59 protein-coding genes (2 of these 59 only partly in view) are annotated in these 54,754 nt (G+C 63.3%); 36 read left to right on the top strand and 23 right to left on the bottom strand.

Going from position 1 to position 54,754, the window contains the following annotated elements; all coding sequences use genetic code 11:
- The 3 genes from CBW66_RS04550 to CBW66_RS04540 form a co-directional block, all read right to left on the bottom strand.
- Nucleotides 1-67, bottom strand: partial view of an NADP-dependent oxidoreductase gene (locus tag CBW66_RS04550; RefSeq protein WP_086136798.1) — the 5' portion only. 941 nt of this gene lie to the left of the window's left edge; 67 of the gene's 1,008 nt are visible here — the first part of the coding sequence; the start codon lies at nt 65-67; its stop codon lies beyond the left edge, outside the window.
- Nucleotides 68-103: 36 nt separating this feature from the next.
- Nucleotides 104-913, bottom strand: a complete 810-nt coding sequence (locus tag CBW66_RS04545) for an oxidoreductase (RefSeq protein ID WP_086136797.1) — start codon at nt 911-913, stop codon at nt 104-106.
- Nucleotides 914-1,000: 87 nt separating this feature from the next.
- On the bottom strand, nt 1,001-1,624 hold the full coding sequence (locus CBW66_RS04540) for a TetR/AcrR family transcriptional regulator (protein WP_086136796.1): 624 nt from the start codon (nt 1,622-1,624) through the stop codon (nt 1,001-1,003).
- A gap of 84 nt (nt 1,625-1,708) precedes the next feature.
- On the opposite strand from CBW66_RS04540, the gene CBW66_RS04535 reads away from it, so the two are divergent.
- Entirely contained in the window at nt 1,709-2,077 is a 369-nt protein-coding gene (locus tag CBW66_RS04535) for a gamma-glutamylcyclotransferase family protein (RefSeq protein ID WP_086136795.1), read from the top strand.
- A gap of 81 nt (nt 2,078-2,158) precedes the next feature.
- Here CBW66_RS04535 and CBW66_RS04530 read toward each other — a convergent pair whose 3' ends face one another.
- From CBW66_RS04530 to CBW66_RS04520, 3 genes are all read right to left on the bottom strand, one after another.
- The gene (locus tag CBW66_RS04530; protein ID WP_086136794.1) at nt 2,159-4,108 is read right to left on the bottom strand and encodes a cytochrome c/FTR1 family iron permease; all 1,950 of its coding nucleotides are present in this window, start codon (nt 4,106-4,108) and stop codon (nt 2,159-2,161) included.
- Nucleotides 4,109-4,250: 142 nt separating this feature from the next.
- Entirely contained in the window at nt 4,251-4,955 is a 705-nt protein-coding gene (locus CBW66_RS04525) for a hypothetical protein (protein ID WP_086136793.1), read from the bottom strand.
- 101 nt (nt 4,956-5,056) lie between these two features.
- A complete protein-coding gene (locus tag CBW66_RS04520; protein ID WP_230492138.1) occupies nt 5,057-6,094 on the bottom strand; it encodes a zinc-dependent alcohol dehydrogenase in 1,038 nt (345 codons plus the stop codon).
- A gap of 222 nt (nt 6,095-6,316) precedes the next feature.
- On the opposite strand from CBW66_RS04520, the gene arsH reads away from it, so the two are divergent.
- From arsH to CBW66_RS04500, 4 genes are all read left to right on the top strand, one after another.
- A complete protein-coding gene (gene arsH, locus CBW66_RS04515) occupies nt 6,317-7,084 on the top strand; it encodes an arsenical resistance protein ArsH (protein ID WP_086136973.1) in 768 nt (255 codons plus the stop codon).
- Nucleotides 7,085-8,004: 920 nt separating this feature from the next.
- Entirely contained in the window at nt 8,005-8,334 is a 330-nt protein-coding gene (locus CBW66_RS29225) for a hypothetical protein (protein WP_139841558.1), read from the top strand.
- Nucleotides 8,335-8,685: 351 nt separating this feature from the next.
- Nucleotides 8,686-10,200: a M28 family metallopeptidase gene (locus tag CBW66_RS04505; RefSeq protein ID WP_086136791.1), complete on the top strand. Its 1,515-nt coding sequence runs from the start codon at nt 8,686-8,688 to the stop codon at nt 10,198-10,200.
- Between the two features lie 274 nt (nt 10,201-10,474).
- The gene (locus tag CBW66_RS04500) at nt 10,475-11,821 is read left to right on the top strand and encodes a chitinase (protein WP_230492139.1); all 1,347 of its coding nucleotides are present in this window, start codon (nt 10,475-10,477) and stop codon (nt 11,819-11,821) included.
- A 36-nt stretch (nt 11,822-11,857) separates the two neighbouring features.
- On the opposite strand, the gene CBW66_RS04495 is transcribed toward CBW66_RS04500, so the two are convergent.
- Nucleotides 11,858-12,442, bottom strand: coding sequence for a TetR family transcriptional regulator (locus CBW66_RS04495; RefSeq protein WP_086136790.1), 585 nt, complete (start codon nt 12,440-12,442; stop codon nt 11,858-11,860).
- A 92-nt stretch (nt 12,443-12,534) separates the two neighbouring features.
- On the opposite strand from CBW66_RS04495, the gene CBW66_RS04490 reads away from it, so the two are divergent.
- Entirely contained in the window at nt 12,535-12,936 is a 402-nt protein-coding gene (locus CBW66_RS04490) for a nuclear transport factor 2 family protein (RefSeq protein ID WP_086136789.1), read from the top strand.
- Nucleotides 12,937-13,101: 165 nt separating this feature from the next.
- Nucleotides 13,102-13,524, top strand: a complete 423-nt coding sequence (locus CBW66_RS04485) for a DUF2061 domain-containing protein (RefSeq protein WP_086136788.1) — start codon at nt 13,102-13,104, stop codon at nt 13,522-13,524.
- Nucleotides 13,525-13,533: 9 nt separating this feature from the next.
- Here the strand turns inward: CBW66_RS04485 and CBW66_RS04480 are convergent, their stop codons facing one another.
- Nucleotides 13,534-14,970, bottom strand: a complete 1,437-nt coding sequence (locus CBW66_RS04480) for an amidase (protein WP_086136787.1) — start codon at nt 14,968-14,970, stop codon at nt 13,534-13,536.
- Between the two features lie 101 nt (nt 14,971-15,071).
- On the opposite strand from CBW66_RS04480, the gene CBW66_RS04475 reads away from it, so the two are divergent.
- From CBW66_RS04475 to CBW66_RS04465, 3 genes are all read left to right on the top strand, one after another.
- Nucleotides 15,072-15,995 (top strand): LysR family transcriptional regulator, encoded by a 924-nt coding sequence (locus CBW66_RS04475; RefSeq protein WP_086136786.1) that lies wholly within the window; start codon nt 15,072-15,074, stop codon nt 15,993-15,995.
- A gap of 189 nt (nt 15,996-16,184) precedes the next feature.
- Nucleotides 16,185-18,182 (top strand): c-type cytochrome, encoded by a 1,998-nt coding sequence (locus tag CBW66_RS04470; RefSeq protein ID WP_230492146.1) that lies wholly within the window; start codon nt 16,185-16,187, stop codon nt 18,180-18,182.
- Nucleotides 18,183-18,263: 81 nt separating this feature from the next.
- Nucleotides 18,264-19,544, top strand: coding sequence for an NRAMP family divalent metal transporter (locus CBW66_RS04465; protein ID WP_086136784.1), 1,281 nt, complete (start codon nt 18,264-18,266; stop codon nt 19,542-19,544).
- Nucleotides 19,545-19,547: 3 nt separating this feature from the next.
- On the opposite strand, the gene CBW66_RS04460 is transcribed toward CBW66_RS04465, so the two are convergent.
- The gene (locus CBW66_RS04460) at nt 19,548-20,342 is read right to left on the bottom strand and encodes an SDR family oxidoreductase (RefSeq protein WP_086136783.1); all 795 of its coding nucleotides are present in this window, start codon (nt 20,340-20,342) and stop codon (nt 19,548-19,550) included.
- 71 nt (nt 20,343-20,413) lie between these two features.
- Here CBW66_RS04460 and CBW66_RS04455 point away from each other — a divergent pair, with 71 nt between their 5' ends.
- From CBW66_RS04455 to CBW66_RS04425, 7 genes are all read left to right on the top strand, one after another.
- Entirely contained in the window at nt 20,414-20,806 is a 393-nt protein-coding gene (locus CBW66_RS04455) for a MerR family transcriptional regulator (RefSeq protein ID WP_086136782.1), read from the top strand.
- Nucleotides 20,807-20,809: 3 nt separating this feature from the next.
- Nucleotides 20,810-21,460: an SMI1/KNR4 family protein gene (locus tag CBW66_RS04450; protein WP_086136781.1), complete on the top strand. Its 651-nt coding sequence runs from the start codon at nt 20,810-20,812 to the stop codon at nt 21,458-21,460.
- Nucleotides 21,461-21,560: 100 nt separating this feature from the next.
- Nucleotides 21,561-22,112, top strand: coding sequence for a DUF4142 domain-containing protein (locus CBW66_RS04445; protein ID WP_086136780.1), 552 nt, complete (start codon nt 21,561-21,563; stop codon nt 22,110-22,112).
- Between the two features lie 123 nt (nt 22,113-22,235).
- Nucleotides 22,236-22,622 carry a hypothetical protein gene (locus tag CBW66_RS04440; RefSeq protein WP_086136779.1) on the top strand — a complete coding sequence of 129 codons (387 nt, stop codon included), beginning with the start codon at nt 22,236-22,238 and terminating at the stop codon, nt 22,620-22,622.
- An 11-nt stretch (nt 22,623-22,633) separates the two neighbouring features.
- Nucleotides 22,634-23,059, top strand: a complete 426-nt coding sequence (locus CBW66_RS04435) for a hypothetical protein (protein WP_086136778.1) — start codon at nt 22,634-22,636, stop codon at nt 23,057-23,059.
- 239 nt (nt 23,060-23,298) lie between these two features.
- The gene (locus CBW66_RS04430; RefSeq protein ID WP_086136777.1) at nt 23,299-23,760 is read left to right on the top strand and encodes a cache domain-containing protein; all 462 of its coding nucleotides are present in this window, start codon (nt 23,299-23,301) and stop codon (nt 23,758-23,760) included.
- A 79-nt stretch (nt 23,761-23,839) separates the two neighbouring features.
- Nucleotides 23,840-25,372 (top strand): methyl-accepting chemotaxis protein, encoded by a 1,533-nt coding sequence (locus tag CBW66_RS04425; RefSeq protein WP_086136971.1) that lies wholly within the window; start codon nt 23,840-23,842, stop codon nt 25,370-25,372.
- Here CBW66_RS04425 and CBW66_RS04420 read toward each other — a convergent pair.
- Nucleotides 25,369-26,460, bottom strand: coding sequence for a hypothetical protein (locus CBW66_RS04420; RefSeq protein ID WP_139841557.1), 1,092 nt, complete (start codon nt 26,458-26,460; stop codon nt 25,369-25,371). The two genes, CBW66_RS04425 and CBW66_RS04420, sit on opposite strands and share 4 nt — an antisense overlap.
- 12 nt (nt 26,461-26,472) lie before the next feature.
- Entirely contained in the window at nt 26,473-26,904 is a 432-nt protein-coding gene (cadR, locus tag CBW66_RS04415) for a Cd(II)/Pb(II)-responsive transcriptional regulator (RefSeq protein WP_086136775.1), read from the bottom strand.
- Nucleotides 26,905-27,003: 99 nt separating this feature from the next.
- Between cadR and CBW66_RS04410 the strand changes: the two genes are divergently transcribed.
- From CBW66_RS04410 to CBW66_RS04400, 3 genes are all read left to right on the top strand, one after another.
- Entirely contained in the window at nt 27,004-29,283 is a 2,280-nt protein-coding gene (locus CBW66_RS04410) for a heavy metal translocating P-type ATPase (protein WP_086136774.1), read from the top strand.
- A gap of 85 nt (nt 29,284-29,368) precedes the next feature.
- Entirely contained in the window at nt 29,369-30,832 is a 1,464-nt protein-coding gene (locus CBW66_RS04405) for an alpha/beta fold hydrolase (RefSeq protein WP_086153610.1), read from the top strand.
- Complete coding sequence (locus CBW66_RS04400) at nt 30,822-31,910, top strand: alpha/beta fold hydrolase (protein ID WP_205701092.1); 1,089 nt, start codon at nt 30,822-30,824, stop codon at nt 31,908-31,910. Before CBW66_RS04405 ends, CBW66_RS04400 begins: the two co-directional genes overlap by 11 nt.
- Nucleotides 31,911-31,913: 3 nt before the next feature.
- On the opposite strand, the gene CBW66_RS04395 is transcribed toward CBW66_RS04400, so the two are convergent.
- A complete protein-coding gene (locus CBW66_RS04395; RefSeq protein WP_276206262.1) occupies nt 31,914-33,392 on the bottom strand; it encodes an MFS transporter in 1,479 nt (492 codons plus the stop codon).
- A 125-nt stretch (nt 33,393-33,517) separates the two neighbouring features.
- Nucleotides 33,518-34,102 (bottom strand): GNAT family N-acetyltransferase, encoded by a 585-nt coding sequence (locus CBW66_RS04390; protein WP_170932818.1) that lies wholly within the window; start codon nt 34,100-34,102, stop codon nt 33,518-33,520.
- A gap of 98 nt (nt 34,103-34,200) precedes the next feature.
- Here CBW66_RS04390 and CBW66_RS04385 point away from each other — a divergent pair, with 98 nt between their 5' ends.
- The 3 genes from CBW66_RS04385 to CBW66_RS28355 all read left to right on the top strand — a co-directional run bounded on the left by CBW66_RS04385 (nt 34,201) and on the right by CBW66_RS28355 (nt 35,903).
- Nucleotides 34,201-35,082, top strand: a complete 882-nt coding sequence (locus tag CBW66_RS04385) for a LysR family transcriptional regulator (protein ID WP_086136769.1) — start codon at nt 34,201-34,203, stop codon at nt 35,080-35,082.
- A gap of 108 nt (nt 35,083-35,190) precedes the next feature.
- Nucleotides 35,191-35,463: a hypothetical protein gene (locus tag CBW66_RS04380; RefSeq protein ID WP_086136768.1), complete on the top strand. Its 273-nt coding sequence runs from the start codon at nt 35,191-35,193 to the stop codon at nt 35,461-35,463.
- A 68-nt stretch (nt 35,464-35,531) separates the two neighbouring features.
- Nucleotides 35,532-35,903, top strand: a complete 372-nt coding sequence (locus CBW66_RS28355; RefSeq protein ID WP_139841556.1) for a hypothetical protein — start codon at nt 35,532-35,534, stop codon at nt 35,901-35,903.
- A 119-nt stretch (nt 35,904-36,022) separates the two neighbouring features.
- Here the strand turns inward: CBW66_RS28355 and CBW66_RS28895 are convergent, their stop codons facing one another.
- The gene (locus tag CBW66_RS28895) at nt 36,023-36,178 is read right to left on the bottom strand and encodes a hypothetical protein (protein ID WP_170932816.1); all 156 of its coding nucleotides are present in this window, start codon (nt 36,176-36,178) and stop codon (nt 36,023-36,025) included.
- A 239-nt stretch (nt 36,179-36,417) separates the two neighbouring features.
- Between CBW66_RS28895 and CBW66_RS04365 the strand changes: the two genes are divergently transcribed.
- From CBW66_RS04365 to CBW66_RS04355, 3 genes are all read left to right on the top strand, one after another.
- A complete protein-coding gene (locus CBW66_RS04365; protein ID WP_086136766.1) occupies nt 36,418-36,822 on the top strand; it encodes an NTF2 fold immunity protein in 405 nt (134 codons plus the stop codon).
- A gap of 105 nt (nt 36,823-36,927) precedes the next feature.
- Nucleotides 36,928-37,545, top strand: coding sequence for a hypothetical protein (locus CBW66_RS04360; RefSeq protein WP_086136765.1), 618 nt, complete (start codon nt 36,928-36,930; stop codon nt 37,543-37,545).
- Complete coding sequence (locus CBW66_RS04355) at nt 37,538-38,050, top strand: hypothetical protein (RefSeq protein ID WP_253251333.1); 513 nt, start codon at nt 37,538-37,540, stop codon at nt 38,048-38,050. The genes CBW66_RS04360 and CBW66_RS04355 overlap by 8 nt, the downstream gene beginning before the upstream one ends.
- On the opposite strand, the gene CBW66_RS04350 is transcribed toward CBW66_RS04355, so the two are convergent.
- Together CBW66_RS04350 and CBW66_RS04345 are read right to left on the bottom strand one after the other, a co-directional pair.
- Complete coding sequence (locus tag CBW66_RS04350; RefSeq protein WP_086136764.1) at nt 38,006-39,061, bottom strand: FAD-binding oxidoreductase; 1,056 nt, start codon at nt 39,059-39,061, stop codon at nt 38,006-38,008. The two genes, CBW66_RS04355 and CBW66_RS04350, sit on opposite strands and share 45 nt — an antisense overlap.
- A gap of 22 nt (nt 39,062-39,083) precedes the next feature.
- Entirely contained in the window at nt 39,084-39,626 is a 543-nt protein-coding gene (locus tag CBW66_RS04345) for a GNAT family N-acetyltransferase (protein WP_086136763.1), read from the bottom strand.
- A gap of 91 nt (nt 39,627-39,717) precedes the next feature.
- Between CBW66_RS04345 and CBW66_RS04340 the strand changes: the two genes are divergently transcribed.
- The 6 genes from CBW66_RS04340 (at nt 39,718) to CBW66_RS04315 (ending at nt 43,820) form a co-directional block, all read left to right on the top strand.
- A complete protein-coding gene (locus tag CBW66_RS04340) occupies nt 39,718-40,902 on the top strand; it encodes a citrate synthase (RefSeq protein ID WP_230514291.1) in 1,185 nt (394 codons plus the stop codon).
- 45 nt (nt 40,903-40,947) lie between these two features.
- A complete protein-coding gene (locus CBW66_RS04335) occupies nt 40,948-41,439 on the top strand; it encodes a MarR family winged helix-turn-helix transcriptional regulator (protein ID WP_086136762.1) in 492 nt (163 codons plus the stop codon).
- Nucleotides 41,440-41,472: 33 nt separating this feature from the next.
- A complete protein-coding gene (locus CBW66_RS04330) occupies nt 41,473-41,925 on the top strand; it encodes a PaaI family thioesterase (RefSeq protein ID WP_086136761.1) in 453 nt (150 codons plus the stop codon).
- Nucleotides 41,926-42,060: 135 nt separating this feature from the next.
- Nucleotides 42,061-42,228: an alpha/beta fold hydrolase gene (locus CBW66_RS28345; protein WP_139841555.1), complete on the top strand. Its 168-nt coding sequence runs from the start codon at nt 42,061-42,063 to the stop codon at nt 42,226-42,228.
- A 390-nt stretch (nt 42,229-42,618) separates the two neighbouring features.
- Nucleotides 42,619-42,927, top strand: a complete 309-nt coding sequence (locus CBW66_RS04320; RefSeq protein WP_086136760.1) for a hypothetical protein — start codon at nt 42,619-42,621, stop codon at nt 42,925-42,927.
- A 407-nt stretch (nt 42,928-43,334) separates the two neighbouring features.
- Entirely contained in the window at nt 43,335-43,820 is a 486-nt protein-coding gene (locus CBW66_RS04315) for a hypothetical protein (RefSeq protein WP_230492141.1), read from the top strand.
- A 184-nt stretch (nt 43,821-44,004) separates the two neighbouring features.
- Here the strand turns inward: CBW66_RS04315 and CBW66_RS04310 are convergent, their stop codons facing one another.
- Nucleotides 44,005-45,024, bottom strand: coding sequence for a tyrosine-type recombinase/integrase (locus CBW66_RS04310; RefSeq protein WP_086136759.1), 1,020 nt, complete (start codon nt 45,022-45,024; stop codon nt 44,005-44,007).
- Nucleotides 45,025-45,245: 221 nt separating this feature from the next.
- Between CBW66_RS04310 and CBW66_RS04305 the strand changes: the two genes are divergently transcribed.
- Nucleotides 45,246-46,262, top strand: a complete 1,017-nt coding sequence (locus CBW66_RS04305; RefSeq protein ID WP_170932815.1) for a DNA-binding protein — start codon at nt 45,246-45,248, stop codon at nt 46,260-46,262.
- Nucleotides 46,263-46,329: 67 nt separating this feature from the next.
- On the opposite strand, the gene CBW66_RS04300 is transcribed toward CBW66_RS04305, so the two are convergent.
- The 3 genes from CBW66_RS04300 to CBW66_RS04290 are packed head-to-tail and all read right to left on the bottom strand — an operon-like array spanning nt 46,330 to nt 47,950.
- Nucleotides 46,330-46,881 (bottom strand): hypothetical protein, encoded by a 552-nt coding sequence (locus tag CBW66_RS04300; RefSeq protein ID WP_086136757.1) that lies wholly within the window; start codon nt 46,879-46,881, stop codon nt 46,330-46,332.
- Nucleotides 46,878-47,312 carry a DUF1801 domain-containing protein gene (locus tag CBW66_RS04295; RefSeq protein ID WP_086136756.1) on the bottom strand — a complete coding sequence of 145 codons (435 nt, stop codon included), beginning with the start codon at nt 47,310-47,312 and terminating at the stop codon, nt 46,878-46,880. Before CBW66_RS04295 ends, CBW66_RS04300 begins: the two co-directional genes overlap by 4 nt.
- 29 nt (nt 47,313-47,341) lie before the next feature.
- On the bottom strand, nt 47,342-47,950 hold the full coding sequence (locus CBW66_RS04290) for a hypothetical protein (protein ID WP_086136755.1): 609 nt from the start codon (nt 47,948-47,950) through the stop codon (nt 47,342-47,344).
- 191 nt (nt 47,951-48,141) lie between these two features.
- Here CBW66_RS04290 and CBW66_RS04285 point away from each other — a divergent pair, with 191 nt between their 5' ends.
- Nucleotides 48,142-49,104: a DUF535 family protein gene (locus tag CBW66_RS04285; protein ID WP_139841554.1), complete on the top strand. Its 963-nt coding sequence runs from the start codon at nt 48,142-48,144 to the stop codon at nt 49,102-49,104.
- A 103-nt stretch (nt 49,105-49,207) separates the two neighbouring features.
- Nucleotides 49,208-50,560 carry a serine hydrolase gene (locus CBW66_RS04280; RefSeq protein ID WP_170932814.1) on the top strand — a complete coding sequence of 451 codons (1,353 nt, stop codon included), beginning with the start codon at nt 49,208-49,210 and terminating at the stop codon, nt 50,558-50,560.
- Nucleotides 50,561-50,563: 3 nt separating this feature from the next.
- On the opposite strand, the gene CBW66_RS04275 is transcribed toward CBW66_RS04280, so the two are convergent.
- The 3 genes from CBW66_RS04275 to CBW66_RS04265 all read right to left on the bottom strand — a co-directional run bounded on the left by CBW66_RS04275 (nt 50,564) and on the right by CBW66_RS04265 (nt 54,071).
- Complete coding sequence (locus CBW66_RS04275) at nt 50,564-50,917, bottom strand: hypothetical protein (RefSeq protein WP_086136752.1); 354 nt, start codon at nt 50,915-50,917, stop codon at nt 50,564-50,566.
- Entirely contained in the window at nt 50,914-52,482 is a 1,569-nt protein-coding gene (locus CBW66_RS04270) for an EAL domain-containing protein (protein ID WP_086136751.1), read from the bottom strand. Before CBW66_RS04270 ends, CBW66_RS04275 begins: the two co-directional genes overlap by 4 nt.
- Nucleotides 52,483-52,574: 92 nt before the next feature.
- Nucleotides 52,575-54,071, bottom strand: a complete 1,497-nt coding sequence (locus CBW66_RS04265) for an MFS transporter (protein ID WP_086136750.1) — start codon at nt 54,069-54,071, stop codon at nt 52,575-52,577.
- Between the two features lie 63 nt (nt 54,072-54,134).
- Between CBW66_RS04265 and CBW66_RS04260 the strand changes: the two genes are divergently transcribed.
- On the top strand, nt 54,135-54,754 hold the 5' portion of the coding sequence (locus CBW66_RS04260; protein WP_086136749.1) for a LysR family transcriptional regulator. It continues 277 nt past the right edge of the window; only the first 620 of its 897 coding nucleotides appear in the window; the start codon lies at nt 54,135-54,137; the stop codon falls past the right edge of the window.

The following is a 54,754-nucleotide window of genomic DNA, read 5'->3' as shown; positions in this document are numbered from 1 at the left end:
GGCGGGGCAGGTCGGCAAACGCCACGTGATCGAGGCCGCCGTATCGTTGGAGTTGCAATGCTTGCATGATGTTCTCTCTGAATGCTGGAAAAAATGCTGGCGCTCAGGCCAGGCGCAGGTCCTTGCGCAAGCCGGCGTCCATCAGCGACGCGGGCAGGAAGCGGCGCATCAGGCGCAAGCGCGCCGCCAGCGGCCCGGCCGTATAGCGCAATTTCGGCCGGCTTGCCTGGGCCGCCGCCAGGACGGTATCGGCCACCACGCCAGGGTCGTCGGCGCCGGCCATCAGCGCTTGCAGCCGGCTTGTAACGGCCGCGCTCACTTGCCGGTAGGCCGGCAGCGGGGTATCGGGCGCCAGCAGATTGGCTTCGAACGTGGTTTTCGTATAGGCCGGTTCGATGACGCTGGCGCGGATGCCCCAGCCGCGCACTTCATGGTCGAGCGATTCAGTGTAGCCCTCGATCGCGTGCTTGGAGGCGGAATACAGCGCGCCGTAGGGCATGGGCAAAAAGCCCACGACGGAACCGATATTGAGGATGCGCCCGCCGCCCTGGGCCCGCATGTGCGGCAGCACGGCCAGGGTCATGCGCAGCACGCCATAAAAATTCGTGTCGAAGATGGCTTGTGCCTGCGCGATGCTGCTTTCCTCGGCGCCCGCCGGTGCCACGCCGAAGCCGGCGTTATTGACGAGCAGGTCGATGCGGCCTTCGCGCCGCATCAGCTCGGCCACGGCGGCCGCTACCGAGTCATCGCTGGTGACGTCGAGCGCCAGCATCGTGTAGCCGACCGCATCGGCTTGCGCGCCGCGGCGGCTGGTGCCGTACACCGTGTAGCCCGCCTGCGCCAGGCGTTGGGCCGTGGCCGCGCCGATGCCGGACGAGGCGCCGGTGACCAGGGCAATCTTGTTATTGTTCATGGCAGTCCTTCAGTGATTGACAGTATTGAATATGATGATCGTCATATTTTTGTTTAAAAAAACCGGGACGGACCCGGGCCATGGGCATTACGGCTGGTGTGTGTCTTGGAACTGCGCCAGGGTGGCCGCGCACAGCGCGTCCGACAGGGCTGGCTCGTCGACGGCGCGCGCCAGGATGGTGGTGCCGATCATGGCGCACACCGTCGCCATCGCTTGCGCGTGCGCTTCGGGCTGGCCCCAGTTCGGCAGCTGGCGCGCGAACAGGTCGATCATTTCCTTGATATGGATGGTGGCGGCGCGCCGCACCTCGGGCGCCTGGCGCGGCATTTCCGAGCCCAGCGCCGAGACGGGGCAGCCCACCTCGATGGCGGCGATGTGTTCGGGCGACAGATACGCGGCCAGCATGGCAGTCAGCGCCTGGCCGGGCGGGGCGGCGGCCGCCACTTTGGCCGCCAGCGCCACCGCTTCGGCGCCGGCGCGGTCGCCCGCTTCGGCCAGCAGCGCGTCGCGCGAGGCGAAGTGCGCATAAAAGCCGCCGTGCGTCAGGCCCGCTTCCTTCATGATGTCGGCCACGCCGGTGCCCGCATAGCCGCTGCGGCGGATGGCACGCGTGGCCACCTCGACGATGCGTGCATGGGTGGCTTCCTTGCGGCTTTGCGCCGTGGGCTTGGCAACTGAGTGGTTTGATGAATTCTGCATGACGATCATCATATCGCAGTTTTCAAAACCGTGCAGGGCCTGTGCCGGCAAAAGGCGCTACGATGGACGCTATCGACATGCGACCAGGAGAGGCAGATGGCAACGATTCCAGCGGCAACGACAGAACACCTGTTTTCCTACGGCACCTTGCAGCAGCCCGGGGTGCAACTGGCCACCTTCGGGCGCCTGCTCGACAGCCGGCCCGACCAGTTACCCGGCTACCGCCTGGCGTTGCTGGCCATCGACGATGCGCAGGTGGTGGCGACCAGCGGCAAGACGCATCATCAGATCGCCTCGCGCGGCGAGCCGACGGATAGCGTGCCGGGCGCCGTGCTGGCCGTCTCGCCCGAGGAATTGCGGCAGGCGGACGGCTACGAGGTGGCCGACTACCGGCGCGAGCGCGTCACCCTGGCGTCGGGCCTGCAAGCCTGGGCCTACGTGGATGCGCGCGATGCCGCTTCTTGAGCGGCATCGCAACAGGTGAATGGGGGGGAGAAGTGCGGAAGTGCCGGCACGGGCGGCTTGCCCATGCCGGCTATTGCAGGATCAGGCCAGCTTGCGCCTGCCTGCTGAAACGCGGTTCCAGCCATAGCCGGCGGCGATGATGGCCAGGATGGCCGCTTGCGCCAGCAGGGTTTCCAGGGTCGGCAGGATGCCCAGCAGGTCGATGCGCATGAAGTCGACGGGGGTGACGCCTACCCAGCCCGCTTCCTGCAGCGCGGCCACGCCTTTGCCCATCAAAATCACGGCCAGCACGGCCACGAAGGCGGACGTCCACGAGAAGAACTTGCCGATCGGCATGCGCGCGCTGGTGCGCAGCAAGGCCCAGGCGATCACGACCAGCAGCACGATGGCCACCACGAAGCCGCCCAGCAGGGCGCCGCCGTTGCCGTCCGCCGCCAGGGCGGAATAGAACAGCACGGTTTCAAAGACTTCGCGGTAGACGGCGATGAAGGCCAGGGCGAACAGGCCCCAGGCCGAGCGCCGGCTCATCGCCGCCGTGAGTTTCTCGTGCAGGTATTCCTGCCAGCGTCCGGCGCTGCTCTTCTGGTGCATCCACAGGCCCACGCTGAGCAGGACCAGCGCCGCGAACACGGAACCGAGGCCTTCGCTCACTTCCCGGCTGGCGCCGCTGATCGTCACCAGGTACGTTGCCGCCACCCACGTCAGGCCGCCCGCCACCAGCGCGCTGGCCCAGCCCGCATGCACATAGGGCAGCACATCGTTGCGCTTGGCCTTGCGCAGGAAGGCGATGATGCCGATCACGATCAGCAGCGCCTCCACGCCTTCGCGCAGCAGAATCGTCAGCGCGCCGACAAAGGTCGTCATCGGATCGGCCTTGGCATCGCCCAGTTCCGCTTCCACATGGGTAAACAGTTGCTGCAGTTTTTCGCCCGCCGCCTCGGCCTCGGCCACCGTGCCCTTGGCAACGGCGGAACGGTAAGCGAGCATGGCGTTTTCCACGGCCAGCAGCAAGGACTTGTTGCGCGCGCCGACCATCGGCTCGATCGGCTCGAAACCATCGAGGTAGGCCGACAGGCCCAGGCGCGTGGCGGCCGCACGGTCGCCCGCGTGCATGGCGGCCAGGCTTTCGGCCAGGCGCAAACGCGACAGGGCCAGGCCGGCCGGCTTGTGCGCTTCGGCCTTGTCCGGGTGGCTGCGCAAGTACGCCGTCAAGGCCTGCGCCTCGTCGGCGCCCAGCTTGGCGGCCACGGCTTCCTGTGTCAGGGTCGTCACGGCGGCCAGGTCCGCGTACAGTTTTTTGCTGCGCGGATCGTCCTGCCACAGCTTTTCGCCGCGTGCGCTTGCCGCCGCGTCGTGCGACATGCCGCCGATATAGAAAGCCAGGTCCCAGCGCTCGTTCTCGGACAGCTGGCCGAAACTGGCCATCGAGGTACCGGCCACGCCTTGCGAAATGACCTGGTACAGCGCCATCAGGCTGCGCGACTGCGCCCGTTCGCCATCCGTGAAGGCGATCGGCTTCGGTTCCAGGCTGGCCGCCAGCGGACCGTCGCCGCCGCCGGCCACGCCGTGGCACGACGCGCACTGGGCCGCATACAGGGCCGCGCCGCGCGCCAGGTTGGGCAGCGTTTTCGGCGCCACCGGAATCGGATAGGCGGCGATCAGCAAGCCGTTCGCCTGGTGCGCCAGGTGCTTGACTTCCGCGCCGTCCGCCTTGGCGACGACGGCTTTGCGCAGGTCGGCGATGGCGGCGGCGATGGCCGCCTGTGACGCGTGGGCGGGCAGGGCGGCGATCTGCGTCGTCGCGTTGTCGGTAAAGTCGAGCATTTCCGCGTATTCCGCCTCGCTGACCACCTTGCCGTGCTCGACGGCGCCGCTGTAATCGACGGCAACATAATCAATCAGTTGCCACAACTGCTTGGCGCCGGCGCCTTGGTCGGCCGCTTGCGCCTGCGCGCCACCGGCCAACAACAGGCTGAGGCTGGCAGCCACGAGCGGATAGCAGACCAGCCATTTCTTGATAGAACTGAACATGATTCTCATTCTCATTTGTCGTTAACCCGGCGACTATAGGACAGACAGTGCGGGGTGTCAACGGCGCACGGGTTTTGTCCAGGACGATCTTGCCGATCCGGTGCCGTGCGGCGGGAGAGAATGGAAGAAAGAGAACTGCCGTTTACTGGCCCGGTGCGGCCTTCGCGTACAGGCCCCTGGCCAGGCCGTTGTCGGGATCGTCGACGCGCAGGCCGCCTTCGACGACGCGCAGGGCCAGCTTCTGGAATGCCTGGCCCCGCAGCCACTGGCGGTCGGTGACGGCGAACGCGGCAATGCGCTCCTGAGCGCGCGCGGGCGGCACGTTCAGCCATTGATAGTCGGCCTTCGAGCCCTGGCGGCGCAGGCCGGCGCGCACCCAGCGTTCCGAGGCCGGCATGCGGACGATGGCGTCGCCGTTCGCCACGCTCACGGCCGTGGCCGTCTTGCCGCTTTGCGCTTCGAATTTTACCTCCACGCCGGCCATCGGCCCCACTTGGGGGAAGCCGACGATGGCCACCCACAGGCCCGCTTCGGCAGGCTTCTGGATGCGCATTTCCGCTTCCTCGAACACGCGGAACTGCGGCTCCTTGCCGCCGTTGCCCGTCACTAGGGTCACCGTGTCGCCGGCAACGCGCCACTCGCCGCTGGCTTGCTCGTCGGTATTGCCGTAGCTGAGCATCCATTCGAAGGTGCCGTCCTTTTTCAGCAGCAGCTCGGAACCCGTTTCCATAACGCCTTGCAGGTAATAGTGGCCGGGCAGCGAAGAGGCGGCCGGCTCGGCCGCGCTGGCCGCAAGCGGCCAGGCGAGAGCGGCGCAGGCCAGCAGGCGGCAGAGGGATTTTTTCATCGCGGTGTCCTTGTTGTGTCTTTTATGAAATGACATCATAGCAACGGCAATTGCTTGCCGTCGCACCATAGGACACACCGGCCGCGCAGCGGGCGTCGCGCTCAGCGGCTGCTGAAGTCGAGCACCACGCGCGAGGCAACCTTGCCATGTTCCAGGCGGCTGAAGACTTCATTGATGGCCGACAGCGGCTGCAATTCGATGCCAGCCGTGACCTTGCCCGTGGCGGCAAACGCCAGCGCCTCGGCCATGTCCTGACGGGTGCCGACGAAAGAGCCGCGTATCGTCACGCAATTGGCGACGACGTCGAACAGCGGCGTCGGGAAGTCGCCCGGCGGCAAGCCCACCAGCACGCAGGTGCCGCGCTTGCGGGTCATCGCCACGCCTTGCTGGAAGGCATCGATCGACGGCGCCGTGATCAGTACGCCATGGGCGCCGCCGCCCGTCGCTTCGCGCAATGCCGCCACGGGGTCGCCCTGGTGCGCATTGACGGTCACTTCGGCACCGAGGGCGCGAGCATGCTCCAGCTTGCCTTCATCGATGTCGACGGCCGCCACGCGCAAGCCCATCGCGACCGCATATTCGATGGCCAGGTGGCCCAGTCCGCCGATGCCGGACACGGTCAGCCACTGGCCCGGCCGCGCGCCCGTTTCCTTGATGCCCTTGTAGCTCGTGACGCCGGCGCAGATGATGGGCGCCGCCTGCACGGCGGACAGGCCGGCCGGAATATGCGCGACGTAGCGCGGGTCGGCCAGGATGTATTCGGCGAAGCCGCCGTTCTTGGTGTAGCCGCCGAACTGCGCCTCGGCGCACACGGTTTCCCAGGCTGCCAGGCAATGTTCGCAATGACCGCAAGCGGAGTAGAGCCAGGGCACGCCGACCCGCTCGCCCAGCCGCACCTCGGTCACGCCCGCGCCCAGCTCCACCACCACGCCGATGCCTTCGTGGCCGGGAATGAATGGCGGCGTCGGCTTGACGGGCCAGTCGCCGCGTGCCGCATGCAGGTCCGTGTGGCAGACGCCGCACGCTTCCGTCTTGACGAGGATCTGGCCGGGGCCGGGTACCGGCACAGGTACGTCGCGCAGCACCAGCGGCTGGCCCAGTTGCTCGACAACGGCGGCTTTCATGGTTGTGGGTAGCATGTGATTCCTTATGAAGTTGGTGGGGCGTGGCGCAGGCGCAAGCGCGAAGCATGGTCTGCTCAACAAGAGCTTGCGCATGGTCATATTCTGCTGCACACGATACAAAAAATGATTGATGTACATCAACTTATACGGGGAGACGGGAATCCGTTCAGAGATAAAACAGGCTTACATTAATTCCATGATTCGACTATTATGGAATAATTGAAGAAGGAAATCACCATGAACGACTTGCCCAACATTAGCGCGGCGCACCTCGACACGCCGACCCTCGATAAACTGGCGCCACCGGCCGTGGCCACGCATCCGCCACGCATCCTCCTGCTGTATGGTTCGCTGCGCGAGCGCTCATTCAGCCGCTTGCTGACCCTGGAGGCGGAGCGGCTGCTGCGGCATTTCGGCGCCGAGACCCGGGTTTTCGACCCGCACGGCCTGCCCATGGTCGACAGCGTCAGCCCCGACCATCCGAAGGTACAGGAATTGCGCGCCTTGTCGCTGTGGTCGGAAGGCCAGGTCTGGTGCAGCCCGGAACGCCATGGCGCCGTGACGGGCGTGTTCAAGTCGCAGATCGACTGGCTGCCGCTGGAAATGGGCAGTGTGCGTCCCACGCAGGGGCGTACCCTGGCGGTGATGCAGGTATCGGGCGGCTCGCAATCGTTCAACGCCGTCAACGGCTTGCGCGTGCTGGGCCGCTGGATGCGCATGGTGACCATCCCGAACCAGTCGTCCGTCGCCAAGGCCTACCAGGAGTTCGACGACAACGACCGCATGAAGCCGTCGCCATACTACGACCGCCTGGTCGACGTCATGGAAGAATTGTATAAATTCACCCTGGTGGTGCGCGACCGCTCCGATTACCTGACCAGCCGCTACAGCGAGCGCAAGGAATCCATGCCGCTTGACGCGCGCGCCCATGCCGCGGCGGCCATGGCGCACGAGACGCCGGTCCGGCAAGCTGGCATTTTACCGTTGCGACAGGGCCGGCCGTGAAACTCTGTTTTGCGTTGACCGTCGCGACTTCCATACTGCTTACTGGCGCCAGGGCAACAGTGCCGCCGATGATGCCTGGAGCCGTTGGCGGCGGCAAGATTGATCGGGGCGCTGCTCCTGCTGAGTGGAGCGCGTTCAGTCCCTCAAATGAGGTTGGCGTGGCGAACCCTTGGAGGGGCCTCGCAAACAGAGTCGACGTCCCATACTCCGACGTTGTTGGCCAGAAAACTTGAAGCCATTTTGCCGTCGGGTGGAATCTGTCCGATGCGCGCAGCCGGCAAGGCCATGGCAATGCCATTTGACCGTCGGCCCGAGGTTAGCCAAGCGGCTCTTTTCAAGACGATCAGCCGCCTTAAATTATATGCGGCTGCTTTGAGCTGAAAGGCGAGGGCGGTGCGCACCATGCACACGCAGCGCACGGTATGACTTGATCCGGCATGTTTGCCAGGCGCACTGCCAACTTCTCTCATGTTGGGGTGGTGGACATCGAGAAAGAATGTGCTGAATATGTTGTTATCGGAGTGAGATAAGGTGCAGTAAGAGCTACCCTCAATGCGAGGTGGCACCGCATTTCCCAACCGCTAAATATCGACTGCGACAAGATGATCCGAAGCGCAACTATTTCCGACGCCGCCATGATTGCCGCGATTTATAACCATTACGTTGGTAGCACTACAATCACATTTGAAGAAGAAGCGGTCGATGTGGACGAAATGGCGAAGCCATTAGCTCCGTGGGCGCGCAACTGCCGTGGTTTGTCTTCGAACGGGATGGGCAGGTATTAGGCCGCCAGCTTTATGCGGCCCTAATCGACGAATTCGGGAGTACTCATAATGCTGTCGGCGTACTGAGGAACTGCAAGTAAGACTTTGATTCTGCACTCTTTTAGCAATTTGACATAATATAAATTATGCGAAGTTATGAATGAATTTGTCAAATCCCGGTTTTTACGTTTGGCCCAATCGCAAATGCGATTTCAGCCTTCTGCGTGCCGCCTGGACTTAGATGCACATGCCCTGGCTTGCGGCTGTCATTTTGTGCCTGGATGGGCTGGCCAGTTTGTCCGCACCACGCATGCCCGCTGGGCCTGGGTGGCGCGTGTTTCGCTGTGCGTTCCTTTGCCGCTGCGCGCCTGCCTGTTTGGCCTGCCGTTCCAGGCCGCCGGCTGGGTGCAGCCACGCCGCTGTCTGCGCGTCCGGATAACGCTGGATAACTATTGGCGTCGACCTGCAGCAGCTCGCCCGAAGTGAATGCTGTTGCAAATGCCGGATGGACCTTGGCCGCAGCGGCGATGTCCTTTTGCGGAAACCTTCGTGACGGCACTGCATCTGGCGGTCTAGGCTGGGGTGATCGCCGCGGGACAGTTTTACATGGGCACGCTGCGTCGCCGTGCCTAATGAAATGAGGCCTGGCGGCCGCTCGTGTAAGATTGCCAGCCCTATAATTCTTTCGCCAGATATACATTGCTTCTTTTATGGATTTTTATAAGAGATAACAATGAAATCAAGGTTCTGCGATAAATTATGCATGTAAAGTCTCAATATCTAACACTGACACGGCGGCGCGGCAGTTTTCTATCTTCCGGCCGATATTCGCGCTATGTGCTGCATCTGGTCTGCACGCTGGCCGCTGCGGCCGCCCTGTCCGCCTGTGCCAGCAAGCCTGGTCCGTGGCCTGCGCGCGCCTTGCCGCCGTCAGCCGCCGTCAAGGTCGATGCCACGCAATTTCTGCCCAAGAAGCAACTGGTGGACTGGCAAGTCGACTTGGACGAGCGCCGCCTGCGGGCCACGGGTTCGGCCCGGCATGAAGCGTATATCGACGCCCTGCATGAACGCCTGGCGCGCGCCGGTGTCAAACAGCTGCGCTTTGAACCCTTCAGCTTCCGGCAATGGTCGGTGCAGATGGACAACTGGTGCCTGCAAGTGATGGATGGCGACAGGCCTGGCGTGCTGCAGTCGGCTGGCTACATCCCGTATTCGGGCGTGACGCCGCCGTCCGGCATCACGGCGCGCGTCGCCTACCTGGCGCCAGGGGCCAGGCCTGATGCCAGCCTGGCGGGCAAGCTGGTGCTTGTCGACATGCCAGCCCTGGCGTGGACGGGCCAGGCTTTTCACCAGACGGCCGTGCACGTCCACGATCCGCACAAGGCCATGGAGCCGGACACGCCGTATGCGCGCCCATTCCAGCGGCTGGGCCCGCTCATCACCGTGCTCGATGGCTTGCAGGCCGCTGGCGCGGCGGGCGTGATCGTCATTCTCGATACGCCGACCGTCACGGCGGACGGCCTGTATGCGCCCAACGATGGCAAAGTGCGTCAGTTGCCCGGCGTGTTCGTCGACCGCGGCCTTGGCCAGCGCCTGCGCGAAAGCGTGCTGGCGGGCACGGCGCCTGTCTTGCGGCTGACCATGGCGGCCAGCGTGCGGCAGGTGCAGACGCACAACTTGGTCGGCATCATTCCTGGCAAGTCCGAAGAATTGATGGTACTGGCCAGTCACACGGATGGCACGAACGGGCTGGACGACAATGGGGCGAACGCCATCGTCGACATGGCCCAGTACCTGACGCGCCTGCCGCAGGACAGCCTGCCGCGCAGTGTCATGCTGCTGCTGACGAGCGGCCAACTGGCGGGCGACGTGGGCATGGGGGAGTTTTTCGACCGGCACCAGAACGATGGCTTGCTGCAACGCGTTGCGGCGATGCTCTCCATCGGGCACTTGGGCGCGCTGGAAGTGTTGCCAGGCAGCGACGGCTATTTGCGCCTGACGGGCAGGTTCGAGCCGGCCGCCGTGTTTGCCCCGCGCACGCCGGCGCTGATGGACGCTTCCTATGCCATGCTAAAGCAGGCCGATGTGGCGCCCGCGTTCGTCTTGCCATCGACAGAATCCGGCACGAAGTACGGCGCCTGGCCTGGCGAACTGCAGTATTTACGCGCTTCGCAGCGCATACCCACGGTCAGATACGTCGCGCAACCGCATTATCTGCTCAGCCATGGCATCGACACCGTGACCCAGCTGGACTACCGGCTGATGCAGCGCCAGACCGTGGCCTGGATGCAAATGCTGCTGGATCTGTCGCGCGTACCGCATGCCGATTTGCGCCAGGAAACCGCACCGTAGCCGCCGCAATACCTTGCTTGGCGTCCAGCTCCCTTCCCCGCCCTGCTCCCGCCTCCACGTCGGGCACCATACCAGCGCGCCAAAAAACAGCCACTGGTATGGCCCGCATCGGGCTTCCAGTGGGACAAGTCGGCAACTGGTCTTGTGATCTTGCGCAATGACCAAAACCAGTTGACTACCACTTGCAATGCTTGCACTCTGAAATGGCGGACGGCGCCCAGCCGCCCGACCACGATAAAAAACACACAAGGAGATGCAAGTGAAGCGCACAGCCATGAATACCCTCATCTTTACCCTTTTCGGCGGCACCTTAGCCGCCTGCGGCGGCGGCGAAGGATCCAGCGGCGGCGCAAGCCAGCTGCTGGCCGGCTCGGTGGAGGCGGTCGCCTGCTACACGCCGTGGGACAGCAGCACCGCCTATAACGGCGGCGGCAAGGCCAGCTATAACAACGTCAATTACACGGCCAATTGGTGGACGCAAGGCAATAACCCGTCGACCAGCAGCGGCGGCGCCGGCAGCGGCCAGCCATGGACGGCGGTGGGAGACTGCGGCACGCCGACTCCTACCCCAACGCCTACGCCAACACCCACCCCAACACCCACGCCAACGCCAACACCTACCCCGACGCCAACGCCCACTCCAACACCTACCCCGACGCCTACGCCCACTCCAACCGGCCTGGCGAAGCACGCGCTGATTGGCTACTGGCACAACTTCACCAACCCCAGCGGCGCCACCTATCCGATCAGCCAGGTCAGCGACGACTGGGATGTGATCGTAGTCTCCTTCGGCGACAATGCGGGCGGCGGCAATGTCAGCCTGACCATCGATCCGGGCGCGGGCACGGAAGCGCAATTCATCGCCGACGTGGCCGCCAAGCGGGCCAAGGGCAAGAAAGTCATCCTGTCGCTGGGCGGACAAAACGGCTCCGTTTCCGTCGGCAACACGGCCGAGGCGACCAACTTCACCAACAGTCTGTACGCCATCATCACCAAATATGGTTTCGACGGCATCGACCTGGACCTGGAAAACGGCGTGGCGCAAGGTGCGGCCATCCAGACGTATCTGCCGATCGCCGTGAAAAACCTGAAAGCCAAGGTCGGCAGCAGCTTTTACCTGTCGATGGCGCCGGAATGGGTGTACGTGGAAGGCGGCTACACGAGCTACGGCAGCATCTGGGGCGCCTACATTCCTATCATCAACGCCTTGCGCAGCGAGCTGACGGTGCTGCACCCGCAGTACTACAACAATGGCGATATCTACACGCCGTACGCCACGGGTCCCATCAAGGCCGGTTCGGCTGACCAGCTGGTGGCCACGGCGCGCATGCTGATCGAAGGTTTCAATTATGGCGGCAATACCTTCGCCGGCTTGCGCCCGGACCAGGTGGGCTTCGGCGTGCCGTCGGGCCGCAGCTCGGCCGGCTCCGGTTTCACGACGAATGGCGACGTCAGCAATGCCCTGAATTGCCTGACGCGCTTGCTCAACTGCGGCACCATCAAGCCGCTGCAGGCGTATCCGGACTTCCGCGGCGTGATGACGTGGTCGATCAACTGGGACCGCCACGACAACTATAACTTCTCCGTGCCAACGAAGAACGTGCTGAAGACCCTGCCGTAACAGCCTTGCCCGGACTGCGCATGCGGGCTTTGCCGCTCACATGCGCAGCAGCGCCGCGCCCAGCACGCGCATCTGCAGCGCAATCCCCTGGCGCAATGCCTCCCCTCCCCCTTGCGTGTGCTTGATGCCGTCCATGGCGGCCACCAGCAAGCCGGCCACTTGCGCGGCAGTCGCATCCACCCGCCGCAGCGCGATATCGCCCGCCGCTTCGGCCTGTTCCAGCGCGCCGGCCAGCGAGGCCACCAGCGTTGCTCGCGCCGTCAAGGTAATGCCGGCGGCCAGGGTCATGTTGGCGTCGAACAACTCCTGTCCGTGGGCGCTGGCAGAAATTTCCGCCATCAAGCCTTGCTGGAATGCCAGCAGCGCCGTTTCGATGCGCGCAAGAACGGGGCCGGGCTCGGCCAGCGCCACCGCCACGCGGGCCATCACGCTCGCATGGGCCCGTTCCGAGCCGGCGCGGAACACGTCTTCCTTGTTCTTGAAGTGCAAGTACAGCGCCGCGCGCGACATGCCGGCCGCCTGCGCGATATCGAGCATGGAGGTCTTGCGGTAGCCGTAGCGGCAAAACACGGCCAGCGCCGCATCGAGGATCTGCTGGCTTTTAGGGGGATCGGTCGTCATGTGGACATGTTGACACTATGGCCATATAGTGTCAACATGACTTTTGGACAAAAACCGTCAAAGTGTCAACCACCTACCCGAACAGGACTGCCATGCACGATTTCAATGCCGCACCGACTGAAGAACAACAGATGGACCTGCTGCGCCACACGGAACGCTGCCGGTTGCGCGCCCTCGTGGCCGCCGATACGGAAGCGGCGCGCGCCCTGCACGCCGATGACTTCCAGCTGATCACACCCATCGGCAGCATGCTGTCGCGGGAACACTACCTGGGCGCCATCGCCTCAGGCCACATGCGCTATCTGAGCTGGGAACCGGAAGCAATCAGCGTGCGCCTGTACGGCACGGCCGCCGTCCTGCGTTACCAGGCGCAACTGGAAATCGTCTTTGGCGGACACGCCGTGCCGCGCGCCCGCTACTGGCATATGGATAGCTACGAATGGCGCGATGGGCACTGGCAAGCAATGTGGTCGCAGGCGACGGCGATACGCTGAGGACTGCTGGCTGCAGCGGGAAATGTCCGCAGCAGGGGCAATTGATGTTTATCAACCCATAGCCTCAATCTATGGGTTCGTTTGAAATATTTTACTTTCTTTTGTAAATGAGAATCGTTACTATCTAAATCAAGGATAAGCGAATTCAACAGAAAGGAGCGTCCCTTGTTCACAGCCATCAAAACATTCAGCCAGGTGTGCACGCATATGTCGATCGCCTTCGGCCTCGCCTATTTGCTGACGGGTTCGCTGGCACTCGGTGGCCTGGCCGCAATCATCGAACCGGTCATCAACGTGGCCCTGCTGCCGTGGCATGAAAAAGCCTGGCACGCGATCCGCCGCCGCCACGCGGCCAGCCGACTGGGCCTGGCCGCCCTGGCCGGGGAAAAGCTGAGCCAGACCTGCCTGCACATGGGTGTTGCCTTCGGCGTCATGTACTGGGCCACGGGTTCCATGGCCTTCGGCGGCCTACTGGCCGTGGTCGAGCCGATCTGCAACGTGATCGTGCTGCCCTTCCACGACCGGCTGTGGGAAAAAGCCCGCTTTCGCCTGGACGGCCGTGGCGCGGCCCGCCTCGCCGCCCTGTAAACGTCGCTCTTAATTACCTGCCCACACGGATGGACGGCGCTGGCCCCACGGCGCCGCCCGCTCCAGCTGCCCCGCCAGGCGCAGCAAGGTTCCATCTTTTCCATACCCGGCCATGAACTGCATGCCGATCGGCAAGCCATCATTGGACATGCCCAGCGGCACGGACATGGCCGGCAAGCCCGCCACGTTGGCCAGTGGCGTGTATGGCGAATGCTCGAACAGGCGCGCCGTCCAGCCCACACCGTCCAGTTTTTCCTCGTTCGCTCCATAGCGCCCCAGCGGCCACGGCACATCCGGCATGGTGGGCGTGAGCAACACGTCATACTGGCCGAACAAGGCGCCGGCCTGGCGCGTGACCGTGTTGCGCACGTCGAGCGCGGCGACAATATCGACGGCCGACACCGTCTGCCCGTACTGGTAGCAGGCCAAGGTGGCCGGCTCCAGCGTATCGAGCGACACGGCGCGCCCGCTTTCCTGCGCCAGCGCATCTATCCACGGCACCAGGTTGGCGCACCAGATGCCGGCGTTGGCGTGCACGAAGGCTGGCCACGACACGCCCAGCGCAGGCGACACTTCTTCCACATGATGGCCCAGGCTTTCCAGCAGGCGCACCGTGGCATTCAGCGCGGCATCGACGGCAGGCACGGGCCGGGCGCCATTGCTGGCGATCCGCTGCACGGCGATGCGCAGCTTGCCCGGCGCCACGTCCACCTGCGACAGCCAGCTGAAGTTGTGCGCGCTCGTCACGTACGGTTCGCCCGCCATGATTCCCTGCACGCAATCGAGCAAGGCGGCGCTGTCGCGCACGCTGCGGCTCACGCCCAGTTGCACGCCCAGGCCGCTGAAGATTTCGTCCATGGCGGGGCCGTTCGACACCCTGCCCCGGCTTGGCTTGAAGCCGAACAGGCCCGTCGAGGCGGCCGGCACGCGGATGGAACCGGCCGCGTCCGTCGCATGGGCCAGCGGCACGATGCCGGCCGCCACGGCCGCCGCCGCGCCGCCGCTGGAGCCGCCTGCGCTCAGAGTGGCGTTCCAGGGATTGCGCGTGGCCCCATATAAAACGGGTTCGGTGGTGGTGGCAAAGGCCATTTCCGGCGTGCTGGTGCGGCCGAACGTCGCCAGGCCCGCAGCGCGGAACTGCGTCATCAGGTGAGAGTCAGACGCGGCGACATGGCTAGCGCCCAGGCGGCTGCCCGCTTCGCTGCGCTGGCCCGCCATGGTGACGGCGATATCCTTGATCAGGAAGGGCACGCCGGCGAACGGCACCGCGTCGTTCACCTGCGATACATCGGCCGGCCACAGCTCGACCACGGCGTTGATCTGCGGATTGACGGCGGCGCAGGCGCGCACGGCCGCGTCGTGCAATTCGGCGGCGCAAACGTGGCCATCGCGCAGCAGCTGGGCCAGCCCTAAACCATCAAAGCTTGTATATTCATGGAGTTGCATCAGTTAGCTCCTGTAAAAGATGAAGTGTGGAAATCACAGGAACTACTGTAGGGCTTGCGCTATCATAGTGGAAATGAATAGTTGATATACAAGGTATAGTCATGAGCAATTTGCATAAGATGGATTTGAACCTGCTGCTGACCCTGAACGCCTTATTGATTGAACGCAACGTCACGCGGGCGGCGGCGCGGCTGCACCTGAGCCAGCCTTCCGTCAGCGTACAACTGGGCAAGCTGCGCGCGGCCTTCGACGATCCGCTGCTCTTGCCCGGTCCGCGCGGCATGCTGCCCACGGCGCGCGCGCTGGCCCTGCTGGCGCCCTTGCAAGCCGTGCTGGCCCAGCTGGAGCAAGTCTTGCAGCCCGAAGCGGCCTTCGATCCGGCCACGGCTGAAGTGCGCTGGAACCTGGCGGCGGCCGACGCCGCCGAATATGCGATCCTGCTGCCCATGCTGCCGTCCTTCCGCGCGCAGGCGCCGTTGTCGCGCATGGCCGTGTTCGAAGCGGTGCCCGCGCGCATGGCGCACGACCTGGAAACGGGCCAGGTCGACCTGGGTTTCCTGGCGCAGGAAGAAGCGCCGACTGGCTTGCGCCACCGCACCTTGTTTACCGAACACTATGTGCTGGCGGGACGGATCGGCCACCCGCTGCTGCAATCGCCGCCCGATCTCGACCAGTTCTGCGCGCTGGAATTCATCGTCGTCTCGCCCAACGGCGGCGGTTTCCGCAGCAACGTCGATACGGCACTGGAAAATCTGGGGTGCACGCGCAAGGTGGTGCTGTCCGTGCCGCATTTCCTGATCGTGCCACCCTTGCTGACAGAGTCCGACATGGTGGCCCTGCTGCCGTCGCGCCTGCTGAAGAATGCGCTGGGCGCGCTGCGCACGTGGGAGCCGCCCGTGACCCTGCCCGATTACGAAATGGCCATGGTCTGGCACGAACGCATGCATCTGGACCCGGCGCACCGCTGGCTGCGCGAGCGCATCCTGGCCAGCTTGCAGGCGCCCCTACACGATATTCCGGTGTAAAACACTAGGGAAAATTACCTAGTTGCTCGAAAGAAATTCCCAATGTTCGCCGCGGTGACGAATGCGTAAGCTTGCGCGTAATAATAAAGGGTCACCATGAACGCCATTTCCATCCTGCACCGCGGTTCGCGCCGCCCTCCCGCTTTTTCCTTTTCGATCACTGCCTGGCTGGCGGCAATTCTGCTGGGCATGCTGGTCTTCAGTGCCAGTGCCACGGCCGCCAACACGCCCACGGCCTCGGCCGAGCTCATCAAGCGCGGCGAATACGTGGCCCGCCTCGGCGACTGCGTGGCTTGCCACACGAGCCCGAACGGCGCCGCCATGGCCGGCGGCCTGGAGCTCAAAACGCCGTTCGGCACCATCTACAGCACGAATATCACGCCGGACGCCAAGACGGGCCTGGGCACGTATACCTTCGCGCAATTTGACCGCGCCATGCGCAAGGGCGTGGCGGCCGACGGCCACAACCTGTATCCGGCCATGCCCTACCCTTCCTACGCGAAGATCACGCCCGGCGACATGCAGGCGCTGTACGCCTACCTGCAGCGCGGCGTGGCGCCCGTGGCGCAGAAAAACCGCGAAACGGACATGAAATGGCCGTTCAGCATGCGCTGGGGCTTGTCGCTGTGGAACGCCGTCTTCCTTGACGACGCCCCGTTCAAGCCCGACAGCGCGAAGTCGGCCCAGTGGAACCGGGGCAGCTACCTGGCGCAAGGGCTCGGCCATTGCGGCTCCTGCCATACGCCGCGCGGCGTGGCTTTCCAGGAAAAAACCATGGGCCAGGATGGCGGCAGCGGCAAGCTCTACCTGTCCGGTTTTACCTTCGACGGCTGGCATGCGGTGAACCTGCGCAATCTGTGGACGCCGGGCGACATCGTGCAATTGCTGAAAACCGGCCGCAACAGCCATGGCACGGCGGCAGGCAGCATGACGGAAGTCATCACGCACAGCACGCAGTACTTCACCGATGCCGACCTCGACGCGCTGGCGCACTACCTGCACGGCTTGCCGGCCAAGGACGGGGCGGCCGCGCCGCCGAAGAAAACGGCGCCCCTCGTGGCAACCAGCAACGATGCCCTGTACAACACGCGGGGCGGCCTGGGCTACCTGCAGTTTTGCGCCACCTGCCACCGCCGCGACGGCCGTGGCGTGGACAACATCTTCCCGCCGCTGGCGCAGAACGACTCGGTGCAGTCGAAAGAGGCCACCACCGTCATCCATATCGCGCTGACGGGCTGGCAGTCGGCCGTCACGCAGCACTCGCCGCGCTCCTTCGGCATGCCCGCGTATGACCGCCTGTCGGACACGGAACTGGCGGAAATCCTCACCTTCGTGCGCGGCAAGTGGGGCAATCAAGGCGCACCGGTGACACCCGCGCAGATCGCCACAGTGCGCAAGGAACTCAAGCTCAAGGCGCCGGACGCGGGCGGCTTCGTCACGCCCCGCTTCGCCGCCCTGACGGCCGACCCGAATGCCAATCAATTGATCCATGGCATGCAGCTGATGACGGAAACGCGCGCCCGCCTGCCGCAAAACGTGGGCAACGACCTCAATTGCAGCAGTTGCCACCTGAATGGCGGCACGGTGGCAGGCGGTTCGCCCTTCCTCGGCATTTCCGCCTTCTTCCCGTCCGAAGCGCCGCGCGCCGGCAAGGTCATCAGCCTGGGAGAGCGCATCAACGGCTGCTTCCGCCGCTCCATGCACGGCAAGCCGCTACCCGTGGATGGCCCCGACCTGCAGGCGATGGTCGCCTACATCGACTGGATGAAGGGCGCCACGCAGGCGGGCGACAAGGTGGGGGGACGGGGCGTGGCGAAGATCGACCGCAAGCTGCTGCCCGATCCCTTGCATGGCAAAAAAGTGTATGCCGAGCAATGCGCCGTTTGCCATGGCGCGAATGGCGAAGGCATCAAGGGCGCCAACGGCGTCGTGGCCTTCCCGCCGCTGTGGGGTGACCGTTCCTTCAACATTGGCGCCGGCATGGCCCGCACCTATACGGCGGCCGGCTTCGTCAAGGCCAATATGGTGATGGGCCACGGCCAGAAATTCCCGCTGGGACAAGGCAACCTGTCCGACCAGGACGCCGTCGACGTGGCCGAATATTTTACGCACATGCCGCGTCCGGACTTCCCCGACAAGGTCAAGGATTGGCCCAAGGGCGGCAAGCCCAACGATGCGCGCTACTGAGACGCGTGTTTCCCGGGCGGCGCCCTGTTGCATGCCGCCCGCCTGTGATACGCTGCTCGCTCCATCACGCAGGAGCGACGCATGCAGACCGAGAGTGGCCGGGCCGACCCATCAGACACCTGGCTGGGCAAGCTGGGCCCCGGCCTGATCACGGGCGCGGCCGATGACGACCCCAGCGGCATCGCCACGTATTCGCAGGCGGGCGCGCAGTTCGGTTTCGGCATGCTGTGGACCGTGTGCCTGACGTTTCCTTTGATGTTGGGCATCCAGGTCATCAGCGCCAAGATCGGCCGGGTCAGCGGCCATGGGCTGGCGACGAATATCCGCCGCCACTATCCCCGCTCCCTGCTGTACGCCATCGTCGGCTTGCTACTGCTGGCCAATGTCATCAATATCGCCGCCGACGTGGCCGCCATGGGCGACGCCCTGACCCTGATCATCGGCGGCCCCACCCACCTGTACGCCGTCGGTTTCGGCCTGCTGTCGCTGCTGCTGCAAGTCTTTATTCCCTATCAACAATACGTGCGCATCCTGAAATGGCTGACCCTGGGCTTGCTGGCCTATGTGGCCACCGTGCTGACCGTGCATATTCCGTGGGGCGAAGTGGCGCTGCGCACCGTCTGGCCCCGGTTCACCTGGTCGGCCGCCTCGGTGACCATGATCGTGGCCGTGTTTGGCACCACGATCAGTCCTTACCTGTTTTTCTGGCAAGCATCGCAGGAAGTGGAAGACTTGCAGGCGGACGCGGGCGCCCAAGCCTTGCGCCGCGCGCCGGAACAGGCACCGCGCCAGTTTCAGCGCATCAAGATGGACACGGCCATCGGCATGGGCTTTTCCAACCTGGTGGCCTTTTTCATCATGTTGACGACGGCCGTGACCCTGGGCGCGCAAGGCGTCACGCATATCGACACCTCCGCCCAGGCCGCCTCCGCCCTGCGCCCCATCGCCGGCGAGTTCGCCTTCGCCCTGTTCAGTCTGGGCATCATCGGCACGGGCTTGCTGGCCATTCCCGTGCTGGCCGGCTCGGCCGCCTACGCCATGGCGGGCGCCTTTCACTGGAAAAACAGCCTGGAACTGGCGCCCGGCGCCGCCAAGAAGTTCTACGCCATCATCGTCACGGCCACCGTGATCGGCGCGGCCCTGTGCTTCACGCCGCTTGACCCCATCAAGGCCCTGTACTGGAGCGCCGTCATCAATGGCGTCATTTCCGTGCCCATCATGGCCCTGATGATGGTGATGGCGTCGCGCCCCGCCATTATGGGCACGCTCACCATTTCGCGCCGCCTGCGGGCGCTGGGCTGGTTGTCGACCATCGTCATGGCGACGGCCGTGCTGGCCATGTTCGCCACCATGGCATTCTGATGCCTAGGCCGTCTTTGGCTTGAGCATGCCCTCGACGATGCCCAGCACGGTCTGGCGCGGCAGCAAGCGCGGCAGCCAGGCCAGCAGGCGGTTGGGCCTGCCCGCCACGTGGCTGCTGCGGCCCCGGTCCAGCGCGCGCAGCGCTTCATCGACGACGGCTTGCGGGTCCATGCGCTTGCCCACGGCCGCCTCGGGCGCGGCCACCACGTCGAAGAAAGCCGTTTCCGTGGCGCCCGGGCACAAGCCCAGCACGCGCACGCCGCGGCTGCGGTTTTCCGCCCACAGCGCTTCCGAGAACGACAGCACGAATGCCTTGCTGGCGCCGTAAACCGCCATGTAGGGATCGGGTTGCAGGGCCGCCGTGGACGCCACGTTGATGATGGCGCCCCGCCCTTGCGCCAGCATGTGCGGCAAGGCGCAGTGCGTCAGTTCCATCAGGGCCGTGCAATTGACGGTGACTTCAGCCGCCTGGCGCGCCAGATCGATGCTTTCGAAGCGGCCGTGCGTGGCGAAACCCGCGTTATTGATCAGTACGTCGGGCGGCATGCCCAGCGCGCACGCCTGTGCATGGGCATTCTTGGCGGCGCCGGGCAAGCTCAGGTCGGCCACCAGCGCATGGGCTTGGATGCCGTGGCGCTGGGAAAGTTCCTTGGCCAGGCTGTCGAGCACGGCGCCGGAACGGGCCAGCAACAGCAAATGGGCGCCGCGCGCAGCCAAAGTTTCCGCAAAGACGCGGCCGATGCCGGACGAGGCGCCCGTGATCAGCACGGTCTGGTTGGTGTAGTTGAAGGCGGTCATGGCAAAAGTGTCGTAGTTGAAAGTGTTTCTACTGTAAACTGCGGTCTTTAGTCCACGGTCAAGGGGAATCGATGCGTATCGGAGAAATCACCCGCCTGACGGGCGTCAGCAAGGACACGGTGCGCTTTTACGAGCGCCAGGGCTTGCTGGACGAAGCGCCGCAGCCGGGTTTGACGAATAACTACAAGGAATATTCGGCGCAGGCATTGCGGCGCATCGAGCTGATCGGCCATGCCAAGGCGCTGGGCTTTACCTTGAAGGAAATCGCCGAGGTCATTGCCGTCTGGCAGGAAAATGCGCTCGATGCGCAAACCAAGCGGGCCATGCTGGAAGCGAAAATCGCCCAGATCGACGACAAGGCCCGCTCGATGGCCGTGCTGCGGGCCGGACTCGTCGATGCGCTGGCGAAGGTGGAGACGGGCTGCGAGGATGGTGTCGCGGTCGCAAGAAAATTACAAGGATAATCAATGACTTATTACATGCAGTACCGTCACCTGGCGCTCGAGGGCGCCAAGCCCGCCCCCACGGCGCAGCAGGTCGCCGCCATCGAAGCCTTGCTGGAAGCCCCGCTGCCGCCGGCTTTCCTGGCGTTCTTGCGAGTCGCCAATGGCGCCTATTGCGACTACACCTGCGATGTGCCGGACGGCAATGGCGGCGTGGAAAAAATGGGTTTCAATACCTTCTTCAGCGCCGACGAAGGCGATTTCTGCGATGAAACCCTGGTCGGCGAGATCCGCGCCGCGCGCAAGCACACGGACATGCCGGTGCGCATCCTGCCGTTCGCCCGCGATGGCGGCAATTCCATGGTTTATCTGGATCTGACGGAGGAAGGCGGCGGCCGCGTGCTGGCCTATGTACAGCAGTTGCCGGACTGGACGGGAAAGCGCGCCCACGGCCTGATGGAACTGGCGCCCTCGTTCGATGCCTGGCTGGACAGCCTGTACATCGACCGCGACACGGTGCTCGATGAACTAGAACACAGCGTTTCGGAGCCAGCGCACCTGGACGCGATGGCGCAGTGGCTCGATATCGGCATGCCGACCTGGCGCCGCGATGCCGGCATCGCCGCCTTGTTTGCTATTAAACAAGTCGAATTGTGCGCTAACGAACAGGACTAGTCCTACTGGAACTCTGGCGCGTGTCCTATGGGTGTGCGCAGGCTGCGGGCTTAACATTGCCATCAGCTTGCATAAAAAACCATACCCGAAAGGAGTTTCCATGCCTATCCCGACCACCAGTTCCCGTGCCCCGTCCTTCAAAAGCGTGGCCATCGGCGCCGCTGTTGCCATCTTGAGCGGCATCGCCATCAACAGCATCGCCGCTGCCGCGCCGGGCGCGTACGACAAGCAATTCCTCACCAAGGCCGCCGACGCGGGCAGCACGGAAATTGCCGCCAGCAAAGTGGCGCAAAGCAAGAGCAGCAATGCGGAAGTGAAGAAATTCGCCGATGCCATGGTCACCGATCACACGAAAGTGGCGGACGAGCTGAAACAGCTGGCCAGCAGCAAGCAGATCGAGGTCAGCGACCAGCCCGGCGCCAAACACAAGGCGCAAATCGATAAGCTGAGCCGCCTGGAAGGCGCGCAGTTCGACAAGGAATATGCGGCCACGATCGGCGTGGCGGCGCACAAGGATGCCGTGAAACTGTTTACGGATGCCAGCCAGAAGGCGAGCGATCCCGACATCAAGGCCTTTGCCGCGAAGACCTTGCCGGCGCTGCAACATCATCTGGACATGGCCAATACCCTGCACACGGCGGTGGGGAAATAGCCAGGTGAATAGCCAAGTTACCGGCAATTAGCGGGGATATGCCTGCTGTACGTGCCGTACGGCAAGCATATCTGCTCTTGACATACAATGCGGCAACTTCGTTCTCGGCCATGCCATGACCTCATGCAGCTACTCAAGAAAACCGGCCTGATCGCCGCCGCCTTCCTGCTCATCCTCCTGCTGGCAGGCTGGCTCTTCATCAAAGTCAGCGCGGCGCGCAATGCCACCGTGTATGCACAGCAGTGGAACGCCCAGGGCACGTGCGTGATCAAGACCTATGTGCCGCACTACGGCAATGGCGTGCCGCAGAACATCGTGCGCGCGCTGAGCACGTCCACCTTCTTCCGTGTGTACCATAAGGATGGCACCTTGTTGGAAAGCACGGAATGGGTGCTCGACATGCATGAAGACGGCATCCTCGACCATGCGCGCTGGGGCCAGAACCAGAGCCGCGCCATCTACCCGACTGACCTGGGCGACGAAGGCTGGACCTTGCCCGAATGCGCTTGAACAGGAAAACCATGCAAAAAGGATTGCGCGGTCCCTGGAGCGACGCCCTCTACATTCCCACCTTGCACCATTTCCTCGGCCCCTTCGATGTGTATGACCGTGAAGAAACCCTGGGCGTGGAACTCGACACCTGGGACATGAACGACCCGGTCCAGCGCGCTGCCCTGATACGGCGCGACATCACCTCGCAATACAAGGAACTCAGCTACCGCCACCGCCATGCGCTGGTGGCCGTGCTGGCGCAGGCGCTGCAAGACCCCGCCTACGATTTCCAGGCTATCCTCGAACATGACCCGGAAAGCACGAACGCCCTGCCCGCCTTGTGGGATGAGATGGCCGACCCGCGCGCCTTCTTCGCCGATATCTACCGCCTGGTACAGCAGGACTGGCGCGACGACCTGGCCAGGGCGGGGGCGGAAGACCCGGCCGACTGGTAGCGCGGCGCACCTGCCACACTATCGCCATGATAGCCCGCCGCCTGCTTTCCTCTCTGTAAACACGCTTGCGCCCCCGTGCACGCGGCGTTGCAAAAACGCCCGTCCCAAAAAAAATCTGTTGCACCAGCGCATGCCCGCTGGCATCGCGCTACCATGCACCGACGGCACTGCGCTAGGCGCTGCCGCACCGCGCCGGTTCCCCGCCGGCTTCCCCTTGCCACAATGTGAAGGAGATTCTCATGCTCAAGTTCGCCCCCGCCATTTGCCTGTCTCTCATCGTTGCCTCCCTGCCCTTGGCGGCCAGTGCCGCCGAAGGCGGCGCCACGCGCGCCGACGCGGAAGCCATGGTGAAGAAAGGCGTGTCCTACATCAAGAGCGCCGGCGACGCCAAGGCGTATGGCGAGATCACGGCCAAGTCGCCGCAATTCATCCTGCACGACCTGTACCTGGTCGTGTACAAGCTCGACGGCACAGTGGTCGCGCATGGCGCCAATCCGAAAATGGTCGGCAAGAACTTGATCGAGCTGAAGGATATCGATGGCAAGGCTTTCGTCAAGGAGCGCGTCGACCTGGCCAAGAGCAAAGGCACGTTCTGGCAGGAATACAAATTCACGAATCCGGAAACCAAGAAGATCGAGCCGAAGGTGATGTATTGCGAGAAACTCGCCGAGACCGTCGTCTGCGGCGGCATCTACCTGTAGCCTGCCGCCGCGCCGCCAGCGCCGGGATGGCACACCGATCTCTCAACGATATGGGCCTCATGTGAAAATCGCACAGAAGATGTTGATCGTCCCGGTGGTCGCGCTGGCTTGCCTGCTGGCCATGGGGGCCTTGTCCTATTTCGCCATGCAGCAAAACGAAAGCCGCATGCGCGGCCTGAAAGACGTCACCTTGACGGCAGAGCGGCTTGCCAACCAGCAAGCCATTGCCCTGGGGCAGGTGCATGCCGACGTGTATGCGAAGATCGCCATCGCCGCCAGCCTGTCGGACGAACAATTCAAACAGTTCGGCGCGCAGACGGATCGCCAGCTCAATGCCATCGCGCAAGGATTGAAGGAACTCAAGCAATTCTCGGGCGCCGCCACGGAAGCGGGCCAGGCGCTGCCGGGTGTCGAACGCTACCGTGCCAGTGTGGCGCAGGCGCTGGACCTGGCTTCGATGGACCCGAATACGGGCGTGGCGGCGATGCAAAATGCCGCCGGGCACTACCAGCAAGTGAGCGGGCAACTGCGCCAGGTGCTGCTCAACCTCGACCACCGCACGGTCGATGCGCTGCAAGAGACAAAAAATGCGGGCCAGCGCGCCGGCTGGCTGTCGCTGGGCACCATGGCTGTCGGCTTTGCCCTGCTGGCCCTGATCGCCACCTGGGTGGCGCGCTCCGTCGTGCGCCCCATCGACGAAGCGTGCCGCGCCGCTGAAAGCCTGGCGGCCGGCGACCTGACCACGCGCATCGACGCCCGGAACGACGATGAGGTCGGCAAGTTGTCGCGGGCGCTGGCTACCGTCTTGAAAAACTGGAACACTTTATTGGGCGAGATACGCCAGGCGGGCTCCACCATCACGGTGGAAGCGAGCGAAATCGCCCTCGGCAATGCGGACCTGTCGGCGCGTACGGAGTCGCAAGCCCATTCCTTGCAGGAAACGGCAACGTCCATGCATACCTTGACCGATACCGTGCGAGAAAACGCCAGTCATGCGCACCAGGCCAACCAGATGGTGCTGTCGACCTCGAACGTGGCGCTGGAAGGCGGCCGCGTCGTGGGCCAGGTGGTCGAGACGATGGGCTCGATCAAGGCCAGTTCCGGGCGCATCGTCGACATCATCGCCGTCATCGACGGCATTGCCTTCCAGACCAATATCCTTGCCTTGAACGCGGCCGTGGAAGCGGCGCGCGCGGGCGAACAGGGGCGCGGCTTTGCCGTCGTCGCCACCGAAGTGCGGGGCCTGGCGCAGCGCTCGGCCACGGCGGCGCGCGAAATCAAGCAGCTGATCGAGGATTCCGTTGCCAGAATAGAAATGGGCAGCGAGCTGGCCGACAGCGCCGGGCGCACCATGGGCGATATCGTCGCCTCCGTCCAGCAAGTGACGGAAATCATGAACGACATCACGGCGGCCAGCCAACGCCAGAGCAAGGGCATCGAAGAAATCAACAATGCCATCACGGAAATGGACGAATTGACCCAGCGCAATGCCGCCCTCGTCGAGCAATCAGCCGCCGCCGCGCAAAGCATGCAAGACCAGGCGCACGACTTGCTGCGCGTGGTCGACGCCTTCCGCCTGGGCGACGGCGGCCCGCCGTTGCTGCCGCGCTAGCGCCTGTGCGGCATGGCGGCGCGGGCACAGGCTTGCATGGCCTTGCCCATTTCGACCAGCGCCGGGTCCGTTTCCCGCTGCACGACATTGCCCATGCGGTATTGCTGATGGTAGTCGCCGCGCATGGCGGCATACAGGAAAACCTGATCCTGCCTGCGCCAGGCGGCTTGGTAGTCACTGCCGGGAGTGAGGGGGAGATTGGCGCTGAAGAAACTGTACAGGCCGCCGACCTCTTGCATGTGCAGCCATTCCATCAATTGCACGATGCGGTACTGTTCCAGCAGGCTCAGTTCGCTGACATTGGCGCCGGCCAGCGCGTAATACAGTTCCAGGTGCGCCATCCAGTTGCCGTTTTTTCCTGCCTCCACCAGCCCATCCCAGGCGGGGCCGGCACGCGCCTTGCGCACCTCGCCCGGCGATCCCATCCAGGCCTCGACGGCCGCCTGGTCCGGCACGGGGCCATAATGGGCGGGTGCGCGGCAGACGAACCGGCGCGCATCGGCCCCGCCTTCCTTGACCTCGTCGGCGATGTGCCGCGTGATCTTGTCGCCGATGCCCAGCAGGCGCTTGCCATAGTCTTCCAGGGTCCAGCTCGACGGCAGGCGCCCCAGCCAGGCCAGTGCATCGTCGTTGGCCCTTGCCGCCACCGCATAGGCGGCGATTTTGGCCCGCATTTTTTCGTCTTTCTGCCGCTCCGCCAGCTTGAGCGCCTCTTGCTCTTCGTCATAGCGGCTCGTGGTCTTGGCCAGCTTGACGCAATCCAGGAAAGCCTCGGGCGCGCTCTGCCAGCACTGCGCCGGTACTTTCAGCTGCCAGCGCATGCTGAGCGTTTTCAGCACATAGTTTTCTTCGCCCTGCTCCCCTTTGACATAGGCGCGGCCGTCCGCCTTGGTCACGCCCTTTGTCAGCTGCTTGCCGCCGGCCGTGCTCCAGGTATAGGGATCATCGTCTTGCGGCACGCCCGGCACGGCATACAGGGTCAGGTAGTGGCCGGCGGCGGCAGGCGCATCGGCCGCATGGCTCAGGGGCGACAGCAGGGACAGCAGGGACAAGGTGAATAAAGTTCTTGCAGGTAACAGTTTCAGCATGCAGCAATCGTATCAATGAAGTTCGGTATGGCAGGCGCAATCGTGGCCGCTGGCCGCCTCGGACAGGTTTTGCAGGATGGCGCAGTCTTGCGACGGCTGCGGCCGGTCGCACTGGTGGCGCAGGGTCACCAGTTGCTGCTGCAGGGTTTGCAAATTCGCCATTTGCTCGGCGATGCGCAGGATATGGTGGTCGAGCAGTTCGTTGACGCTCTGGCAGCCTTCGGCCGGGTTGTTCTTAAACTCCAGCAAGGCGCGGATATCGGTCAAGCCGATCTGCAAGGAGCGGCAATGGCGGATGAATTGCAGCCGTTCCTGGTGTTCTTCGCGGTATTCGCGGTAGCCGGCGCTGTTGCGGCCCGGTTCCTGCAGCAAGCCCGCCTTTTCATAGTAACGCACGGTTTCCACGTCACAATCTGTCCGTTTGGCCAGTTCTCCGATACGCATGGCATCCCCTTTTCATTCTTTCGTGCAAATTCCGCTTGACCCTGTAGCGGCTACAGGGTTTCTAATGGAAGCATACACGAAACCGGAAGGACGAATGCGATGCCGCACGATAGCCACGATCATACCCACGAGCACAAGCACGACCACAAGCATGAGCATGCACCCAAGCCGGCCAGCTGCTGTTCCAGCCAGCATGCGTGCTCGTCCACGCCAGCAACCTCGTCCGGTCCTGCTCTGCCCAGCGCGCCCATCGCCGGTGCGAGCACGGCCAAATACCGTATCGCCAACATGGATTGCCCCACGGAAGAACGGCTGATCCGTAACAAGCTGGCCACCATGGCGGGCGTCGTGGGCCTCGATTTCAATCTGATGAACCGCGTGCTCGACGTGCACCATACCCTGGCCTCGCTGGCCACGGTGGAAGCGGCCCTGCACGGCATCGGCATGCAGGCGATTCCCTTGGAAGCGGACGCGGCCGTCGCACGCGACCCGGACGAAGGCAGCCTGTCCGGCCTGCAAAAAGGCTTGCTGGTCGTTTCCGGCCTGGCCGCTGCCGGCGCCGAGGCGCTGGCGTGGACCACGCACGCAGACAGTTCGCCCCTCGTCATCGCCCTGGCCCTGCTGTCGATCGCCACGGGCGGCTGGCCGACCCTGAAAAAGGGCTGGATTGCCCTGAAAACCTTCACCCTGAACATCAATTTCCTGATGAGCCTAGCGGTCTTCGGCGCCATCGCCATCGGCCAGTGGCCGGAAGCGGCCATGGTCATCTTCCTGTTCGCGATTGCCGAACTGATCGAAGGCTTGTCGCTGAACCGCGCGCGCAACGCCGTGCACAGCCTGATGCAGCTGGCGCCGGATACGGCGACCGTTGCCGACGCCAGCGGCGCCTGGCGCCAGGTCAGCGTGGCCACGGTGGCCATCGGCACCTTGATGCGCGTGAAACCGGGCGAGCGCATCGCCCTCGATGGCGTGGTGGCGGGCGGCGAGTCGTCCGTCAACCAGGCGCCGATTACCGGTGAAAGCATGCCGGTGGACAAGGCCGTGGGCGATGTCGTGTATGCGGGCACCATCAATGAACGGGGCTTGCTGGACGTTACCGTGACGGCCAACAGCGGCAACAGCACCCTGGCGAAAATCGTCAAGGTGATCGAGGAAACGCAAGGAAAACAGGCGCCCACGCAGCGCTTTGTCGACAACTTCGCCCGCTACTACACGCCGGCCGTCGTGGTGTTCGCCATCCTCGTGGCCGTGCTGCCGCCTTTGCTGCTGGGCCAGCCCTTCATGGCCTGGGTGTATAAGGCGCTGGTGATGCTGGTGATCGCCTGCCCTTGCGCGCTCGTCATTTCCACGCCGGTGACCGTCGTCAGCGGCCTGACGGCGGCCGCGCGGCGCGGCATTTTAGTGAAAGGCGGACAATTCCTGGAGACGGGCTACCGCATCAAGGCCATCGCCGTCGACAAGACGGGTACCTTGACCATGGGCAAACCGGCAGTGACGGACGTGGTGGCCATGGAAGGCAGCAGCCGCGACGCCATCCTGCTGCTGGCCGCCAGCCTGGACGCCAATTCCGCCCACCCGCTTGCCGCCGCCATCGTCAAGGCCGGTCCACCCGCCGGCAGCCACTTGCCCGTCACCCAGTTTGCCGCCCTGCATGGACGCGGCGTGCAAGGCAATATCGATGGCCAGACCTATTATCTGGGCAATGCGCGCCTGATGACGGAATTGAAGCTCTTGACGCCGGCACTGCAAGCGATCCTGGCGCGGCTGGAACAGCAAGCCTACACGGCCATGGTGCTGGCTACCTCAGCCGGCGCGCTGGGCGTGATCGCCGTGGCCGACGTGCTGCGCCCGACGGCGGCATCCGCCATCGCCCGCCTGAACGCGCTGGGCGTCGCCACCGTGATGTTGACGGGAGATAATTTACTGACGGCACAGCGCATCGGCAACGAGGTGGGCGTCAGCCTGGTCAAGGCGGAATTGCTGCCGGAAAACAAGCTCGATGAAATCAAGGCCTTGCAGCAGCAGTTCGGCGTGGTGGCCATGCTGGGCGACGGCGTCAACGACGCCCCGGCCCTGGCGCAGGCCGACATCGGCTTTGCCATGGGTGCGGCCGGCAGCGACACGGCCATCGAAACGGCGGACGTGGCCCTGATGGACGATGAACTGGGCAAATTGCCTGAATTCATCAGCCTGAGCCAGCGCACGCGCCGCATCCTCGTGCAAAACATCAGCTTTGCCATCGGCATCAAGGCCGTGTTCTTCGGCCTGGCGCTGGCAGGCATGGCGACCCTGTGGATGGCCGTGTTCGCGGACGTGGGCGCCAGCCTGCTGGTGGTGGCCAACGGCTTGCGCCTGTTGCGCAATAACCAACAAGCGTAGTCCCACAGAGAAATATTTCCATCTGGACAATTGCTGTAAAAAACGCTACTTTGGCGGCTGCTCTCCACCACCGCCAAAGTAGCCGATGACCTTATTMCCCCGCCTGTCCCTGCTGGCCACCGTGCTTGCTCCCCTCCTTATGGCTGGCACCTGCCTGCATGCCGAACCGATGTTTTTCACGCCCTGCTCCGATACGGCCGCCCCCGGCAGCCTGTGCTCGGGCTTGAACGTGCCCGGCAGCTACGATGCCCAGGGTCGCGCCGTCGGCGACGCGGACGCCATGCACGTCTTCGTGCGCAAGTTTGCCGCCGACGTGCCAGCCGGCAAGCCCGCCAAGGGCACGCTGTGGCTGGTGGCGGGCGGCCCCGGCGAATCGGGCGCCTCGTTCTACAGCCTGCTGCCCACCTTGCGCCGCAGCTTTCCCGGCTTTGAATTCCTGATCCCCGACCATCGCGGCACGGGCCATTCGTCGCGCCTGTGCAAGGTGGAAGAGTCCGAACAGAGTCCCGGTGGCCGCGCCTTGGCTGGCGCCGAATGGGCCAGCTGCTTCAAGGGCATCAATCTGATGCCCGAATATGCGGCGCAGTTTTCCATCACCACGGCCGCGCGCGACTTGCAAGCCTTGATTGAGGGCGAACGAAGCAAGAGCAAGCGCAAGCAGCCGCCCGTGTATGTATATAGTGTGTCGTACGGCACGCAGCTGGTCTTGCGCACCTTGCAACTGGGGCCGCTGCCCGTCCAGGGCGTGATTTTCGATTCCTTGGTGCCGCCACAAACGGATGCGCGCTGGGATTTGAGCCAGCGCTCGCGCGTGGTCAACCAGGTCGGCCTGCAGGTGCTGGCCCGCTGCGACGCGGATGCGGCTTGCCATGCGGCATTGGGCGAACCGGCGGCCACTGTATACCGCCGCGTGCTGGACAAGGCGCAAGGGGACCCTGCCCTGCTGGCGAAGATCCCCGGCAAGAACCTGAAAAACTTCCTCGGCGGCATGCTCGACGTGCCGGCCGCCCGCGCCCGCATCCCCTACCTGCTGCACGACCTGGACCGGGGCGGCGAGACGGAACTGGCTGCCGTGCGCGCCACGTTGACGGATGCGGCGGCCAGCCTGGGCAGCTATCCCCAGTCGCCGCTGTCGATTCCGCTGGTCAGCATCATCAGCAATTCGGAAAATAATCTGCAGCCCTCCTTGCGCCCCAACTGGACGGCATTTGATCTCGACCGCGAAGAGGCGGACTTGCTGTTGACCAGTCCCCTGCCCCGCATCCTGCTGGGCGGCGGCTTGCCGACCTACCCGCGCGACGCCTATTTCGGCGCCTTGCCGGCGAAAGTGCCGCCCACCCTTGTGCTGCAGGGCACTCTCGACCCGAAGACGCCGTACGCGGGCGCGCAGGCGCAAGTGCAGGCATTACGGCAGAGCAAGGCGGGCAAGGTGGGCCTTTCTACTGTGCAGAATGCCCCGCATTTCATCCTGTGGACGGCGCCCGCCTGTTTCGAGCAGGCCACCAGCCGCTTTATTGCGGGCAAGGCGCCGCAGGATTGTGCGCTGTAACGCCAGCAACTGTATAGACGAGGACGATATCCGCACCACAGGCCTGGCATTGCTGCTGTTAACTTGTTGCGGCGTGGCGCAGGCGGCGCCCGCCTCGCCGTCCATCTGCGCCTCGCCCGCACAGCCCGTCCGCGAACAGGGCTACGTGCCCATCAACGGCATCGAACAATGGATCACCGTCACGGGCACCGCCTGCGGCAATCCCGTGATCCTGTTCATCCATGGCGGTCCAGGCAACGCGCTGAGTCCCTACGCGGACGCCATCTACGCCGGCTGGGAACGCCACTACACCCTGGTGCAATGGGACCAGCGCGGCGCCGGCATGACGTATGCAAAACAGCGCCCGACGGAAGATATCCCGTTGACGGTGCAACAGATGCGCGACGACGGCATCGCCGTGGCGGCCTATCTGCGGCAGCACCTGGGCAAGGACAAGGTCATTTTGATGGGCAGTTCCTGGGGATCTATCCTGGGTGTGCACATGGCCAAGGCGCGCCCCGACCTGTTCCACGCATATATCGGCACGGCGCAGGTGGTCAATGCGCGCGACAACGAGGCCGGCATGTACCGGCAAGTGCTTGCGCTGGCGCAAGCGGCGAACGATGCGTCCACGCTGGACAAGCTGACGGCGCTGGGTGCGCCGCCATGGACCGATCCGCGTAACTTCGGCATCCTGCGCCGCTTCGACCGCAAATATGAAGCGCTGGCCACCGATGCGCCGCCAAACCAATGGTGGCGGCCGGCGCCGTTCTACGCCACGCCGCAAGCGCTGGCCGATGCCGAGGCGGCCGATGATTACTCGTACATCCAGTTCATCGGCCTGCGCGGCGACGGCATGTTTGCCAAGGTCGACCTGCCCGCGCTGGGCACGCGTTTCGACTTGCCCATCTTCTTCATCATGGGCGAAGCGGACTTGCTGACCTCGCCCGCCATCGCGCGCACGTATTTCGACAGCATCACGGCGCCCGTCAAAAGTTTTACCCTCGTGAAACGGGCCGGGCACGACCCCAACCAGGCCGTGCTGGATGCCCAATGGACGGTCTTGCGCGACCAGGTGGCGCCGCTGCCGCAGCGCTGATCATCAAGCCGCGCGGCGGGCCCGCAGGTGCAGGTGGCGGATGGTGGCGGCAGCGGCCATCAGGATGGCGGAAGCCGTGGCCAGCACGACAATAAATGCCTTGTCGAAAGCCGAACGGGCCAGTTCCGACACTTGCAGGCCCAGTTCGGCCGGCAATTGTTCGGCTGCCAGCAGCGCCGCGTCCAGCGTGTCGTGGGCGTTCGGCAACAGGCCCGCGCTTTCCGGAATGACCAGGGTGGCGCTGTAGACGGCCGACAAGATGGTGCCCAGCACGGTGACGCCGATGACGGCACCCAGCTCGTACGACACTTCCTCGATTGAGGCGGCCATGCCGGCTTGCTGCGGAGCCACGTTGAGCATCACGGCGCTCGATGCGGCCGTCATGACGGCGCCCAGGCCCAGGCCCAGAATCACCAGGCTGGCCACTTGCGCCGAGACGGCGGCGTCATGCAGCACCAAGTACGCTGCCATGCCGATACCGGACAGCAGCAGCGAACCCCACAATACCTTGGCCTTGTCGGCGCGCGGCAGCATGAAACCCGTCAACGGGCCGGCAAACACGGACGCCAGCGGCAGCGGCAGCAGCAGCAAGCCCGCTTCCAGCGGCGACAGCTCGCGCACCAGCTGCATGTGCTGGCTCAGCGCCAGTTCCATGCCGATCAGGGCGGCGGACGCCACCATGGCGGCGGCCACGGCGCTGGAAAACGGCAGTTCGCGGAACAGGGAGAAGTCGATCAGCGGCCTGGCTTGCCGTTTCTGGCGGCGCACGAATTTGAGCATGAAGAAGGCGCCCACGGCAAACGAGGCGGCGGCCAGCGCGTACGAGGGCTGCGACTTGCCCAGCTCCTTGATCGCATACACGCCGCCCAGCAGACCCATCATGATTTGCAGCGAGCCCTTCAAGTCCCACGGCTTGTCGCGGTTGCCGGCCCGCTTCGGCAGGACGACGGCGGCCAGGACCAAGGTCAGCAGGACGATGGGCACGTTGATCAGGAAGACGGAACCCCACCAGTAGTGTTCCATCAGGAAACCACCGAGCACGGGGCCGAAGGCGGCGCCGCCGGAGGCAATCGCCGCCCACACGCCGATGGCGAACGAGCGCTCGCGGTTGTCCGTAAAGGTCAGGCGGATGATGGACAAGGTGGCGGGCATCATCAGCGCGGCGCCGACGGCCAGCAGCACGCGGGCAAAGATCAGCCATTCTGCGGCCGGCGAAAACGCGGCGCACAGCGAGGCGATGCCGAACACGGCCAGGCCGGCAAGGAAAACGGGTTTGTGGCTCAAGCGGTCACCGAGGGTGCCGAGGCCGGGCAACAGACCGGAGACGACCAGCGCGTAGACGTTGATGATCCACAGTTTTTGCGAGGAAGTGGCCTGCAAGTCGCGCGTCAGCGCGGGCAAGGCGGTGTAGAGCACGGTCATGTCGACCACGATCAGGAACAGGGCGCTGGAGACGATGGCCAGCGTCAGCCATTTTTTCATTGGATGCATAAACAACTCATGGGTTTTAGTGTAACTTTTAACAACTGTCGGTGTGGATAAAACGGGTGCTGCGCAAATATTTGCGTTCCAGGCTGCCACGCGCCTGGCTTTGTCGGCGGCGGGCGTCAGCCACGCTTGCCATCCTTGTCGTCCACCGCGGCACTCGCTGTGGCTGCGTCGAGTTCGCGCAGCATGACGACGGACACTTGCTTGAAGCCGCGGCCCTGGAAAAAGGTCTGCGCTTTCAGGTTGTGCGCGCCGCATTCGAGGAACAAGCGGGCGATGCCGTGGCTGCGCAGCTCGTCGGCCACCCACTCCACCAGTTGGCTGCCGATGCCGCTGCCGCGCACGGAAGGCAGCAAGACCAGGTCATCGAGCGCGGCGAACGATTTCGAGGCGCGCTGGCGCGTGTCGATGGACACGAGGGCCATGCCGACGATGGCCTCGCCCGACGTGGCAACGGCCAGCAGGGTCGAATCGCCATGCGCCCAGTCGTGCGACAGGGCGGCGCGGATTTCGCCGCGTATGACTTCAGGCAAGTCCGCGCGCCAGTTGCCCGGCGCGTCGGCACGCTCGCCCTGCAGCTCCGAATGGGAGATATAGTCGGCGCTGACGTTGTCGAGGTAGAGCTGGCACAGCGCGTCTTCGGCGGTGGCGTCGTGACACCAGCTGAAGCTGATGGCGGCGGTGTTCTCTTGGGCGTTTCTCATGGCGGATCTCATGTTGTTGAATGGGTAAATGGCATTTTATGTCGCCCCTGAATGGCATTCAAGTTAAAATCCATCTGTAAAACAGATAGGACGATGCCATGCAATGGACTTTGGAACAAATGCGTTACTTCGAGGCGGCTGTCGCGGCCGGTTCATTCTCGGGCGCGGCACGCCGGCTGGGCCGCGCGCAATCGGTGGTCAGCACCTCGATCGGTCTGCTGGAAGCGGAATTGGGCGTGGAACTGTTCGACCGCTCACGCCGCAGCGCCGTGCTGACGGAGGCGGGCAAGGTGATGCATCTGGAAGCGTGCGAACTGCTGCGCCAGGCCGAGCGCTTGCAGCTGCGCGCCCAGCTGCTGAGCGAGGCGCCCGAAGCCCAGCTGACCCTGGCGCTGGACGAAGCCCTGCCCTACCTGGCCATCGGCACTCTGGTCAAGGAATTGGCGGCGCGCTACCCGGCGCTGGAACTGGTGATGCTCAACGCCACGGCGTCCGAGGTGGAGCAATACGTGGAGCAGCAGCAAGCCGACGTGGCTTTTCACTTCGACCGCGGCCCGATTGCTCCCGTGCTGGAACAGCAGCACATCGGCAGCGTGGCGCAAGGCGTGTTCGTGGCCAAAGGCCACGCCATGGCGCACGGCCAGGAAGTGAGCCGCAACGAGTTGACCCGCTACCGCCAGCTGATCATGGATTCCGAACTGAACCGCGAACACGCGTTCAGCCCCGCCGTCTGGTTTTCCGACAGTTTTTACAGCATCGCGGAAATGGTGGCCGACGGGCTGGGCTGGGCGATTTTACCGCTGAACATCGCCAATTACGACAATTACAAGGGCTATCTGCAGGAAGTCCCCTGCCCTGCGCTGGCTTTATCCAGGCTGCCGGTGCGGCGCTTGTCGATCCATGGGAAGAAGCTGAGCGAGACGAGCTTGTGGCTGACGACCAGGCTGGCGGAATTGCTGGCGGATGGGCCGCGGGGGTGAGGTCATGTAGTTATTACAGAACATAGGAAGCGCAAGCACCCGATAGACTTGCGTCCACATCGCCAATCGCCCCAAAACAGCAAAGATGTTATTTTCGTGGCCACTTGCATGTTGATAAAGTCAAAAGATGGCCAGCGCGTTATATCTGCTGCAACCTGGATCCGCGGTGTCAACACGCTGCTGCCGCGCACTGATGTAGTGGCCATGGTGGAGCTTGACGATACCGGCGGCGAAAGCACCACCAAGATGCTGACATGGAATGATGCATTGGCCATCTGCGCTAAGCTGATGCAGGAAGTCGATTGCTCGCCAGTGCGCTGCCGGGTACAGGCATTCGCTGCGGCGCAGCATCGTAAGTCGGTGCCAGCCTTTGAATTATAATATTTTATTCAAGCCACTGACATTATAAAAAATTATTTAAAATTAAATTCCCAGCGGAGCGCGAAACAATGAAAATAGACTGCGACCATGCAAGAAAAGTTGAAATAGCCGTGGAATTTCCCATCTCAATATTGTGCAAATATAATGGGCCTGGTAATTTGGATGTGACGCTGGACGATAATATAACATACCTGATTAATGAGGCATTGAGAAAAGCCGGAGTATATGTAAAAAACAAAACGATGAAAACATATTGCTCCAAGGAGAATGAGGAAATCTTGAGTTATCAACTGACACTGATCGTTCAGCCGCCAGGAGTTAACTTGCACTGCATTGTGAATGACCTGACTCAGGAAAATTTCCATCAAGGATTATGCATTAAAATGCAATCTCAGCATCATGGTTTTAGAATAGTCTATGCGGAATCCGCAGTCGGGTGAGGTTGAGCTGAGCATTGAGGTATTTCCCAGGCCTGAATTCAAGAATTACTTTTCGATAGAGTGCAACTTTGCAGTCGCAGTCATCGCAAGCCCGATTCAGCCGAGAATTCTGCTGTGAATCAGAGGGAAGTCACGCCTGCAGGAAGTCCCCTGGCCTTGTCGCGCCGGCCCGTGCGGCGGCTATCGATACATGGAAACAAACCCAGCGAGACGAGTTTGTGGCTAACGATCAGGCCGGCCGAGTTGTTGCCGGATGGGCCGCAGGGTGAGTGCATGCAAGTCCATGCAGACATGTTGATGTTTTTAATGTTCAATAGTAGCCAGTCCCTGGGGGGGCTGATCCGGTACGACAAGGAACCGGAGTTAAATGCCGAGGTATGGCACAATCCGGAATGGGCTAAACTTGAATGACTGAAAACAACTACATGAAATGGCGAACGCTGGCATCTTTGTTGATACTGGCCGTATTTTCCAGTCAAGGGAAATGATGAGTATTTACATGATGAGTATTTAAATGGTTAATATTGAAAATCCGTTGAAGAATTTCATTCTGGTCATGAATGCCTGGGAGCTTCATTACTGCCGCGAGGTACGAGAGAAAGGACTGATTTCTCTCAAAGAAAAAATGAAACAGGATCTTGATGCCATTTTTGATTGTTTTTGCACTAAAAAGGAAAGAAAACAGGGCCGCCAGATATCATTGCTCTGCAGTGATCCACCTGAATACTCGCCCGCCGAAATATTCTTAAATTCAGTGATATCAGGAAGCAAGGCTGTCATTTCTATGCAGCAGATTTCTGGATTCAAGAATAGATACAGGTATACATTTAGTCTTAAAAATCAGCAATGGCTTATTGATAAAAAAGAATGGCTTGATGAAGAGGACGGCATGGAACGTTGGCGCCCCGCCTGTTTATAGGGGCGCGCGATCAAGCTTGCGTCAATGCGAGCCATGCCGCGGCTCCCGCTTGCGGGAGTCACCGGTAACCATAACGAGCGCGGTATTGTCCGCACCAGGAAAAGAATGAGTATTAACACCAAACTGAAAAAACTCGAAGATAAGGCCATGTCCAAAGGCGAGTATGCGGTCGCCGCAGCTGCAGCCCATCTGTTGCAAGATATTGGCTGCATGGACAAGCAGATTAACCTGGTCGGGGCGCTGCACGAAGTCGGCTACCTGCAAAATTCGTTTTCTCCATACTGGAAGGAATTCAGGGCCGATGAATCGGCATGGATAGAACGCTGTTTGGCCAGGCTTGTCACTGCTGATCATGACTATTGGGCGCTTGCCTCGCTTCTGGGCTGCAATGGTCCAACGACCATCAGCATCGCCATTGGCCTGGGTTTCAAATCCGCTGCCACAAGGCTTTACGAACGTTTTGACAAACCCAAGGTCCATGTCGATACTTTATATATAACAGCCAATGGAGAAGTGCTGCATCCCGTATTGGAAGTCGGCTATGACATCAAAGACATGAAAACAGTCGACGTGGGAAGAGCACGGGCACTGAGTCTGAAGAATAAACAATGGCAGCCAGGCGATCGTTTGGGGGACGGCGGACTTTCACTTTCCATGCAGGCCAAACTTCCGCATGGCGCATGGCGCTCGGTATGGACGGCTTTTAGAACATGGGATGCATGACGGCATGATGAATTGCAAGACAGTCAATGCATGGCTGGCAATGGCGCACGACGATGAGGTGCTCGTCGATCCCGACGACATCAACCACGAAGCCAGGAGCAATATGTGGAGCTTCTCGCCCACGGACGCGGAGACGCCGCTGATCCATGCGGCCGATATCGTCGAGTTTATCGGCCAGGTGATCGCGGCGCGCCGCAGCGCGCTCAAGGGCGAGGATATGCTGTTCTATTGTTGGCACGATGCGCAATGCCGCCAGTTGCGCTTCAGCCTGGTGTCGCGTTCGCATGGGCGATTGCCGTTTCGCTGCGCGTTGCGCGAAACGCAGGATTTATCTCTGATCGCCGAGCGCGTGGTGAACGGGGACTGGCGCAACGACGATTATATGCAGGCCTCGTCGGACGACGACGATGAGCAGGCGCCGTTCGTTCTGCCCGTCTTCGTGGCCTCAGTGCCGCACGACTCAGGCCGCCAGGAAACGCGCGGGCCGGCAAGCCTGCAAGGCTGACGCTGGCTCGCCAGTGACGATTTCCCCGCTGGCCAGCTGCCCCACGATGGCGGCCAGCACGACGCCCGGATGCATGGCGCACACGTACACGCCGCTCACCTGCGGCAGAGAGCCGATGACGGGCACGCCGTCGACGGGCATGGGGCGCAGGCCGATGCCTGCGAATGCCGGTGCGATGGCCTCCGCCCCCTCCAGTTCTTTCCGGATCGCGCTGGCCGTGCGCTGCGCCATGGCGGCCGGCTGGTTTTCCGGCGCGTCGTCCAGGTAATCTTCGGCGGCCAGCATGGTTCCATCCTCGGCTTGCCGCACTTCCATCGCATGACTGGAAATGATGCCGCGCACGAGGCCCGACGGCGCCTGGTAACGGAGGAAGATGGCGGGCGAGGCGTGGATCGGCAGGCTTGCTCCCAGCTTTTCCGCCAGGCCGGCGGTGCCCGTACCTGCTGCCAGCACGACCATATCGGCCTCGATGAGGCCCGCGGCCGTTTCCACGCCCGTCACCCGCGCGTCCCGGACGGTAAAACCCAGGACTGGCGTGTGCGTGCGGACCGTCGCACCGAGCGCCTCGGCTGCCGCCAGCAAGGCGTGTGTCGCGGCAACGGCGTCGAGGGCGCCCTGCTCTGGCTCGTGCACTGCCTGTTGCGGTGGCTGCCGCAGCTGCGGCTCAAGCTCGGCGATGCGGTCGCGCTCAATCAATAGGGAACCGGGCGACACCCGCCCGTCCTGCGTGCCATACGACAAGGCGCCATGCCAGCGGACTGTCAAGCCAGGCACCTGCGTTTCCAGCTGGCGCCAGGCAGTAATGGCATCAGCGCGCAGGACCGCGATGGGGTCTGGTCCGGCGCAGGACGTATTAATCCAGGCAAACGAGGTGCCCGTCACGCCGGACGCGATGCCGCCCGCCTCGACCACGGTAACTTGTGCACCCTTGCTGGCCAGGTGGTAGGCGAGCGAGGCGCCGACGATGCCGGCGCCGATGACGACGATGCGCCGGGGTTGTTCATGATTCATCTCTATCAACCTTGCTTGTTTATCACTGGGCAGAGTCTACCTCAGCCGCCCGCAGTTCCAGCGCATAGGCATGGCCATCGACGAGGTTGCCTGCCACGATGGCAATATCGGGCACGGCCATTCCCTGCACGAAACCGCAGCGTTCCAGCACGCGGACCGAGGCCGCATTGCCGTCGATGGCGTAGGCGCACAGGCGTTGGAGCCGCCATTCGTCTTGCGCCAGGGCGATCAGGTGCCGCAGCGCGGCCGTGGCCAGGCCCTTGCCCGCTTGTTGTTCTGCGATGCGGTAGCCGACTTCGGCCGTTTGCGTCTGCCCGTCGATATCCTTGAGGTTGGCACGCCCGATCAAGGCTCCGTCTTCGTCCACGATGACGCAGGGGTGCATGCGGCCCTGCCGGTGCTCGTCCAGGAATTGCGCGACGTGCGCCCGGATACCGTCGAGGCTGTAAAAATCGTCGGGCCGCCCGTCGATATGACGCTCGAACCAGGCCCGGTTAGCTTGCTCGAAGGCCAGCAATGGCGCGGCGTCGTCGGGGCGCAGCGTGCGAATGGTATGTGTGCTCATGGAGACTCCTGGAAAGGCATGAGTCTAGTGACGCGCCGCCCGGCCCGTCAATATTGATTCCATCAATCAATATAAAGCGGCAGCCGCTACAATGGCCGCCATGAACAACGACCTGTCCGCTACCGAGGCTGCGCGCCTTTTGAACGTCAGCCTGCCTACCCTGTATTCCTATGTGAGCCGGGGCTTGCTGGCTTCCGTCAGCAACGGAGATTCGCGCCGCAAGCGCTATCCGCAGGAAGACGTGCTGCGCCTGGCGGCCCGCAAGAACGATGCCAGGCATGGCGGCCAGACGGCCGTGGCCGCCATGCACTGGGGCTTGCCCGTGCTGGAGACGCGGATTTCCCACATTTTCGATGGCCGGCTGCTGTACCGGGGCTGCGATGCGACGGCGCTGGCCGAGTCCGCAACCTTGGAGACGGCCGCTGGTCTGCTGTGGGACGACAACGCGATAGACTATTTCCAGCAAGATGCTCCTGTCCTGCCGCAGGAACTGGCCGGCGCGCCAGATGCGCCGCCGCTGGCGCGCGCCATGCTCGCCATGGCCATGCTGGCATCCATGCCCGCGCTGGCGGACATATTGAAATCCGGCCCGGCCCTGATGCGCATCCTGGCTGCCGCCCTGCTGCAGACGGCGCCGTCCGCCTTGCCCCTGCACCTGCAACTGGCCCAGGTGTGGCATGCCGATGCGCAGCAAACTGAACTACTGCGCGCGGCGCTGGTATTGCTGGCCGACCATGAATTGAATGCCTCGACCTTTGCCGTGCGCTGCGTCGCATCGACGGGCGCCAGCCTGGCCGCCGCGCTGATGGCCGGGCTGGCGGCCTTGTCCGGCGACAAGCACGGCGGCGGCAGTGCGGCGGCCAGGCGCATGTTGATGCAGGCGCTGGCCGCGCCGGACGCTAGTGCCGCCATCGGCGCCTATTACAAGACCACCACGCCGGAATTTGCCGGCTTTGGCCACCCTCTGTATCCAGATGGCGACCCGCGCGCCGCGTATCTGCTGGGAAGCTTGACGACAATGGCGCACGAGAAACCGGAGCTGGCCGCCATCCTGGCTGTTTGCGCAGCGGCGGGCGAGCTGCTCGATACCAGGCCGAACGCCGACCTGGCGCTGGCCGCGATGGAGCTGGCGTTCGGCTGGCCGGAGGGTTCGGGATGGAGCGTGTTTATGCTGGCCCGTTCGGCCGGCTGGATCGCGCATGCCGCCGAGCAGGCGGCCAGCGCGGCCCTGATACGCCCCCGCGCCCGCTACATCGGACGGCACCAGCGCGACTAGCAAACTCCGCTTGATTTATTACGCATACGTAGTAGTATACTTCGCATGCGTACCAATACAGTCCCCACTCCAGACCTTCCCGATGCCGCGGCCTGCCCGCTGGGCGAACGTTCGCCGCGCCTGTTCAACCTGCTCAACCTGGCGCGCCAGAACCTGTTCCGCTCGGCCGACGCCGTCTTCACCAGCGAACTGGGGTTTTCCGGCACGCAAGTCGTCGCCCTGTTTGCCTTAAAAGGCGAGGAAGGCTGCCAATTGAAGGATCTGGGACGGGCGCTGCAGCTGAAAAACTCGGCCGTCACGGGCCTGGTGGCGCGCATGGAAGAAAACGGCCTGATCGTGCGGGGCCAGTCGGCGCTCGATGCGCGCGCCGGCACCCTGCACTTGTCCTCCAGGGGCGGCGAGGTGCTAGCGGCCGCCCTGCCCCTGCTCGACAGCCTGAACGAACAACTGAAGCAAGGATTCAGCGAAGAAGAACTGGCCATCGTCGCCCGCTTCCTGCTGCACGCCTCGCGCCTGCGTTTTACGCAGGACGTCTGACCCATCCCCACATCACCACCACAGGAGTTACCCATGCACCCGAAAGACATGACCGGCTTGCAACTGATGCAAGCTTTCGCGCAAGGCCTGTTCCCCCGGCCCGGCATTTCCAAAACCATGCCCATGGATGCGCAAACCGTGGAGCATGGCCGCGTCATCTTCACGGCGACGGCGAATGAAACGCACACCAATCCCATGGGCGGCGTGCACGGCGGTTTCGCCGCCACCGTGCTCGACACGGTCACGGGCTGCGCCACGCACACGGTCTTGCCGGCCGGCGAAAGCTATGGCACGACGGACCTGAACATCAAGATGTGCCGTCCCCTGCCCTTCAACGTGACAGTGTTTGCGGAAGGCAAGGTCATCAATGCAGGCCGCAACCTGGTCATTTCCGAAGGCACGATCCGCGACGAAGCCGGTAAAGTCTACGCGCACGCGACCGCCACCTGCATGATCATCCGCCCCCGGGAGCAAGCCGCCGCATGATATGGCCCGGCAGCATTGCGGAAGCGGGCGGCCAGCCCGTCTTGCTTGCCAAACGAGCAACAGCGGCATACACTGCCCTATTCTGGCTGTCGTGGCGTGAGTCCGTATGCGACACCGGGCCAGCCGCAAAGCCCCATGAATAAGGTCACCGAAGATGAAAACGAACAGATACATCGGGAGATAGCCTCGCTGTCTTCCAGGGGCAAGCAGCGGATCATCCTGGGCGCCTCGCACGTGATCCAGGCTGACCAGCCCGATGCCGTGGTGCAGGTTGTATTGGATGTGCTTGCGCAGATCAAGTAGCTTACACGCGGACATCACTTGTCCTTGAATGCGGAATGTCTCCTTTAATACGGAACTTCGCAACGACGGTAACCGGTCGGAAGCGGACGAATGACGTTAACCTTCATTACTCAATTTAAGTATGCCAAGTTACGTAAAAAGACATTGGGACGAGACTAGAGGTGACAGGCACGATGCATGGGGGACGTCTTGGTGGTACTTTGAAGTCGATGGTGCAGGCTGGGTTACCCGACAAATTGAACAGTACGATTCTGGTCCGCTGCTTTGCTATGGTGCCGCGCATGAGAGCGACGAATTTGGCGGGATATCAGAAAAGCCTCTCGATCTATCGGAGCCAGAGTATAGTGCGATTTCCCATCAAGAGTTCGAATCAATTTGGAGAGCTGCGTAATGCTTCCGTTCTCGGCCAAAAGCAGACCTGATTTGATACTTTTGCAACGCCTACTCAAAGGGAACGGGGGCAAAATGAATTATCAGAAAGTCGGCAAATTCATCTACGGAGCATACAGAAATGGCGCACTACCGATGGATATTGAAAATTGGATGGCCGACGATTTAGGGGTAGCTCGCATTCAAGCTGGCGATGATGTCGCAGCCGCTAACCTAATGAGTGCTTTTTTTTCTAAGTACGACGGGAGTGAAAAGCTTCAAGCAAACTACGAGCGTTTCGTAGAAGCATTAAACAGCCGAAACGCATAACGCGTCTTGGCATGTTCCTCAGAACGTCGTCTGCCAGCGGCAGATTTCGGCCTATTATGTTGAAGAAGTCGAGCAGCAACAATTTGGGGAGGTCTCAGAACTCCAAGCAGTCGGTGATCGTTCAACAGTGGCGGTTCTGACCAGTCTAGGCTGGCTAGATTTCTATCTAGATGTCAACGCACCCGCGTTTTTCAACACAATAGCTGCGGATTCAATCGGTGGTCGCAACTTAAGAAGCAGCTATCGTAGGTTATAGCTAAAGCAGGTGCCGATGCAGGGGGATTTGCGAACGCGTGCAGATCCGCTTTGGGGCGGAAGTTGCGATGGACTGCAACCGACCCGAAGCGGCCGCTTTTGAAGTTTTATTCATTTGATACTTTGATTGATAGCGGTAAAGACTCGATAAAATGCAAAATTTAGAGCGAGACGGATATTGGATAATCCAATGGTCGGAAGATTGGGACCCCTCCTTGGCGGACATCCTTCACAGCGTGCCCGAACTAGTCTGCGGAAAACGGATAGCGATTACCTCGTGCGACAGTGGCCCATATGTACCAACCTCGGAAGAACTAAACACAGGTTGGTTTTTCGATGGAGTCACGGCGATTAGTACAGAAATTACACAGCCTGCAGAGTTGCCCATGCCAGGCTTTGATGAATGGTATATCTTCGATTTAGTTCCCCGGAACTTCCCGACGCGCAATTACGTGAATCGTTTTGGTTTTTCGGTCTTGGATGAGTCCGCTGCAACCACGTCTTTTTGGGAGCAAATCAAGAAAACGCAGCCATTGCATGCCCTTGGCGCCAGCACGCCCAACATGTTTTTCTTGACGCGTGACCGCGAGACTTTTGAGCGCGTGCTCCAGGCAGTACCCACTGATGGTTTACGTTGAACATACATAGCGACTTGAAACGCTTCGTCCGCTTAGGGGCGAAAGCGGAAGTAAAAACCATGGTGCGGGCATTCGGCTGGCCGTGCTGTTCGCAGTTAGATTGATGCCATATGTACTGTTGGACGTATCCTTGCATGACTATGCCGCAGTCTTGACGGTCCACTGCTAGCTTTACCAAGCGCCCTCACCCCGCCGCCTTCCTCTTCCCCTTCAACAAACTCCCCGCCGCATTTTCCTCGAAGCGGCCCGCCTCTTCTATATAGCCATGCACGGTGCCGTCGTGGCGCCAGCCGCCCTGGCGCTTGATGGCCTGGAAATCGGCGCCGGCGCGGTGGGCACTGGTGGCCATGCCGCGGCGCAGGCTGTGGCTCGATAGTTCCGGCACGTAGTCGAGCCCGGCCAGCCGGGCGCAGCCTTCCAAGATCGTGTTGATGCTGCTCGCGTGCAAGCCCTTTGCTCCCACATGGCCCCACTGGTTGACGGTGCGCAAGAGCGGGCCACTGGCGATGCCCGCCACGCCCAGCCACGCGCGCAGGGCTGTGGCCGGGCAGCAGACGCCGTCGCCGAACGGGATCGCCTTGACGATGCCCTCCCCCAGTTGATCCGTTTTCGAGCGGGGCAATGTGATCACCAGGCCTTGCGGCTCCCAGCGGATGTCTTCCAGCCTCAATCCCACCAGTTCGCTGCGGCGGAAGCCGCCAAAAAAGCCCAGTTGCAGCAAGGCGCTGTCGCGCAAGGCCTTGTTGGTGCCCAGCGCGGCCAGCCTGGCGACGATCAGTTCCAGGTCTTCCAGGGGCAGCGCCCTCGCCTTCTTTTTCGGCTTGCCGTGCAGGCGCGCGATGCCGGCCAGGGTCTTGCGCACGGTGGGCGTGGATGCCGGGTCGGCAAAGCCCTGGTACACATGCCATTGCGACAGGGCCGTCAGGCGCAGGGCCAGGGTGCGCGCGTTCAGGCTGTCCGCATACGCCATCAGGTAGCGGATGACGGTGGACTCGTCGGCAGGCAGCGCCCCGCCCCAGGACTGGAAGTGGCGGATGGCGGAGCGGTAGGTGCGGCGCGTGTTATCGGACGTGGCGGCAGCGAGAAACGCCTGGTGGCGCGCGGCCAGCTCGGCATCGACCAGGGCGCCGTGTAACGGCACAGGAGCCAGGGCGACGCTTTTTGGCACGGCGATACGGCGTTTCGGGACGGGCAAATCGGGCATGGCGGCAGCAAAATCGCGATTGTGTACTGGGAGAGTCACAGCATAGCATGCAAAACACCCCTATAACACGCGATAAGCGATCTTATCGCAGCTTATATTTTTTAAGAATCATCAAAATTTATATCGTAATATTATTCAGTATTACGTATCATGTAATACGTTACTAAATTTCGCTCATAGGTGATTTCATGGCCCGCACCGGCATTCTGTACTCTGATGTTATGAAAGCAGCTCAAATCGTCGCTGCCGATGGGCGCAATCCCACGGTCGACAACGTGCGCGAGGCGCTGGGCAGCACGGGCAGCAAGAGCACCATCGCGCCCCTGCTCAAGCGCTGGAAGGAAGAGTTCCAGGGCGCGGGCGCCGTGAAAACGGAGTCAGGCTTGCCGGCCGAACTGATGGAAGCGATGCGCGGTGTCTATGAAAAGCAGCAGCGCGACGTGGCGCAGCAGCTGGAAACGGGCATGCGGCAACACTGCGCGGAACGCGATGCGGCCCTGGAAACACTGAAGAAGACGGAAAGCGAACGTTTGAAATTGACGGAGGCGCGCGCCAGCCTCACCCAGGAATTGCGCGCCACCCAGCACGCGCTGGCGCAATTGAAGGAAGAACACCATTTTCGCGCCGTCACCCTGGCCACCCTGCACAGCGACAACGCAGGCCTGACGCAGCGCCTGGCCGACCGGGGCGAGGAAATCGCCGCCCTGAACCGCCAGCTGGCGCAGGTGCGCTCGCAATTCGACCATTACCAGGAAGCGGCCGCCGCCCAGCGCAGCGAGGAGCGTGCCCAGGCGCAGCAACGGATCAGCCGTCTGGAGCAGGACAATGCGCAGCTGCAGCAGCGCCTGCAAGGCCAGCAAGCGACCCTGGTGCAGCAAGACATGCGCCTGGCGCAGCTGCAGGCGGAACACGCGCGCCTGGCAGATGAAGCGGCCGCCGACCGCGAGGCGCTGGCCACCGTGCGTCCAGAGCGCGACCAGTTCGAATTTCAATACTTGCAGGCGGCCGCATCGGCAGACGCCCTGCTGGCCAAACTGGACACGGCCTTGCTGGCGCTGAACGATGCCAAGGTGGCGCTGGCCGCGCAGGACAGGCAGCTCGATATGCTGGCGGAAAATACCCAGGCGGCGCAGCAGCGCGCCGAAACGCTGGCGCAGGAACGCGACGCCTTGCTGCGCGACAACGCCGGCATGGCCGCGCGCCTGGCACTGCAAAACAAGGGCAAACGCGATATTTGAACACGTCTACAGGTGCGGGATCTATGTGATGGTCCCGGACGGGCCGGGGCCGCGTCCGAAGCTATGCTCATAGGCGGCGGTTCAGCACGCTGTCGATATCGTGGGTTTTCAGCTCGACCTGGACCGCGCCGGCCTGCAGCCAGTAGCCGTCGCCGCCCCGCTCCAGCGCATCCAGGTCGAGCGCGCCCAGTGCTGGCGGGATGGTGCCGGCGAGCAGAGCCGCCACATCGCCCCACGCCACATACAACAGCTTCAGATACCAGCCGTCGTCGTGGGCAAAGGCGAGAAAGCGGCTGCGCAAGGCGGCAAGCGGCGTGAGCGCGCCACGGTGGTCAAGCATCGTGGCCACGTCCACATCGCCGGGGGCTGGCGGCGCGCCATGCCAATCGGCCCAGGCGTGGCTGCCCCAGGCATGGATATCTTCATGCGCCAGCGCTGGCAGTTGCTGCCGCGCCAGAGTCTGGTAGCCGGCCGGTTTCCTGGCCGTCCCGGCGCTGCCCCCGCGCAGCACGATGCCGTCCGCATCCAGGAGTGCGGGAATCGCATCCTTGAATTCGATGCCGGAGGCGACCAGCATGCGCGCGGCCGGGTCGTGCCAGATGTACAGATAATGTCTCAAGTCGTCGTCCGTTTTGGTTTTGGCGCCGTATTTACGGCCACGGCGGCGCGTATCAACGCCTTGAACGCCGCGGCATCGAGATGCTCGCCTTCGTGGATATCGATGGCCCGGCGTGTGTTGCCGTCCAGGCTGGCATTGAACAGGCGGGCCGGATCGGGCAAGGCGGCGCCCTTGGCAAAGGTCAGCTTGACAGCCATCTGATAGGTTTCGCCTGTGCAAATCATGCCGGCATGCGACCAGACGGGCACGCCGCGCCATTTGACTTCTTCGACCACGTCCGGGTCCGCCTGGTGGATCAGTGCGCGCACCGTGGCCAGGGTTTTGCCGCGCCAATCCGCCAGCGAGGCGATTTTCGCGTCAATCTGGCGGGCGGGCGATTCGGTGCTTGCCGCTTCCTCGGCGGGCGGCACGCTTGCAGCGGCTTTTTTCATGGTTCACGGCTCCTTCCGGTGCGCTTGCCTTACTGCCCAGGATCGGCCAGGCAGCTGACAAGCGAAGCAATCAATTGTGTACGCAGCGCCTGGTACTGCGCATCCGTGGCAAAGTCGCGCGGGTCGGCCGGCTGGTTCAGCACGTAGGCCGTGGCGACCGTGCCGCTGGCGGCGTGCAGCAGCGTGTACAGGCTAAGGATGCCTTGCGCCTGCGCGATGCTGGCGTGATTCAATCCTAGCACTTCCACGCCCTGGCGCGCGTCCGTTTCCAGCGGCACCTGATGCGGCGGCTTGCTGCTGGCCGACATCTCCTGCATTTGCGCCAGGATGGTCTCGCGGTCGGCGGCAAACTGGCCTTCGGCGCTGCGCTCGATCTTCAGATTCGCGAGGGGCAAGCTGCTCTTGCGGAACAGCATCAGCCGGTAGCCATCGGCCGTCGAGACCCGGCGCTCCCCCGCCGCCGTCTTGACGACACGCGTGGTCGCGCTGGCCGGCAAGCGGTCCTGCGTTTTGAACTGGAACTCGCTGCGGTTGATGCATTGCGCCAGCGGCGCCAAAGGATCGGCCCTGCGGTCCTGGGCGTGTGTGGCCTGCGCGGCCAGCAGCATGGGAATGGCAAGCAGGAGGCGGAGTTTCATGGGGCGTAATCATTTCATCGGGTTACAGTGCCGCGAGCATAACCGGCCACATTGCCAAAAGGCAAATGTTTAGTTTTCATCCTCTACATGCCCGTGGGAATAGCTTCTTAATATGAAATTCACCTGGCCCGCGTAGCATTCAAATTGGCAAGGCTCTCATTGTGCAGCGCCTGCCATTTTTCGGCAGAACCATGAATGACATCGCTTTGACCTTGCACCACGGCGCCGCCGTGCCGCCCGCCGTGCCACGATATTCCGCCAGCGGGCACCGCCTGAAAGCGGCGCTGGGCGCCCTCTTCTTTCCCCGCCAGCGCACGCGCTGGCAAGCCTTCCTGGGCAGCATGCCGGGATTGAACTCGCTGGCGCAGCTGCATCCCTGTCTGCGCTTCAAGATTTACCGCCCTTACGCCTCGCGCCAGCTCCGTTGCGCGGATCGCCTGGCCTTGCTGGAAGGACATTACCGCTTCCTGTGGCAAGCGGGCGCGCGATTACTGGTCGAGCGGGCCGCGCGCCAGCCTGTGGTGCTGGCCGCGTTCGACGGCAAGGACGGGGCGCAGTACCGTCTGCAGCTGACGGCCATCCACGACAGCTACCGCGAAGGCGAACTGTGCCTGCGCCTGACGCGCGACGGCCTGCCCCTGTACCTGGCCAGCTTTCTGTTCGTGCCGCGCGCCGATGGCGTCTCGCTGCAGCTGGGCGCGCTGCAAGGCTTGCGCTCGGAGGCGGGCAAGCTGGCCGTCAAGGACGCCACGCGGGCGCTGCACGGTTGCCGTCCGAAAAACCTGATGGTGACCGTCTTGCGCGATTTTGGCGATTTTTTCGCCTGCACCAACCTGTTCTTGATCAGCAACGACAACCGCATCGCCCTGAATGCGCGCCGGCGGCGCCATATCGCCGCCGACTACGACCAGGCGTGGCAGGAACTGCATGCCTTGCGCATGCGCGACGGTAATTATCACTTGCCCTGCATGGCCTACCGGATGCCCGATCTGGCCCAGGTGCCATCGAAAAAGCGCGCCGATGCGCGCCGGCGCGGTGAATTGCTGCAAGGCATGTCCTACGATATGCGCGCGCAGCTGGCAGGCATGCTGATGGCGCCGATGGCTGAACAGGGGGCAAGCGCAGGCCTTGCCATATCGGCAAAAGTGACATAAAACTCAGGCAGCCTTCATGTGCGCGCCGTATCCTTGGCCAGGCATGCCAGTCACCCGAACCAGGGGCCGGCGTGCATCTGGCCCACCCTGGACAAGGTTTCCCATGACACCCACATTCGCCCTCCTCCCCCTTTGCCTGCTCGGCACCGCCGCGCTGGCCGCCCCCGTGCTGGACGATGCCGTGCGCCAGCGCGCGGAAGAACTCACGCGCACGGGCCTGCATTCGAGCATCGTCATCGCCGTGATCGACGGCAAGGACAGCGCCGTCTACGGCTTCGGCAGTGCGCATGCCGGCAAGAACGCCAAGCCGGGCGCCGATACCGTCTACCAGATCGGTTCCGTCACCAAGACCATGACGGCCTTGCTGCTGGCCGACGCCGTCGTCGAAGGGAAGGTCAAGCTCGACGGGCCGGTGGCGGCATTATTGCCCGGCTATGCGGTGCCGGCCTTCGACGGCAAGACGATCAGCCTGCTCGACCTGGCCACGCACTATTCCTCGCTGCCGCGCCTGCCCGACAATTTCGTCCCCAAGGACCCGGCCAATCCGTATGCGGATTACACGGAAGCGAAACAGCGGCAGTTTCTCGCCGCCTACCATCTGCCCCGCGAGCCGGGCACGAGCTTTGACTACTCGAACATCGGTTATGCCGTGCTGGGCACGGCCCTGTCCACGCAGGCGGGCGTCAGCTATGAAGCGCTGCTGCAACAGCGCATCGCCGTGCCGCTGGGCATGCGCTCGACCTCGAACCATCCCTCGCACGGCATGCTGGCGCGCCTGGCGCCCGGCCATGTGCTGTCGGGCGAGCCCACGCCAGCGTGGGATTTGAACGTGGTAGCGCCGGCCGGCGGCGTGTATTCGAGCGCGCGCGACATGATTTCCTATCTGCAAGCGTACATGTTCAAGCCGCTGCGTCCCTTTGCGCTGGCGATAAAACCGCAGCGTCCGGTGGCAGCGAAAAGCGATACCTCCATCGGCCTGGCCTGGCTGCTGGAGCAGCAACAGGGACGCAGCTACGCCTGGCACAGCGGCCAGACGGGCGGCTACGCCAGCTACGCGGCGTTCACCACGGACGGCAAGCGGGGCGTGGTGGTGCTGACGAATACGGCGCGCGACGTCGATGCGCTGGGCTTGTCCACCCTGCTGCCCGGCACGCCCTTGCCGCCGCTGAAAAAGCCGCAGACCGCCATCGTGCTGCCACGCGCGGCACTGGCCGACTACGTGGGCGAGTACCCATTGGACAAGGATTTCACCTTGACGGTGAGCCTGGGCAAAAACGGCCTGGAAGCGGCCGGCACGGGCCTCGGCTCGGCGCCCTTGTTCGCCAGCGCCAGGGACGCGTTCTTCTTCCGCGCCATCGAGGCGGAACTGGCGTTTACGCGCGATGCGGCGGGCAAGATCGCCGGCGCCGTGCTGAAACAAGGCGGACAGGCCATCGTCTTGCCGCGCAAGCAGTAAAACTCACACCGCCGGGTCTTGCATGAACTGCTCGACCCGCGCGACAAACGCCGCCTTGCTGCGCGTGCGAAATTCACCGAGGAAAGCGTCGCTGCCCTGGACGATCTTGCCGTGGCGGTCGTACGCCACCTTGCCCATCTCCAACACGAACTCGCCCTGCGGATCGTCCTCGGGCTCGAAGTGCGAATTGAAGCAGTAACCGCTGTCGCGGCAGCTGCCCCACAGCAGCAAAGCGCTGCTGAACCACTGCATGGTGTCCGGCCCTGGCTCGACCTCGAACAGGGTGTTGACGGTAATGTGCCAGCCGCCCGGTACGCGCAGCGGCTGCAAGGGATAGGGAAAGCGTGGCTGTTTCATGTGTCGGATGGCGCGCGGCGCGTGCGGTAGAAAGCAAGGAAGTCGGAGGCCGGCAGCGCTTTCGCAAACAGCCAGCCCTGGCCGAATTCTACCTTGCGTTCCAGCAGATAGTCGGCTTGCTGCTGCGTTTCGATGCCTTCGGCCACGATCAGCATGTGCAGGGTGCGCGCCATGTCGATGATGTGCGGCGTGACGCTGCTGGTGGCGGCGTCCGTGCCGATGGTGTCGACGAAGGATTTGTCGATCTTCAAGGCATCGAGCGGCAGGTTTTGCAGGCTCGACAGGCTGGAGTATCCCGTGCCGAAGTCGTCGATGGCCACCGCGTGACCCCGTGCGCGGGCTTTTTCAATGGTGGCGCGGGCCGCCTCCACGTTGATGAAGCCCCGCTCCGTCGCTTCCAGCCAGATCTGCTGCGCTTCGATGCCGGTGCCGTCCAGCGCGCGTTCCAGCACGTCGAGCACCCGGCCCGTTTCGATGTCGCTGGCGCACAGGTTGATGGCGATGTGCAATTCGCGGTCGGCCAACAGCGCGGCGCGCATGTCGGCGATGACGCAAGCGATCACCTGGTCCGTGATGGGCAAGATGAGGTCGCTTTCCTCGGCCACGGGGATAAACAGGTCGGGCCGTATCATGCTGCCGTCGGGACGGCGCCAGCGTATCAGCGCCTCGGCGCCCACGCACACGCCCGTGTCGAGCGCAATAATCGGTTGATAATGGACAAAGAACTCGCGCCGCTCGACCGCCGTTTCCAGCTCGCCGCGCAAGGACAGGCGCCGGCGCGACAGCCATACGACGATGCCGAAGATAAAGGCGGCCATCAGCAGGCCCAGCGGCAAAAGCAGCAGCTGTTCACGGCGCAGCCTGTCGTTCAGCTTGCTGCGCGGCGCTATCATGACGGCGGTCAAACCATCGCGGTACAGCATCGCATGGATGCTGCCGTCGTGCGCCGCGTCGCCCGTCGCCGGCAGCCCGGCGAGCAAGCTTTGCACCAGCGCGGGGTCGGGATGGTGCAAAGTATCGAGCACACCCTGCTTGCCGATGGCCACGGCCATCTGGATATCGCTGTCGACGATGACGTCGGAAAAACGCACGGGATCGATCAGCACCTTATAGGCGCGGTAGGACAGCCCCACCATGCGCTTGCCGCCGCTGACGACGGGCCGCAGATTGAAATCGAGGCCCATGCCGTTGGCCAGGGTGAAATCGGCGGGCGTGACGGCGATGCGCGTCTCTTCGCGGCCCGTGGACGTGCATTTAAGCACGCCATTTTCCACGTAGCCGATATCGTCGATGCTGCGCGTGGTGATGGTGATGCGGCGCAATTGCTGGATATGCGCTTCCGTGCACGGCGCCAGATCCAGCGCGTCGGCGCTACGCAGGGCGACCCCGGCCGAGGCGATGGAGCGGTGGGCGCGCTCGAGCGCGTAGCCGGCCAGCACGCGCAAGCGTTCCTGCTCGCCCTGCTCGGCGCGCACGGATGACAGGTAAAAGGCCAGGCTCAGGGGAGCGGCCACGCCGATGACGGCGACCAGCACGCTGGTGATGATAATGCGTTTTCTGCGCATGCGCTTACCTGCGGTAGTTATATGATTGCCATGTATTTCTCGAAGGCATCATATTACAAGTGCGGGCGGCGCACGCGCATATTGCTGAACAGTTACACTTTTTCCAGCGGCCGCGCCAGCACGAAGACCAGCGCCGCCACCACGGCAGCCAGGCCGCCAGCCAAATACAGCACGCTGGCAAAGCCGTCGATGAAGGCGTGGCGCGCCGCTTCCTGCGCTACGGCCTGCATGGCCGGCGGCAGCTGGCCGAAGGCCTCGGCCGCGTTGCCGGCGACGATGCGCCCGATCATTTCGGGCGAGGCTTTCAAGCCGTGCAGCCACGCCAGTTGCTCGAACGACGCCGCCGTACGCATGGCCAGCACGGCGCCCAGCGCACCGACGGCCAGCACGATGCCGACGAAGCGCGTGGTGGTGCTGATGCCGGAACCCATGCCCGTGCGCTCGCGCGGGATGCAGGCAAGGATGGCCTTTTGCGTGGTGCCATTGAGCAATCCCGCACCCGCGCCCGTGACGACCATGCCGGCCGCCACCCAGCCATACTGCAGGCTGGCGGCGGCGAGCGCCGTGGCCACGTTGCCCGCGGCAACGATCAACAGCCCCGTCACGAGGATGCCGCGGTCGTCCAGCACCCGCATGGCGCGCGGCGCCAGCCGCGACAGCAGCACCATGGCGACGGCGAACGGCAGCATGGCGCAGCCGGCCAGCACGGCGGAAAAGCCGAAAGCGTTCTGCAGGTACAGCGGCAAGAACGTCATCATCACTTGCGCGGCGATGGCGTAGCCGAACATGCCCAGCACGGCGCCGACGAAGACGCGCCGGCCAAACAGGGATAAATCGACCATCGGCGCGCGCTGGCGCCGCTCCGCCAGCACGAAGACCAGCAGCAGCGCCGCGCCGGCCGCAAAGCGCAGCACGGTGGCACTGCTGGACCAGCCCGCCACGCTGGCGTCGATCAAGCCCCAGATGATGCAGAACAGCCCGGCGGAAAACAGCAGCGCGCCCAGTGGATCAAAACTGGCGTTGGACGCGTCCTTCGATTCGTCCACGTGCTTGCCTACCAGCCACATCAGCAGGGCGACGACGGGCAGGTTCAGATAGAAAATCCAGCGCCAGTTGATGGCGCTCGTGACCAGGCCGCCCAAGAGCGGCGCCACCGTCATGGCCACGCCCATGGCCGCGCCCCACACGGACCAGGCGCGCGCCCTCTCCTTTTCCGCGTGAAACGTGTGGCCGATGACGGCCAGCGCCGATGTCAGCAGCAGCGCCGCACCCAGGCCCTTGACGGCGCGCGCCACGTTGAGCACGAACGGCGTCCACGCCAGGCCGCACAGCAGGGACGCCAGCGCGAACACGGAGAGACCATACAGCATCACCTTGCGGCGTCCCAGGCGGTCGGCAATGCTGCCGGCGGGCAGCAAAAACGAGGCGAACGCCAGCATGTAGGCGCTGACCACCCATTCCACGTCGACGAAGCTGGCATTGAGCGAGCGGGCGATCGAGGGTAGCGAGACGGCGACGACGTTGGTGTCGAGCATGATCAGCGCGCACACGCCCGAGCAGGTATACAGGGTCCAGTTGGTATTTTTCATGCCCCGATTGTAAGCAGGCCGATATTATTTCCTGTTATAAGATAAGCGCCATATAATTCACCCATGGTGAATACACTCAAAGACTTGGAATTGCGGCATTTCCGCTGCGTGCTGGCCGTCGCGCACAGCCTGCACTTCGCGCGGGCCGCCGCGGAACTGGGCATTTCGCCGCCCGCCCTGACCAAGCAGGTGCAGGAAACGGAGCAGCTGCTGGGCACGCGGCTGTTCCAGCGCAGCAAGCGCGCCGTGTCCCTGACGGCGGCCGGGGAATTGTTCGTGCTGGAAGCGGCACGCGCGCTGGAGCAGCTGGCGCAGGCGCAGGACGTGGCGCGAAGGGCGGGACGGGGCGAACTGGGGCGGCTGGAAATCGGCTACGTGGCCTCGGCCGCGTATTCCGGTGTGCTGCAGAGCCAGTTTGCCCGCTTTCGCGCCAGCCACCCCGGCATCCATATCAGTGCGCGCGAATACGCGATGGATGCCCTGCCCGGCTTGCTGGACCAGGGCCGGGTCGACCTGGCCTTCGTGCGCCCGCCCCTGCACTTGCCGGACGGACTGGACAGCGTGGTCTTGCTGCGCGACCGCTTCGTGCTGGCCGTGCAGGCCGACAGCCCGCTCGCCCGGCAAGAAATAGCGGGGCCGGCCGCGCTGGCGCAGCAGGCGTTCATCGTGCCGGAACAGGAATT

The sequence above is a fragment of the Janthinobacterium sp. GW456P genome (assembly GCF_002127655.1).
GTDB lineage: Bacteria > Pseudomonadota > Gammaproteobacteria > Burkholderiales > Burkholderiaceae_D > Janthinobacterium.
The sequence above is the reverse complement of the archived record's forward strand: the minus strand, read 5'-3'. Positions and strand labels throughout refer to the sequence as shown.

What these genes read in the sequence shown, in the direction of transcription:
- CBW66_RS04545 (WP_086136797.1), bottom strand. Translation starts at nt 913, where the DNA reads ATGAACAATAACAAGATTGCCCTGGTCACCGGCGCCTCGTCCGGCATC.
- CBW66_RS04540 (WP_086136796.1), bottom strand. Translation starts at nt 1,624, where the DNA reads ATGATGATCGTCATGCAGAATTCATCAAACCACTCAGTTGCCAAGCCC.
- CBW66_RS04535 (WP_086136795.1), top strand. Translation starts at nt 1,709, where the DNA reads ATGGCAACGATTCCAGCGGCAACGACAGAACACCTGTTTTCCTACGGC.
- CBW66_RS04530 (WP_086136794.1), bottom strand. Translation starts at nt 4,108, where the DNA reads ATGTTCAGTTCTATCAAGAAATGGCTGGTCTGCTATCCGCTCGTGGCT.
- CBW66_RS04525 (WP_086136793.1), bottom strand. Translation starts at nt 4,955, where the DNA reads ATGAAAAAATCCCTCTGCCGCCTGCTGGCCTGCGCCGCTCTCGCCTGG.
- CBW66_RS04520 (WP_230492138.1), bottom strand. Translation starts at nt 6,094, where the DNA reads ATGCTACCCACAACCATGAAAGCCGCCGTTGTCGAGCAACTGGGCCAG.
- arsH (WP_086136973.1), top strand. Translation starts at nt 6,317, where the DNA reads ATGAACGACTTGCCCAACATTAGCGCGGCGCACCTCGACACGCCGACC.
- CBW66_RS29225 (WP_139841558.1), top strand. Translation starts at nt 8,005, where the DNA reads ATGAATGAATTTGTCAAATCCCGGTTTTTACGTTTGGCCCAATCGCAA.
- CBW66_RS04500 (WP_230492139.1), top strand. Translation starts at nt 10,475, where the DNA reads ATGAATACCCTCATCTTTACCCTTTTCGGCGGCACCTTAGCCGCCTGC.
- CBW66_RS04495 (WP_086136790.1), bottom strand. Translation starts at nt 12,442, where the DNA reads ATGACGACCGATCCCCCTAAAAGCCAGCAGATCCTCGATGCGGCGCTG.
- CBW66_RS04490 (WP_086136789.1), top strand. Translation starts at nt 12,535, where the DNA reads ATGCACGATTTCAATGCCGCACCGACTGAAGAACAACAGATGGACCTG.
- CBW66_RS04480 (WP_086136787.1), bottom strand. Translation starts at nt 14,970, where the DNA reads ATGCAACTCCATGAATATACAAGCTTTGATGGTTTAGGGCTGGCCCAG.
- CBW66_RS04475 (WP_086136786.1), top strand. Translation starts at nt 15,072, where the DNA reads ATGAGCAATTTGCATAAGATGGATTTGAACCTGCTGCTGACCCTGAAC.
- CBW66_RS04470 (WP_230492146.1), top strand. Translation starts at nt 16,185, where the DNA reads ATGCTGGTCTTCAGTGCCAGTGCCACGGCCGCCAACACGCCCACGGCC.
- CBW66_RS04465 (WP_086136784.1), top strand. Translation starts at nt 18,264, where the DNA reads ATGCAGACCGAGAGTGGCCGGGCCGACCCATCAGACACCTGGCTGGGC.
- CBW66_RS04460 (WP_086136783.1), bottom strand. Translation starts at nt 20,342, where the DNA reads ATGACCGCCTTCAACTACACCAACCAGACCGTGCTGATCACGGGCGCC.
- CBW66_RS04455 (WP_086136782.1), top strand. Translation starts at nt 20,414, where the DNA reads ATGCGTATCGGAGAAATCACCCGCCTGACGGGCGTCAGCAAGGACACG.
- CBW66_RS04450 (WP_086136781.1), top strand. Translation starts at nt 20,810, where the DNA reads ATGACTTATTACATGCAGTACCGTCACCTGGCGCTCGAGGGCGCCAAG.
- CBW66_RS04445 (WP_086136780.1), top strand. Translation starts at nt 21,561, where the DNA reads ATGCCTATCCCGACCACCAGTTCCCGTGCCCCGTCCTTCAAAAGCGTG.
- CBW66_RS04440 (WP_086136779.1), top strand. Translation starts at nt 22,236, where the DNA reads ATGCAGCTACTCAAGAAAACCGGCCTGATCGCCGCCGCCTTCCTGCTC.
- CBW66_RS04435 (WP_086136778.1), top strand. Translation starts at nt 22,634, where the DNA reads ATGCAAAAAGGATTGCGCGGTCCCTGGAGCGACGCCCTCTACATTCCC.
- CBW66_RS04430 (WP_086136777.1), top strand. Translation starts at nt 23,299, where the DNA reads ATGCTCAAGTTCGCCCCCGCCATTTGCCTGTCTCTCATCGTTGCCTCC.
- CBW66_RS04425 (WP_086136971.1), top strand. Translation starts at nt 23,840, where the DNA reads ATGTTGATCGTCCCGGTGGTCGCGCTGGCTTGCCTGCTGGCCATGGGG.
- CBW66_RS04420 (WP_139841557.1), bottom strand. Translation starts at nt 26,460, where the DNA reads ATGCTGAAACTGTTACCTGCAAGAACTTTATTCACCTTGTCCCTGCTG.
- cadR (WP_086136775.1), bottom strand. Translation starts at nt 26,904, where the DNA reads ATGCGTATCGGAGAACTGGCCAAACGGACAGATTGTGACGTGGAAACC.
- CBW66_RS04410 (WP_086136774.1), top strand. Translation starts at nt 27,004, where the DNA reads ATGCCGCACGATAGCCACGATCATACCCACGAGCACAAGCACGACCAC.
- CBW66_RS04395 (WP_276206262.1), bottom strand. Translation starts at nt 33,392, where the DNA reads ATGAAAAAATGGCTGACGCTGGCCATCGTCTCCAGCGCCCTGTTCCTG.
- CBW66_RS04390 (WP_170932818.1), bottom strand. Translation starts at nt 34,102, where the DNA reads ATGAGAAACGCCCAAGAGAACACCGCCGCCATCAGCTTCAGCTGGTGT.
- CBW66_RS04385 (WP_086136769.1), top strand. Translation starts at nt 34,201, where the DNA reads ATGCAATGGACTTTGGAACAAATGCGTTACTTCGAGGCGGCTGTCGCG.
- CBW66_RS04380 (WP_086136768.1), top strand. Translation starts at nt 35,191, where the DNA reads ATGTTGATAAAGTCAAAAGATGGCCAGCGCGTTATATCTGCTGCAACC.
- CBW66_RS28355 (WP_139841556.1), top strand. Translation starts at nt 35,532, where the DNA reads ATGAAAATAGACTGCGACCATGCAAGAAAAGTTGAAATAGCCGTGGAA.
- CBW66_RS28895 (WP_170932816.1), bottom strand. Translation starts at nt 36,178, where the DNA reads ATGCACTCACCCTGCGGCCCATCCGGCAACAACTCGGCCGGCCTGATC.
- CBW66_RS04365 (WP_086136766.1), top strand. Translation starts at nt 36,418, where the DNA reads ATGGTTAATATTGAAAATCCGTTGAAGAATTTCATTCTGGTCATGAAT.
- CBW66_RS04360 (WP_086136765.1), top strand. Translation starts at nt 36,928, where the DNA reads ATGAGTATTAACACCAAACTGAAAAAACTCGAAGATAAGGCCATGTCC.
- CBW66_RS04355 (WP_253251333.1), top strand. Translation starts at nt 37,538, where the DNA reads ATGCATGACGGCATGATGAATTGCAAGACAGTCAATGCATGGCTGGCA.
- CBW66_RS04350 (WP_086136764.1), bottom strand. Translation starts at nt 39,061, where the DNA reads ATGAATCATGAACAACCCCGGCGCATCGTCGTCATCGGCGCCGGCATC.
- CBW66_RS04345 (WP_086136763.1), bottom strand. Translation starts at nt 39,626, where the DNA reads ATGAGCACACATACCATTCGCACGCTGCGCCCCGACGACGCCGCGCCA.
- CBW66_RS04340 (WP_230514291.1), top strand. Translation starts at nt 39,718, where the DNA reads ATGGCCGCCATGAACAACGACCTGTCCGCTACCGAGGCTGCGCGCCTT.
- CBW66_RS04335 (WP_086136762.1), top strand. Translation starts at nt 40,948, where the DNA reads ATGCGTACCAATACAGTCCCCACTCCAGACCTTCCCGATGCCGCGGCC.
- CBW66_RS04330 (WP_086136761.1), top strand. Translation starts at nt 41,473, where the DNA reads ATGCACCCGAAAGACATGACCGGCTTGCAACTGATGCAAGCTTTCGCG.
- CBW66_RS28345 (WP_139841555.1), top strand. Translation starts at nt 42,061, where the DNA reads ATGAATAAGGTCACCGAAGATGAAAACGAACAGATACATCGGGAGATA.
- CBW66_RS04320 (WP_086136760.1), top strand. Translation starts at nt 42,619, where the DNA reads ATGCTTCCGTTCTCGGCCAAAAGCAGACCTGATTTGATACTTTTGCAA.
- CBW66_RS04315 (WP_230492141.1), top strand. Translation starts at nt 43,335, where the DNA reads ATGCAAAATTTAGAGCGAGACGGATATTGGATAATCCAATGGTCGGAA.
- CBW66_RS04310 (WP_086136759.1), bottom strand. Translation starts at nt 45,024, where the DNA reads ATGCCCGATTTGCCCGTCCCGAAACGCCGTATCGCCGTGCCAAAAAGC.
- CBW66_RS04305 (WP_170932815.1), top strand. Translation starts at nt 45,246, where the DNA reads ATGAAAGCAGCTCAAATCGTCGCTGCCGATGGGCGCAATCCCACGGTC.
- CBW66_RS04295 (WP_086136756.1), bottom strand. Translation starts at nt 47,312, where the DNA reads ATGAAAAAAGCCGCTGCAAGCGTGCCGCCCGCCGAGGAAGCGGCAAGC.
- CBW66_RS04290 (WP_086136755.1), bottom strand. Translation starts at nt 47,950, where the DNA reads ATGAAACTCCGCCTCCTGCTTGCCATTCCCATGCTGCTGGCCGCGCAG.
- CBW66_RS04285 (WP_139841554.1), top strand. Translation starts at nt 48,142, where the DNA reads ATGAATGACATCGCTTTGACCTTGCACCACGGCGCCGCCGTGCCGCCC.
- CBW66_RS04280 (WP_170932814.1), top strand. Translation starts at nt 49,208, where the DNA reads ATGACACCCACATTCGCCCTCCTCCCCCTTTGCCTGCTCGGCACCGCC.
- CBW66_RS04275 (WP_086136752.1), bottom strand. Translation starts at nt 50,917, where the DNA reads ATGAAACAGCCACGCTTTCCCTATCCCTTGCAGCCGCTGCGCGTACCG.
- CBW66_RS04270 (WP_086136751.1), bottom strand. Translation starts at nt 52,482, where the DNA reads ATGCGCAGAAAACGCATTATCATCACCAGCGTGCTGGTCGCCGTCATC.
- CBW66_RS04265 (WP_086136750.1), bottom strand. Translation starts at nt 54,071, where the DNA reads ATGAAAAATACCAACTGGACCCTGTATACCTGCTCGGGCGTGTGCGCG.